Here is a 57671-nt window from a genome sequence, read left to right on the forward strand (position 1 = left end):
CATCGCTGAATCCCGCTGACCCGGCGGGCTGTAAGCCGTTGTTCCGTGTCAGTGGGAGCGCATTATAGGGAGTAATTCCGAAGTGACAAGGGGAAATTTCAAAAAACTTTTCGTTCGCTCAACTTTCCATCACCAGGGTGATTTAACGCGCTATTTGCTGGTCATTTGCGCAATTTCCCGCGCAAATCTGCCCACCTGCTGCCAGTCGGTATACACCACTTCTTTAGTGACATCCGTTTCGCCGCCGGTCATCTTCATAATAAGGCGAATCATAAACCGATCGTACCAACGATAGCGTGGATAGCGGAGCGCGCCGGCAAACACCGCGCAGTGCTGCGGCTGCCACGGCGAGTTAAGCAGAAACTTGCGGGTGTAGCTGTTTGTCTGCGGCGTTCGTTTTTCTGGCTTACGCGCGACGAGGTTGACCGAGAAAAAGGCGCCCGGTAGCGCCTGCAGCGACTGAAGATGCGTTTTTACAAACCGTTCTAAGGCGGGATGAAAATGACCATAGCGGATTGATGCGCCGATGACGACACGATCGTATAAGGGCCACTCCACTTCATTGGTGCGGTTGAGATCGATCGTGTCCGCATCAATCCCCTGCTCTTTTAATTCAGATGCCAGATAGGAGGCGATTTCACGCGTCTGTCCGTCGCGGGTAGAAAAGAGAATCAAAGTTTTCACAGGCACTCCTGTTATTCGCGCCAGAAAGTCGGAGTAAATAGCACCAGCAAGGTGAACACTTCCAGACGACCAAACAGCATATTAGCAATCAAGATCCATTTTGCGACAGGGTTCATCGTCGCAAAGTTATCCGCCACAACGCCCAGCCCAGGGCCAAGGTTATTCAGCGTCGCAACGACCGAAGCAAAGGCCGAGAAATCATCCACGCCGGTGGCGATAATCGCCAGCATACTAATGATAAACACCAGCGCATAGGCGGAGAAGAATCCCCAGACGGCTTCCAGGATACGTTCCGGCAGCGCGCGGTTCCCCAGTTTAATACTGTATACCGCGTTAGGATGTACCAGCCGTTTAAGCTCACGGTTACCCTGCTTGAAAAGCAGAAGAATACGGATAACCTTCAAACCACCGCCAGTCGACCCGGCACAGCCGCCGATAAAAGCCGAACAGAGGAGGAGGACCGGTAAAAATAGCGGCCAGCGCGCAATGCTGTCGGTCGTGAAGCCCGCCGTTGTCGCCATCGATACAACCTGAAAGAACGCCTGATTCACCGTCATGAGCGCCGAACTGTAGACGTCATGCAGCCACAGCACCAGGGTACATACCACCACCAGCGTGAGCTGCACGCCGATGAACATGCGGAATTCGGGATCGCGCCAGTACACTTTCAGGCTACGCCCGCTGAGTAATGAAAAGTGCAGGCCGTAGTTACAGCCCGATATCAGCAAGAAAATCGCAATAATGGAGTTAATCGTTGGGCTATTAAAGTAGCCCACGCTGGCGTCATGGGTGGAGAATCCGCCAATCGCAATCGTCGAGAAACTGTGCCCGATGGCGTCGAACGCCGGCATGCCGGCAAACCACAGCGCCAGCGCACAGGCCACCGTCAGTAAGACATAGATAAGCCACAGCGTTTTCGCCGTCTCAGCAATGCGCGGCCGCATCTTGTTATCTTTCAGCGGCCCGGGCATTTCCGCCCGATACAGCTGCATCCCCCCGACGCCCAGTATCGGCAGTATCGCTACCGCCAGCACGATGATCCCCATCCCGCCAAACCATTGCAGCATCTGACGATAGAAAAGAATGGCGTGGGGTAACGAATCTAACCCAACCAGCGTGGTTGCCCCGGTCGTTGTCAGACCCGAGAAGGATTCAAAGAAGGCATCCGTAATGCTCAGGTTGGGCTGTTCAGAGAAGATAAAGGGCAGCGAACCGACGCTTCCGAGCACCGTCCAGAACAGCACGACGATGAGAAACCCTTCGCGGGATTTCAGTTCCCCCTTCTCACGACGGTTGGGCCACCACAGCAGCGAACCGATCGCCAGGGCAACGAAAAAGGTCTGGGTAAACGCCCGCCCCGCACCATCGCGATATATCAGGGCTATTAATCCCGGGAGGATCATTGTCCCCGAAAACAAAATGACCAGCAGTCCAACGATTCGGGTTATCGCGCGAAAATGCATCTCTGGCGCTTCCTTTGATATGCAAAAAAATCAGGTGGGGATTATTCGTCAATCTTCAGTAATTGCAACGAACCGCGACTAAAATCAGCCAGTTTTGCTGAAAATAGCGCCACTTCAGCCTGAGGAAGCGCCACGCGCAGCTGAACAGACGCTTGATATTCGCTTTCGACAATTTTCCCTGAGAACTGAGCCAACAGCGTTTCAATCCCGGCCAACTGCCCGTATTCACACTGCAAAGTATACGCGGTCAGCGGCGTCTTGCGCTGTGTTGTCAGCAGCGCAAGCGCCTGGTGCACACCGCCGCCGTACGCTTTGACCAGGCCGCCGGTGCCCAGCAGAATACCACCGTAGTAGCGCACGACGACAGCGGTTATCTCGCCGACGCCGCTACCCATCAGCTGCGCCAGCATCGGTTTACCCGCCGTCCCCGCCGGTTCGCCATCGTCGGAAAACCCCAGCTGCTGCGAGTCATTCGGAGGCCCGGCGACCCACGCCACGCAGTGGTGACGGGCATCCGGGTGATCCGCCCTGACTGACTCGACAAACGCCTTTGCCGCCGCTACGCCGTCGGTGTGCGCCAACAGCGTGATAAAGCGGCTCTTTTTGATCTCTTCCACAAAGGTGGCCGGCGCGGCCGGTATCAACCAGCTTTCCATTACGCCAGTTTCAGATCGCGCGTCATGTTTTCAATACTGTTTTCGTGGATCACGACGTTGTCTTCAATACGAATACCGCCAAACGGTTTCAGCGCTTCAATTTTCTGCCAGTTGAAGTGTTTGCTGAACTGCCCTTCGCGCCACGGCGCCAGCAGCGATTCAATAAAGTAGATTCCCGGTTCAATCGTCAATACCATCCGCGGCTGCAGTACGCGCGTGCAGCGCAGGTAAGGATATTTTGCCGGCGCGGCCAGATGGGTACCCGAATCATCCTGCATAAAACCCGCGACATCATGAACCTGCAGACCTAAAGGATGACCAATGCCGTGCGGCATAAACGGTCCGGTCAGGTCGTTTTCCACCATTGCTTCTTCGCTCATATCTTTGACTATCTGATGTTTGCGCAGCAGTTTGGCAATACGCTGATGGAACTGGACATGATAATCCACGTAGCTCACGCCCGCCTTCATGGTGCTAATCAGCGCCAGCTGTTCCTCATTAACGTCTTTAATCAGTTGAGCATAGTCACTATCGCCATGCGCCGCCCAGGTACGCGTCAGATCCGCCGCATAGCCGTTATATTCCGCGCCCGCATCCAGCAGGAAGCTGCGCAATTCCGCCGGCGCGCGATGATCCAGCTTCGTGTAATGCAGCACGGAGGCATGTTCGTTCAGCGCCACAATGTTGCTGTACGGTACATCGGTGTCGCGATGGCCGGTCGCGGTCAGATAGGCCTGGTTGATATCAAACTCGCTCATCCCGGAGAGGAACGCTTCATGAGCGGCCTGATGACCGTTAACCGCTGACTTCTGCGCTTCGCGCATGCAGGCCAGCTCATAGTCAGTTTTATAAGAGCGATAGTAGTGCAGATAATCGATCGCCCCTTTCGGGTTGATTTTATCCGCCGCGATATCTAACCCCAACGCACGTTCCGGCACCGGCCCGATATAGGCAATATTGCCGCGCGCGGCGGGCAGCTGGCTGCCGATACCATCCGCTTTCGGCAGGGCAATCACATCCACCTCTTCGGTCCAGAATGAGGTCGGCAGCGGTTCCACGTTATGCCAGTAGTCGACCGGCAGATAGAACCACAGTTTGGGTTTATTGACGCCGTCCACCAGCAGCCAGCAGTTAGGGACCTGCGTAACCGGCACCCAGGCTTTGAACTGGGGATTGACCTTGAACGGATACGGATGATCGTCAAGGAAGACGTTGACCAGTTCACCGGAGTGGATCAGCAGGGCATCCAGCTTAAAGCGGGCCAAAACATCGCGGGTGCGTTCTTGTAAGGTAACGATATGATTTTTATAGAGACCGGCAAGGGATTCCATCATTTATCCTTTGATTTTATGAGATCGTGATGCTTCGCATCTTAGCACAATGACCTCAAACGGGGTGATCTCTACCGGGTGTGATCCGACCAGCATTTATTTAAAGTCTTATTTGCAATTTCTTAACATAAAATCCACACTCCGTCTCATCTGGTACGACCAGATCATATTGCTGGATTCAGGAGACTGACATGCTCTACAAAGGCGACACCCTGTACCTCGACTGGCGGGAAGACGGCATTGCCGAACTGGTATTTGATGCCCCCGGCTCGGTCAACAAGCTCGATACCGCAACCGTAGCCAGCCTCGGTGAAGCGCTGGACGTACTCGAAAAACAAAAAGATCTGCAAGGGCTGCTGCTACGCTCCGAGAAAGCCGCTTTTATTGTCGGCGCGGATATCACCGAATTTCTTTCTCTGTTCCTGGTTCCCGAAGAACAGCTCAGCCAGTGGCTGCATTTCGCTAATAGCGTATTTAATCGCCTGGAAGATTTGCCGGTTCCGACCATCTCCGCCGTCAACGGCTATGCGTTGGGCGGCGGCTGCGAATGCGTGCTGGCGACCGATTATCGCCTGGCGACGCCGGATCTGCGCATTGGTCTGCCGGAAACGAAGCTGGGCATCATGCCGGGCTTTGGCGGCTCGGTGCGGATGCCGCGGATGCTTGGCGCGGACAGCGCGCTGGAAATCATTGCCGCCGGTAAAGACGTTGGCGCCGAACAGGCCTTAAAAATCGGCCTCGTCGATGGCGTGGTTAAGCATGAAAAACTGATCGATGGCGCGGTCGCGATTCTGCGTCAGGCTATTAAAGGCGACCTGGACTGGAAGGCGAAGCGCCAGCCGAAGCTGGAGCCGCTGCATCTGAGTAAAATTGAAGCCGCGATGAGTTTTACCATCGCCAAAGGCATGGTGGCGCAAACCGCCGGGAAGCACTACCCGGCCCCGATTACCGCCGTTAAAACCATCGAAGCCGCCGCCCGCTTTGGCCGCGAAGAAGCGCTGGATCTGGAAAATAAAAGTTTCGTCCCGCTGGCGCATACCAACGAGGCGCGTGCGCTGGTAGGTATCTTCCTTAACGATCAGTACGTCAAAGCAAAAGCGAAGAAGCTGACGAAAGATATCGACACGCCAAAACACGCGGCCGTGCTGGGCGCGGGAATTATGGGCGGCGGCATTGCATACCAGTCAGCCTGGAAAGGCGTGCCGGTCGTCATGAAAGATATCAACGACAAATCGCTGACGCTGGGCATGACCGAAGCGGCCAAGCTGCTGAATAAACAGCTTGAGCGCGGCAAAATCGACGGTCTTAAGATGGCTGGCGTCATTTCTACTATTCAGCCAACCCTGGATTACGCCGGCTTTGAACGCGTGGACGTCGTGGTCGAAGCCGTTGTTGAGAATCCGAAAGTGAAAAAAGCGGTGCTGGCGGAAACGGAAGACAAAGTCCGCCCGGATACCGTGCTGGCTTCGAATACCTCCACCATTCCCATCAGCGAGTTGGCCAGCGTACTGAAGCGCCCGGAAAACTTCTGCGGTATGCACTTCTTTAACCCGGTGCACCGGATGCCGCTGGTCGAGATCGTTCGCGGCGAGAAAAGCTCGGACGAAACCATTGCGAAAGTGGTCGCCTGGGCCAGCAAAATGGGCAAAACGCCGATTGTGGTCAACGACTGCCCCGGTTTCTTTGTTAACCGCGTGCTGTTCCCCTACTTCGCCGGTTTCAGCCAGCTGCTGCGCGACGGCGCGGACTTCCGCAAAGTCGATAAAGTGATGGAGAAGCAGTTTGGCTGGCCGATGGGCCCGGCCTATCTGCTGGACGTCGTTGGCATTGATACCGCGCATCACGCGCAGGCGGTCATGGCGGCGGGCTTCCCGCAGCGGATGCAGAAAGATTATCGCGATGCGATCGATGCGCTGTTCGACGCTAACCGTTTCGGCCAGAAAAATGGCCTCGGCTTCTGGCGCTACAAAGAAGACAGTAAAGGTAAGCCGAAGAAGGAAGAGGATACCGCAGTCGATAGCCTGCTGGCGGAAGTCAGCCAGCCGAAGCGTGATTTCAGCGATGAAGAGATTATCGCCCGCATGATGATCCCCATGGTCAACGAAGTGGTGCGCTGTCTCGAAGAGGGCATTATCGCCACCCCGGCAGAAGCCGATATGGCGCTGGTTTATGGCCTGGGCTTCCCTCCGTTCCACGGCGGCGCGTTCCGCTGGCTGGATACGCTCGGTAGCGCAAAATATCTCGATATGGCCCAGCAGTATCAGCATCTCGGCCCGCTATACGACGTGCCGGAAGGATTGCGCAGCAAAGCGCGTCATAACGAACCGTACTATCCACCGGTTGAGCCTGCCCGTGCGCCAGGCGACCTGAAAAAGGCTTAAGGAGTCACAATGGAACAGGTTGTCATTGTCGATGCAGTTCGTACCCCGATGGGCCGTTCAAAGGGCGGCGCCTTTCGCCACGTGCGCGCAGAAGATCTCTCCGCGCACCTGATGCGTAGCCTGCTTTCACGCAACCCATCCCTTGAAGCCAGCACGATTGACGATATTTACTGGGGCTGCGTTCAGCAGACTCTGGAACAGGGCTTCAATATTGCCCGCAACGCGGCGCTGCTGGCGGAAATCCCGCATTCGGTACCCGCCACCACGGTCAATCGGCTGTGCGGTTCTTCCATGCAGGCGCTTCACGACGCGGCACGCATGATCATGACCGGCGACGCCAGCGTATGCCTGATTGGCGGCGTAGAGCATATGGGCCACGTCCCGATGAGCCACGGCGTAGATTTCCATCCGGGCCTGAGCCGTAACGTCGCCAAAGCCGCCGGAATGATGGGGCTGACGGCAGAAATGCTGGCGCGCCTGCACGGCATCAGCCGCGAGATGCAGGACCAGTTTGCGGCTCGCTCCCACGCCCGCGCCTGGGCCGCGACGCAATCCGGCGCATTCAAAGCGGAAATTGTCCCGACCGGCGGTCACGACGCCGACGGCGTGCTGAAGTCTTACAGCTACGACGAAGTGATTCGCCCGGAGACAACGGTTGAAGCGCTGGCCGCGCTTAGACCCGCTTTCGATCCGGTAACCGGAACCGTGACGGCGGGAACCTCATCCGCCCTCTCCGATGGCGCCGCAGCCATGCTGTTAATGAGCGAAAGCCGCGCCCGCGAACTGGGCCTGAAGCCCCGCGCTCGCGTGCGTTCGATGGCTGTCGTCGGCTGCGACCCGTCAATAATGGGCTATGGTCCGGTTCCCGCGTCAAAACTGGCGCTGAAAAAAGCCGGGCTCTCCACCAGCGATATCGATGTGTTCGAAATGAACGAAGCTTTTGCCGCGCAGATCCTGCCGTGCATTAAAGATCTGGGGCTGATGGAACAGATCGACGAGAAGATCAACCTCAACGGCGGCGCGATCGCCCTGGGTCATCCGCTCGGCTGTTCCGGCGCGCGCATTAGTACCACATTGATCAACCAGATGGAGCGCAAAGACGCGCAGTTCGGCCTGGCGACGATGTGTATTGGTTTAGGTCAGGGTATCGCGACGGTATTCGAGCGGGTTTAATCAAAGAGTCATCTCAAAGCCATTGGTGCCAGAACAAGGCGGCAAGTGAATGAATCCCGATGAGCTTACATATAGTAAGTGATTCGGGTGAATGAATGCAGCCAACGCAGTTATGGTGACAATGGCGAAGAGAGAGGGCTTAGTTGCCGTTCTTCCCGCCTGTCAGGGGCGGGTTTTTTATTTCCGCTATTCGGTTATTATCACCGGATACGTCACGCTCATTAAGGATAATGAAGAGTCATGAAAATAATCCCCATCATTTTTTTGCTAACGACGTTCCCTGCCGCAGCGCTCGCCAGCGAACAGGATAACGCTCAGGCCTGCCTCTCATGGGGGATCGGTAAAATGGCGCAGGATCCGCAAAGCGAGCGGTTCAAGGATCTGACCGTCACCGATATCACTACCGAACGCTATGATGAGAAGATAGGCAGCCAGCATATCGCGACGCAGCTAGCCGCCACGCTGGAAAAAGAAGGGAACCCGGTAGGGAAAATGCTCTGTTTGCTGGAAAACGAGCGACCGCTGTACGTTTACTTCAGCGATGCCCGGTAACAACAGCATCCGGGCCAAAAGCCCGGATGCCGGCAGAGCGGCTATCAGATAAACGCAAAGGCATCGCCAAACAGGCGATCTTCGCGCGCGCCGCGCTCGTTGCAGAACAGGTCGCGGGCAATTTTCGCCATCTCGAAGCGGCCAGCGATATAGATATCATGCTCGCCCAGCGTACCGTAATCCTGCAGAACCGCCGTGAGTACGGTTCCGGTACGGCCACGCCACTCGGCGTCAGGCTGCTCAACAACGGGTTCGACGCGCAGGCCCGGATGCTGCAGGCTTAACGCTTCGAGCTCGGCCAGGTCATAGAGATGTTTCGCTTCGCGCCCGCCCCAGTAGATGGCGATATCGCGATTCGGATTGCGCGCCAGCGCGGTGAGCAGAATCGAACGCACGTAAGAGAAGCCCGTTCCCCCGGCGATTAAAATCAGCGGGCGTTCTTCGTCATCGCGCAGCCAGGCTTCGCCATGCGGCATATCGACCTCGATTTGACGCTCTTTCAGGATCCGATCCATCACTGCCATCGCATACAGATTAAGTTCAGATGCACCGATATGCAGCTCGATAAACTCCTGTTCCGACGGCGTGGAGGCCATCGAGAATGGGCGCTTATCGCGTTCGTCCATCACGACCATCAGATACTGACCGGCACGGAAGGAAAACGCCGCTTCCGGCACTAATCGAACGCGATACACAGTATCGGTAATCGCCTCCACTGAGGTCACTTTACAGCTTAAGGTTGTCATGCGTCCCCTCTGTCGGGTCTATTGTGCAAAACAGCGGCGTAGCCCCGCTTACTGTTATTTGAAGATAGCCAGTTCATCCCAGATGGCGTCGACGCGCGCCGTCACCTCAGGATCTTTCTTGATCGGACGACCCCACTCGCGCTGGGTCTCTCCAGGCCATTTATTTGTGGCATCCAGCCCCATTTTTGAACCCAAACCGGAAACCGGTGAGGCAAAATCCAGATAATCAATTGGCGTATTTTCTACCAGTACCGTATCACGCGCCGGGTCCATACGGGTAGTAATCGCCCAAATCACATCATTCCAGTCGCGCGCGTTGACATCGTCATCGCAGACAATAACGAACTTGGTATACATGAACTGGCGGAGGAACGACCAGACGCCCATCATGACGCGTTTCGCGTGACCGGCGTACTGCTTCTTCATCGTGACGACCGCCAGGCGATAGGAACAGCCTTCAGGCGGCAAATAGAAATCCACGATTTCAGGAAACTGCTTTTGCAGAATGGGGACGAACACTTCGTTCAGCGCAACGCCCAGTACCGCCGGCTCATCCGGCGGGCGCCCGGTATAGGTCGAGTGATAGATGGCATCTTCACGCTGAGTAATGTGGGTAACGGTAAAGACCGGGAAGTTATCCACTTCATTGTAGTAGCCAGTATGGTCGCCATAGGGGCCTTCCGGCGCCATTTCTCCGGCTTCAATATACCCTTCCAGCACGATCTCCGCGCTGGCGGGCACCTCAAGATCGTTAGAGATGCACTTCACGACTTCGGTTTTGGTGCCGCGCAGTAGCCCGGCAAAAGCATATTCGGAAAGAGTATCCGGAACCGGAGTCACCGCCCCGAGAATGGTTGCCGGATCGGCGCCCAGCGCGACGGAGACCGGGAAACGCTCGCCAGGACGCGCCGCGCACCACTCCTGGAAGTCCAGCGCGCCGCCGCGATGCGATAGCCAGCGCATAATCAGCTTGTTCTTGCCAATCAGCTGCTGGCGATAAATGCCCAGATTCTGCCGCTCTTTATGCGGGCCGCGGGTCACCGTCAGACCCCAGGTGATCAGCGGCGCGGCATCTTCCGGCCAGCAGGTCATGATCGGGATACGAGTCAAATCAACTTCATCACCCTGAATGATTTTTTGCTGGCACGGCGCTCCGCGCAGACGCTTAGTCGGCATATTCAGCACCTGTTTGAACTGCGGCAGCTTATCAAACAGATCGCGGAAGCCTTTTGGGGGTTCCGGCTCTTTCAGGAATGCCAGAAGCTTACCCACTTCCCGCAGAGAACTGACATCCTCCTGCCCCATCCCCAGCGCGACTCGCCGCGGCGTGCCGAAAAGATTACACAGCACCGGCATGGCGTAGCCCTTGGGATTTTCGAATAGCAGCGCCGGACCGCCAGCTCGCAAAGTGCGGTCGGCAATTTCGGTGATTTCCAGGTGAGGATCGACCGGCAGGGAGATCCGTTTCAATTCCCCCTGCTGCTCCAGTAATGTCAGAAATTCGCGTAGATCGTGGTATTTCATGGAGTTGTTATTGACCTCTATACAGGCGGGTGATTATACGGCGTTCGCCGGAGCTATGCTGTATTTTTGTTAAATTAGCGTGAAAGAACGCTGAAATTTAGTTTTCACCCGCAATGATTTCGCGATCGTACCGGGCTTTTGTTATGCTTGCAGCTAGTAGCATTGGAAAGAGTCATTATGCAAGCCTGGTACTTACTTTATTGCAAACGTGGGCAGCTTGAACGAGCCCAGGAACACCTTGAACGGCAGGCCGTCAATTGCCTGATGCCAACGATCGAGCTGGAAAAAATCGTCCGCGGTAAACGCACGACGGTCAGCGAGCCCCTGTTCCCAAATTATCTGTTTATCGAGTTCGACCCGGAAGTGATTCATACCACTACCATCAGCGCCACGCGCGGTGTGAACAGTTTTGTGCGTTTCGGCGCGCTGCCCGCTATCGTGCCATCTGCCGTCATTCATCAGCTTTCCATCTACAAACCGGAAGGTATCACCGATCCTGAAACGCCGCACGAAGGCGACAGCGTGCTGATTACCGATGGCGCTTTTGAGGGTCTGCAGGCTATTTTTACCGAACCGGACGGCGAAGCCCGCTCGATGCTGCTGCTGAATCTGCTTAACAAGCAGGTGCTCCAGAGCGTTAAAAATACTGACTTTTATAAAATCTGACGGCGCTTAAAAACCCACGCCAAAAAGTCTTCTGACGTTAGCATCAGTCACGTCTTCCAGCCATTGCGCCTCCTCCCCACGCCATTGCGCGATGCGGGTCAGAATATGCGGCAGGTAGGCGGGCTCATTGCGGCGAGAAGCGGGTTTTGGCAGCATATCTCGCGGCAACAGGTACGGCGCATCGGTCTCAATCAGCAGGCGCTCTGCCGGAATATCGACCAGCAGCTCTCGCAGCTCCAGCCCCCGACGCTCATCGCATACCCAGCCGGTGATACCAATAAATAAACCGTGCTCCACGCATTCGCGCATCTCTTCGCGGCTACCGGTAAAACAATGCACAACGGCCCCCGGGAGCTTATCAAGCCAGGGCACCAGCAGGGCCAGGAAGCGCTCGTGCGCATCGCGGCAGTGCAGAAATACCGGCATCGACAGCTCCGCGGCCAGCGCCAGCTGAGCGCTAAACGCCGCTTCTTGCTCCTGAGGCGTCGAAAAATTGCGGTTGAAATCCAGCCCGCACTCACCCACCGCAACGACTTCCGGCTCGCGAGCCAGCGCATAGACCGCTGCCGCCGCCGAGTCCGTCCAGCTGCGACTGTCGTGGGGATGAACGCCGGCCGTTGACCAGCACCCGGAATAACGGCGCGCCAGCTGCTGCGCCTGCGCGCTTTCATGCAGGTTGGTTCCCGTCAATAGCATCCCGCTGACGCCCGCCGCCCGGGCCCGGGAAACCACCTCGTCGCGATCGCGGGAAAACTGCGAACTGGTCAGATTTACGCCGATATCAAACATCATCGCTCCCATACGGCAACCGCCCTGGCGGGCGGTTGAACGTTATTCTTCTTTGCCCTGCGCCTCTTCGGCAGCGGCATCCTCATCACGCGTCAGGCGTTTACCGGTGTAGAACCGCGCGAAGAAGACCCCGACCTCAAACAGACAGTACATCGGAATCGCCAGCAGGGTTTGCGAGAACACGTCCGGCGGGGTCAGCAGCATCCCGACAACGAATGCGCCAACCAGTACGTAGGGGCGTTTCTTACGCAGGTCGTCCGGCGTGGTGACGCCCATCCAGCACAGCAGGACTATGGCCACCGGAACCTCGAATGAGACGCCAAAGGCGATAAACAGCGCCATCACAAAGTCGAGGTAGCTGCGAATATCGGTAGAGACCTGTACGCCTTCCGGCGCCGCGTGGGTCAGAAAACCAAACGCCAGCGGGAAAACGACGAAGTAGGCAAAGGCCATGCCGATATAGAACAGCAGCGTACTGGAGACCAGCAGCGGCATAACCAGCCGACGTTCATGCTTATACAGCGCTGGCGCCACAAAGGCCCAGACCTGATACAAAATGACCGGGACCGACAAAATTATCGATACCATAAAGGTCAGCTTGATCGGCGTGAAGAAAGGCGAGGCCACATCCGTGGCAATCATGGTCGCACCGACCGGCATCTGCCGAATCAGCGGCGCGGAAACCAGCTGATAGATATCGTTGGCGAAATAGACTAACGCCAGGAAAATCACCAGAATCGCAAGAATGCTGTTGATCAAGCGCTTGCGCAGCTCAATCAGATGCGTAATTAGCGGTTGAGTATCGTCTACGCCCATTTTTACTGTTTATCACTCGGTACAGGGGAGGAGGAATCGGAAGCCGACACGGCAGCTTTCACTTTCGCTGCCGGGATTTCACTCTGCGAAGCGGGGAGTTCTTCAGACACGGAGTCAGGCGCATGCTCTGGCGCACTGGCCTGATGTTCAGCCGTCGCTGGCGTCACGTCCTTGCGCTGCTCTTCACTCCCTTTTACGACCGGGTTGTGAATGGTATTGGCTTCGTCGCTGGCTTTTTCAGGATCGTGGGCGGAGTAGGATCGCTTCATAGATTCAGCCGCTTCACGCAGTTCATCCATTGAAGCTTTTAGCTCGGGCGTCAGGTTGTCCAGGCTGGCCTTTTCCACCTTTTTAAGGCTTTCCTGAAACTCCTGCAGTTTTAATTCCTGGGTAATTTCATTTTGTACGGTAGCCGCAAGCGACCGCAGCGTGCGGATCCAGCTCACCACCGTCTTTACCGCTACCGGTAGTCGCTGTGGCCCCAGAACGATGAGGCCAATCACGAATACCAGCAGCAGCTCACTAAAACCGATATCGAACACGAATTACACCTGCTCTTTGTCGTGGCGTTTAGTCTCGTCTTTCTTTGCATCATCCGGCTTATCAGCAAGGGTCTTCGCCGCGAAATCTGCATCCGGCGCGGAGGATTTTTCCGGTTTCTCTTCGTCGCTCATGGCCTTTTTAAAGCCTTTGATCGACGCCCCTAAATCTGAACCGAGCGAGCTCAGCTTTTTTGTCCCAAAAAGCAGAACCACGATGACGACAACAATGAGTAACTGCCAAATACTGATACCACCCATACACATTCCCCTATGACAGATGATGAATTATTAGGACGCATTATACACATTATGCGCAGTGATAAAGGCGGCCGCCGTCAGTTCGTCTTTCGCCAGCCGATAAGCCAGGTTACGACCCCAGCGGCCATCAGCCAGCCTGGCATCATGCCCCACTCGGGACGATGAATGAATAGCAGCGTACCACTCAGTAATAAAACCGCGCCTATACCGAACAAATAGCGGGACTGACCCTGGCGCACGTGCCGCACCTGGATGTCGCGCACGATGGTATCGACGCTATTCTGCAGCTGCTTGCTTTGCTGCAGGCTCTGGTAAACCAGCTCAGGTATTTCCGGCATTCTTTCGATCCAGAACGGCGCTTTTTCTTTAAACGCCCGCACCAGAGCCGGAATGCCCACCTGATCTTTGATCCACGATTCAAGGAACGGTTTCGCCGTTTTCCACAAGTCTAACTGAGGATAGAGCTGGCGACCTACACCTTCTACGTAAAGTAATGTCTTCTGCAGCAGAACCAGCTGCGGCTGCACTTCCATATTGAAACGTCGCGCCGTATTAAACAGGTTCAACAACACGTGGCCAAACGAGATTTCCGCCAGCGGTTTTTCAAAGATAGGCTCGCAGACGGTACGAATAGCAAACTCGAACTCTTCGACGTTGGTATCCGCGGGAACCCAGCCGGAATCAACGTGCAGCTCCGCAACTTTGCGATAATCGCGGTTGAAGAAGGCAATGAAGTTCTCCGCCAGATAGCGCTTATCTTCTTTGTTCAGCGAACCGACAATACCGCAGTCAATACCAATGTACTGCGGATCTTCCGGATGATGACGGCTGACAAAAATATTGCCCGGATGCATGTCGGCATGGAAGAAGCTGTCGCGGAAAACCTGCGTAAAGAAGACCTGCACGCCACGCTCGGCCAGCAGCTTCATGTTAGTCCCCTGCGCTTCCAGCGCGGCGACATCGGACACCGGGATCCCGTAAATCCGCTCCATCACCATCATGCCTTCGCTACAGTAGTCCGAATAAACTTCCGGGACATAAAGCATTGGGCTCTCGTCGAAGTTACGGCGAAGCTGGATAGCGTTAGCCGATTCACGCAGCAGGTTGAGCTCATCCAGCAGCGTTTTTTCATATTCGCGAACCACTTCCTGCGGGCGAAGACGACGGCCGTCCGGTAACAGACGCGGCACCCAGCGGGCAAGACGGTAGATGAGCTTCATATCCGCTTTGATAACCGGCACGATATCCGGGCGGATCACCTTAATGACCACCTCTTTGCCGTTCTCTTTCAGACGCGCGGTATGCACCTGGGCAATAGAAGCGGAAGCGAGAGGTTCAACAGAGAAGTCATCAAACCAGGCTTCTACCGGCAGGCCGCCCATGGCTTGCTCAATCTGCTTTTTGGCCTGCAGACCGTCAAAGGGCGCGACGCGATCCTGCAGCATGGCCAGCTGATCGGCAATGTGCGGCGGAAACAGGTCGCGACGGGTCGAGAGCATCTGACCAAACTTGATCCACACCGGCCCCAGTTCTTGTAATGCGAGGCGCAGTCGCTCGCCAAGAGGACGATCTTTATGGCGGTTGGGCATCCAGAACAGCATCCGCCGCCAGATTCGCAGCGGCAGCGTGATACGCATTTTGGGAATGAGCTCATCAAGCCCGTAGCTCAAAAAGGTGTGGACGATAAAATACAGGCGCCGTAATTCTCCTGGCGTCATTTGCCCTCCAGCGTGTCCAGCCGTTTTTCCAGCGCGGCCAGGGTTCGTTCTACCGCAGCGGTTTCCTCTGCAAACCAGGCCAGCTCCAGCGGCCCCGGCGCCAGGCGCCACTCTTCGGTAATCGCTTCCGCGACATAGCGCTGTTGGCGTTGAGCGCCATGCAGAAGAAAGCGAGCGCCGCCGCGGAATACTTTACTAAAGCCTTCCGCAACCACATCACCGGTATACGGGGCAAGCAGTTCAGCCGGATCGAACTCTGCCAGATCGCACAGCGTGACGGTATTTTGCACCACCTGCAGGTCGCCCTGCACTTCAAGATCGCCGCTACGAATCAGCGCGGTAAGCTGCTGGCGATTGCGCAATTGCGGAAGCACGCTAAGGCGGGTACGTACGGTGCAATCAGCCTCACCTTCCCACGCGCCCAGCACGTCCAGCTGACGTTCGCTAAAAACCAGCACCACAGGATCGGAAAGCTCTTGCAGCTCGATGCGCAGCACTTTCCCCAGCAGGCGCTGGCGCGCGGGTTTCAGCGCCCGATCGCGCCAGAGGAAGGTGTTAAGGACCGTCTCAAGACCGGCGGTAACCAGTGGTTTGAAAGGCATAGCGTCCCTCCTGTCAGAACTTATATCCGCGGTGTAGCGCAACGATACCTGCCGTCAGGTTGTAGTAGTCGACGCTTTCAAACCCTGCGTCCTGCATCATGCCTTTCAGCGTGTCCTGATCGGGATGCATTCGAATAGATTCAGCAAGATAACGGTAGCTTTCGGCATCTTTAGCAACCAGCTCACCCACGCGCGGCAGGATATGGAAGGAATAGGCGTCGTAGGCTTTACTGAGCGGCTCAATAATCGGTTTTGAGAATTCCAGCACCAGCAGGCGGCCGCCCGGCTTTAATACGCGATACATTGAGCGCAGCGCTTTTTCTTTGTCGGTCACGTTACGCAGACCGAAAGAAATCGTAATGCAATCAAAGGTGTTGTCTGCAAAAGGCAGCGCTTCAGCGTTTGCCTGGACGTATTCCACGTTGCCGACAATACCAATGTTACGCAGCTTTTCGCGGCCCATTTTCAGCATAGAGTCGTTGATGTCCGCCAGCATCACGCGGCCGGTTTCACCCACCAGGCGAGAGAATTTCGCCGTCAGATCGCCGGTACCACCAGCCAGATCCAATACGGTTTGCCCGCGGCGGACGCCGCTGCAGTCGATGGTGAAACGCTTCCACAAACGATGAATACCGAACGACATCAGGTCGTTCATTACGTCATATTTTGCGGCCACAGAATGAAATACATGCGCCACCATGTCAGCTTTCTGCTCTTTGGCGACAGTCTGAAAGCCAAAATGCGTCGTTTCTTGTGAATCCTCAACCATCTCAATGCCTGCTTGCTTATCAAGAAAATGTTCGTTGAGTGTAACAGGTTTAGCGCACTTCCCATACGCTTCAACGTGGCCGGGAGCCGCCCCCAAACATGGCAGTAGCCGTAGGATCGGATGAAATATCGTTATCTTCCGGCGGGTTACCCCCCTGCGCAAGGCGGTATTCTTCATCCTGGGCCGTCGCCTGTTCAACTAACTCAGGATTAATCTCACGCTTAACCTCCACGCCCAGCTCACGGAATGATTCCGCCTGTACCAGCAGGTTACCTCGTCCGGAGGCGAGCTTTTTCATCGCCTGGCGGTAGTTATCCTGAGCTTTATCCAGGCCCTGTCCGATGGCGGACATATCATCGACAAACAGGCGCATCTTGTCATACAGCCGCCCCGCTCTTTCGGCAATTTTCTGCGCGTTACGGCTCTGATGCTCATAGCGCCAGAGATTGGCGATAGTCCGCAGCGCCACCAGCAGCGTGGTTGGGCTCACCAGCATGATGTTGTTCTTCAGCGCTTCGCTAATGAGTTCTGGCTGACGATCGATAGCCAGCAGGAAGGCGGGCTCCACCGGGATAAACATCAGAACGTAGTCGAGCGAACGCAGCCCCGGCAGCTGCTGGTAGTCTTTACGCCCCAGCAGGCGCATATGGTTGCGTACCGAAGCGATATGCTCCTGCAGCGCCGCTTCACGGGTGTAATCATCTTCGGCGTTGAAATAGCGCTCATAGGCCACCAGGGTCATCTTGGCATCGATCACCACGTCTTTCCCCTGCGGTAAACGGACAATCACATCGGGCTGCATCCGCGCGCGGTTGTCCGTTTCGATGCTGACCTGGGTCTGATATTCATATCCTTCCCGCAGTCCGGACGCTTCCAGCACGCGGGTCAACACCACCTCGCCCCAGTTGCCCTGGGTTTTGTTATCGCCTTTGAGCGCGCGCGTCAGGTTTAGCGCCTCCTGGGCCATTTGCGCATTCAGCTGCTGAAGATTGCGGATTTCATGGGCCAGAGTATGGCGCTCCCGCGCTTCCTGACCAAAGCTATCCTGCACCTGCCGACGAAAGCCATCCAGTTGTTCGCGAAGCGGGGTCAGCAGGCCGTGCAGGCTCTGGCGATTCTGCTCATCCACCCGCCGGTTGCTGTGCTCAAAAATACGGTTCGCCAGATTCTCAAACTGTTCGCTAAGACGCTGCTCGCTGTTAACCATCTGGCGAATTTTGTCTTCCGCATGCAGCTGAGTGGATTCAAGTCGGGTGGTCACTTCGCGAAGATCGGCTTCCAGCGAGGCGTTGATATCGCGCAGGCTGCGCAGTTCGTTATTGAGCAGTTCACACTCTTCTCGCCAGTGTGACTCCTGCACCAGACGTTGGCGGGCCGCGCTCAGCTCAATATCCAGCTCGCGCCGCTCATCGATAAGATCGGCGCGAATTTGATCGGCGTGCGCTTTGGTCGCCAGCCAGCCGACAATCAGCCCGACGGCCAGCGCCACAACGGCACTAATAATAATTGAGATATCCACAACGCCCCCTGCGGCAACGACTTACGGCACAAAATAGAATTGTGCTGTACAAACGTCCAGTTTGAAAGGGTTTTCCTGCGAGGCGCTACGCAAAAAAGAAGGGCCGGAGAGTCCGACCCCTGGCAGAAGAAAGGGTAACTACAGCAGGCGGCGCGCCGCTTCCACGACAATTTTCACCGCGTGGCTTTCGGTTTGCTTCATGGTTTCCGCGTTCGGAATTTCCTGCTGGGTACGGTTGACGATAACTCCGGCAACCATCCCGGCGCGCAGGCCCTGGCTGGCGCACATCGTCAGCAGCGTGGCGGATTCCATTTCATAGTTCATCACGCCCATCGCCTGCCACTCTTCCATCGAGCCTTTAAAACGGCTAACAACGCGGCCGGAGAAGGTATCGTAACGTTCCTGGCCCGGATAGAAGGTGTCGGAAGAGGCGGTGACACCGATATGGGTGGTCGCGCCGATAGACTTCGCCGCTTCAACCAGCGCGGTAGTACATTCAAAGTCAGCCACCGCCGGGAACTCCATTGGCGCAAAGTGCAGGCTTGCGCCGTCCAGACGGACGGACGCGGTCGTCACCAGAACGTCGCCGACATTAATATGCGGCTGAATGGCGCCGGTGGTACCGATGCGCAGGAAGGTACGGATGCCCAGCTGGGCCAGCTCTTCCACGGCGATAGAGGTCGATGGGCCGCCGATACCGGTAGAGCAGACAATCACTGCTTTACCATCCAGCTCAGCGCGCCAGGTGGTGAATTCACGGTGAGATGCCAGCTTAACCGGCTTATCCATCAGCGCGGCGATCTTTTCCACACGCTCCGGATCGCCAGGGACGATAGCCAGCGTAGCCCCTTGTAAATCGTTTTTGGTGAGGCCGAGATGAAAAACATCAGACTTGGACATAAAAAACTCCTCTGTGGGTCGAATTATCAGCAGAAGCAAAACGGTACTTTACAGAAGCTGTCGGCTCAATTTTGTGACCACAATCACCATGAATGAAATTCATTGCAATAACTTTCCATAAAAGAGTGATATACATCACATTAACAAGCTAAATCGCAGAAGCCTGAACAAAAGATAGCCTGTTTCGGGCACTGTGTTTGGTTAACGTCCTGTCCAGAGCAGCTATAGTTATTGATGCGCTAATAAATTGAGGGTACGGAGAATACCATGACGACAATTAAGCAAACCGGCTTTGCACCTGCAGCCACGCCGCACGCCTCAACTGCCGTTCACACATCAGATGAGAACATCGTCTCCGGGGAGACATCCATCCCTTCACAGGGAGATAACATGCCGGCGTTCCATGCTCGCCCGCGCGGCGTCGACGGTCCGCTGCCGGTCGTTATCGTGGTCCAGGAAATTTTCGGCGTGCATGAACATATCCGCGATATCTGCCGCCGTCTGGCAAAGGAGGGGTATCTGGCTATCGCACCGGAGCTCTACTTCCGCCAGGGCGATCCTAATGATTACAGCGACATCCCTTCTCTGTTCCAGGGACTGGTCAAAAAGGTGCCGGATTCTCAGGTTCTGGCCGACCTCGATCACGTGGCCAGTTGGGCCTACCGCCACGGCGGCGATGCCCATCGCTTGCTGATTACCGGCTTCTGCTGGGGCGGGCGTATTACCTGGCTGTACGCTGCGCATAATCCGCAGTTAAAAGCCGCCGTCGCCTGGTACGGCAAGCTGGTCGGCGAGAAAACGCTGAATTCGCCGAAGCATCCGGTCGATATTGCCGTCGATCTTAACGCGCCGGTGTTAGGGCTTTATGGCGCGAAAGATGACAGCATCCCGCAGGACACGGTGGAAACGATGCGTCAGGCGCTGCGGGCGGCCAACGCCACGGCGGAAATCGTGGTTTACCCGCACGCCGACCACGCTTTTAATGCCGACTATCGCGCCAGCTATCATGAAGAGTCGGCAAAAGACGGCTGGCAGCGGATGCTGGCCTGGTTTGCGCAGTATGGCGGTAAGCGCGGTTAACGATCAGCTATTGCCGATATGGCGGCTCACCATCCCGGCAATAGTACCGTCCGCTATCCAGGAAGAGAGGCGGCGGCAAATAAATTCATAGTGCTGCGTCGCATTGCGCGGTACGCATATCGCCTGGTGTATCTGGCTAAAGCTGTCGGGCAGAACGCGAAACTGCGGATTCTCCTGCGCGGCTTTCTCCAGAGGCTGGCGAATACCGGCCACCCAATCGCCTTCGCCGTTGATAAACGCCTGAATAGCCTCCTGTGAGGTGGCGTACTGGCGCATCGTCGCATGCTGCAGCGTGCGAATCAGATACAGCTCGTAGGCCGCGCCTTTGCCCACGTTAATTACCACGCCTGCGCGGTCCATCTCCTGAACCGATTGAATCTGGCTCTCTTTTTTCACCATCAGCGAGCTTTCGATAGTGACGTAGGATGGCGTAAAGCGAAGCTTATCTTCCCGCGCCGGGTCGATAGCCAGAAAGGCGATATCCCATTGATCCTGCAGCGCCGCGTCCACTACCTGCCCGGCCGTCGGCCAGGTCACAAACCGCGCTTCGCGCTGGCTCTCTGCAGCCAGTTTCTTTGCCAGCTCGACGGTAATCCCCCCCGGAGACCCATCCGGCAGCAGTGTCGTAAGCACCGGATTACCCAGATTAATGGCAAAACGCAAATACCCTTTTTGATCGTGGTGTTCAATCATCTTTCACCTCAGGAGAGTTATCACAGCTTCGGTTCAGGGAACGCTTAACTGTAGTCAAAGACATCCGTCCTGAGCAACAGCCGGGAGCGGGTGGACGTTATCCAGACGCTGCCGCTTCACGCCGAACAGTTCTTCACATTCGGTTTTGCCAGCGAAGAGAAGAAACCAAAAAAGGAGGCCGGGGCCTCCCACAAGTGTGATTTATATTACGCCTGGCGCAGGTTTTGCGCGGCCTTGACCATGTTGGCCAGCGCGGCGCGCGTTTCCGTCCAGCCGCGGGTTTTCAGGCCGCAGTCCGGGTTCACCCACAGGCGCTCTGCCGGGATACGCTGCGCGGCTTTTTCCAGCAGCGCTTCAATCCACTCCACGCTCGGCACGTTCGGGGAGTGAATGTCGTACACGCCCGGCCCGATTTCATTCGGGTAGTCGAACGCTTCGAACGACTCCAGCAGCTCCATATCAGAGCGCGAGGTTTCGATGGTAATCACGTCCGCATCCAGCGCGGCGATGGAATCCATGATGTCGTTGAACTCGCAATAGCACATATGGGTGTGGATCTGCGTGTCGTCTTTCGCCACCGCGGCATTGATGCGGAAAGCTTCCACCCCCCATGCCAGATACGCATCCCAATCGCTACGCTTCAGCGGCAGGCCTTCCCGCAGGGCCGGTTCGTCGATCTGGATGATACCGATACCGGCGGCTTCCAGATCCGCCACTTCATCGCGCAGCGCGAGGGCTATCTGTTTCGCAATCGTTTCACGGCTGACGTCCTCACGCGGGAAGGACCAGCAAAGAATGGTCACCGGGCCGGTCAGCATGCCTTTTACCGGTTTGTCGGTCAGGGACTGAGCGTATTTTGCCCACTCGACGGTGATCGCCTCCGGGCGGCTGATATCGCCGATGACCACCGGCGGTTTGACGCAGCGGGAGCCGTAGCTCTGTACCCAGCCGTTCTGCGTGAAAATAAAGCCGTCCAGGTGTTCGCCGAAGTATTCCACCATATCGTTACGCTCGGCTTCACCGTGTACCAGCACGTCCAGCCCCAGTCGCTCCTGCTCAACGATCGCCTGCTTAATGTGTTCGGCGATGCCGGTGCGGTAACGGTTAGCGTCGAGATTTCCCTTTTTGAAGTCCAGACGCAGGCCGCGGATCTCGGTGGTCTGGGGGAAGGAGCCGATGGTGGTGGTTGGCCAGGCCGGCAGCTTAAAGCGGGCGCGCTGCGCTTCGGCGCGAACTTCGTAGACGCTTTGGCGCTGGCTGTCCTGAGCGGTAATGGCCGCCAGACGCTTCTCTACCGCAGCGTTGTGCACGCGGGTTGACTGGCGACGTGCCTGGATCGGCGCGCTCCAGTCAGCAATCTCCGCGGTGTCGCCGCTGTTCAGCGCATCGCGCAGCAGCGCCAGCTCCCGGCATTTTTGCAGGGCGAAGGCAAACCAGCTCTTCACTTCGGCATCGAGCCGCGTTTCCACGTTCAGATCGATCGGGCTGTGCAGCAGGGAGCAGGAAGAGGCTACCCACAGTTCACGTTTGCCGACGATATCTTTAACCTGCGCGTATTTCTCGCTCAGATCGGCGCGCCAGACGTTGCGGCCGTTGATCAGCCCCGCGGAGAGCAGCCAGTCGGCAGGCAGGCGCTTATGCAGTTCGGCGACATCGTCCTGGCCGTGGACCAGATCCACATGCAGGCCCTGTACCGGCAGTGCGGTAATGGTGTCGAGGTTATCGGTAATGCCTTCAAAGTAGGTAGTCAGCAGCAGCTTAAGCTGACCGCTAAGGGCCGCGTAAGCCGGTTTGAAGGCATCCAGCCACGCCTGCGGCAGCTCGAGCACCAGCGCCGGTTCATCAATCTGCACCCACTCAACGCCGCGTTTTACCAGCTCCGCCAGCACCTGCTGGTAAACCGGCAGAATATCGTGCAGCAGGTTCAGACGATCGAACGACTCGCCTTTCACCTTACCAAGCCACAGATAGGTGACTGGCCCAAGTAGAACGGGCTTCACTTTGTGGCCCAGCGCCAGCGCTTCGTCCACCTCATCCAACAGCTGGGTCCAGCTCAGTTTGAACTGCTGGCCCTTCACAAATTCCGGCACTATGTAGTGGTAGTTAGTGTTAAACCATTTGGTCATTTCCGCCGCCGCGGCCGGTTCGCCGGTCGGCGCGCGGCCGCGGCCTATGCGAAAAAGGGTATCGATATCAACGGAGCCGTCTTTGTTCTGATGACGAGCCGGCACGTTGCCAAGCCACAGGCTGGTGGTCAGAACATGGTCGTACCAGGCGAAATCGCCCACCGGTAGCAGGTCAATGCCCGCCTGCTTCTGCTGTTCCCAGTGGCGAGCGCGCAGTTCGCGGCCAACGGCCAGCAGTTCTTCGCGGCTGGTATTGCCCGCCCAGTAGCTTTCTTGCGCTTTCTTCAGCTCGCGGCGCAGGCCAATGCGAGGGAAACCGAGGGTGTGGTTAATAATTGTCATTTTTTGAGCCTCATAATTGCAATCCGAAAGATTTCGGATTTAGGGAAGGCGGCAAACTTGCTCATCCCCAGGAGCTTACTGAAGTAAGTGACTGGGGTGAGGAAGTGCAGCCAACGCTGCCATAAATTCGAAAGATAAAGGATTTAGACGTCCAGATGTTTACACATCCATAATTGGCAGTTACTGTATATTCCTCAAGCGCAAATTATTCATGCCGAAGTGAAGGACTTTCATGATCGAAATTAAACACCTGAAAACGCTCCAGGCGTTGCGGAATAGCGGCTCTCTGGCAGGCGCGGCGGCGGCCCTGCACCAGACCCAATCCGCCTTGTCCCACCAGTTCAGCGATCTGGAACAGCGCCTCGGCTTCCGTCTGTTTGTACGTAAAAGTCAGCCGCTGCGCTTTACGCCGCAGGGAGAGATCCTGCTGCAGCTGGCCAATCAGGTCCTGCCGCAAATCAGCCGCGCCCTGCAGGATTGCAATGAGCCGCAGCAAACCCGGCTGCGTATCGCCATCGAATGCCATAGCTGTATTCAGTGGCTCACGCCGGCGCTGGAGAGTTTCCGCGCCCGCTGGCCGCATGTAGAGGTGGACTTTCAGTCCGGGGTGATCTTCGACCCGCAGCCGGGCCTGCAGCAGGGCGAGCTGGATCTGGTGATGACCTCCGATATCCTGCCGCGCAGCGGCCTGCACTATTCGCCAATGTTTGATTTCGAAGTACGCCTGGTGATGGCGCCGGATCATCCGCTGGCGACAAAGGCGCGCATCGCGCCCGAGGATTTAGCGACTGAAATGCTGCTGATTTATCCGGTCCAGCGCGCACGTCTGGATATCTGGCGTCACTTCCTGCAGCCTGCCGGGATTAGCCCGCAGCTGAAGAGCGTCGACAATACGCTGCTGTTAATTCAGATGGTGGCGGCGCGAATGGGCATCGCCGCCCTGCCGCACTGGGTCGTGGAAAGCTTTGAGCGCCAGGGCCTGGTGGTGACCAAAACCCTGGGCGAGGGACTGTGGAGCCGACTGTACGCCGCGGTGCGCGACGGCGAGCAGCGCCAGCCGGTTACCGAGGCGTTTATTCGCTCAGCGCGGAACCACGCTTGCGATCATTTACCGTTTGTGCGGAGTGCGGAGCGACCCAGCGTCGATGGACCCATAGCGAGGCCAGGATCACCAGAGCGCCAATAATAAAGCTCGGCCAGCGGGGCTGCGTCTGCCAGATGGCCAGGTTTACCAGCAGCCCGGCAGGCACGTGCATATTGTTCATGATGCCGAGCGTACCGGCATCCACCTGGGTGGCGCCGTAGTTCCACATAAAGTAACCAATCCCGGATGCCGCCACGCCAAGAAAGGCCAGGATGCCCCACTGTAGCGAAGTTTCCGGCATTTTCTGCGCGTTACCCAGCATCGACCAGGCAACCGCCGCCACCAGAAACGCCCCGATGTAGAACCAGGCGAAGGCGTTATGCTGCGGCATCGGACGCGTTTCCATCAGGCGCTTGTACCCCACCATGCCAATCGCGAAGCTGATATTGGAGAGTTGAACCAGGATCAAACCGGTCCAGAAATGGTTGGTCACCTGGTCATAACGGATGATGCCCGCGCCGATTACCGCCAGCAGCGCGCTGCAGGCGTAGCCCCAGCGCAGGCGACGGCGGCTCATCACATCGTAAATCAGCGTGATATAGAGCGGCGTCAGGACGGTAAACAGCAGAAGCTCCGATACCGTCAGGTACAGATAGGCCTGGAAACTCAGCATATACATAATGCCGAGCTGCATCGCCCCCACCAGCATATACAGGCCGATGGTTGACAGGCTCTGCCCGCGGGTGCGCAGGAAGGGCAAAAACACCAGCGCCGCCAGGCCAACGCGCGCCAGCACCGCAAAATAGCTGTCGACGTGGCCTGCCAGGTATTCGCCATACAGGCTAAAGGAAAAGGCCCACAGAATGGTGGTGATAATCAGTAGCGCCACAATGAATGTCTCATAGAGTAAAGAACACGCATTGTAGCGGAGTGATAGGTTGACGACTGCTCATTAATTAAACAATCGTCAATCTTTTTTAGTCAAGATAGAGTTTACGCAAGTAGTGGGGAACGGCGTCATCGACGTTGCTGCCGATCACTTCCAGCTCAGGATGCAGGTCTTTCAGCCGCTGGTGCGCGTTGGCCATAATGCAGCCCTTGCCCGCCATTGACAGCATTTCCGCATCGTTCATACCGTCGCCGAAGGCGATACACTCTCTCAGGCTATAGCCGAGCATCTTCGCCACGGCCTCCAGCGCATGCCCTTTCGACACGCCGCCCGCCATCACTTCGAGGCAGGTAACGGTAGAGAAGCTCACGTTCACCCGATCGCCCCAGCGGGCGTTGATCGCCTGCTCCAGCGGCAGCAGATGCTCATGCTTATCGCAGGTGAAAAAGACTTTGCTGATCCCTTCAGGATCCAGCTCGCCCGGCTCGTACAGCTTGTAGTTAAACACCGCCTCTTTGAAGAAGCGCATCTCTTCCGGACGATGGCGATTCATATACCACTCATCTTCGCGATAGACGTTGGTCACAATCGCCGGATCGTTACGCATCATTTCGAACAGGTCGGCGGCGATATCGCGGTCAAGGTTGTGGGCGAAGATCTGCTTCCCTTCGCTATCGTGTACGCGAGCGCCGTTTGAGGTGATCATATAGGATTTAATGCCGAGATTATCGCGAATTTGCCCAACATCGATGTAGTGGCGGCCGGTCGCGAACACGAAGTTGATACCGCGTGCGGTAAGCAGCTTCAGCGTCTCTTTGGCGTAAGGAGTTAAGCAGTGATCGGGAGAAAGCAGCGTGCCATCTAAATCAGACGCAACAACCTGGTACATAAAAATTTTAACCTCTAAGCAGGGCGACGAGCGTTTCGCCGGATTAAGTGTGTCGACCAAAAAAATCGACGATAGCGTTTAGCGCGACCGAGCGCATTGCGTCCTTTTCAAAAAGGATCTCATGGTATGCCCCTTCTATGACAAACGGCTTATCCCCTTCACAGGGATGACCGCCAGCGGCGCGAAGTTCACAGTAGCGATCGTGCATACGGTTATCGACCACCCGCTCTTCTTCCGCCTGGAGCAATAATGTTGGCGTGACGTCTTTCTCCGCACCGGCCAGCACCTCTTCGCCGGCGAGGATCCCCTCGCGCACCCAGTGGAACGTCGGCCCGCCGACCCGCAGCTGCGGCTCATCGGCGTAAAAGCGCAGGTTGCGGCGATAGCGTTGACGGCTGTGCGTCAGTACGTTAACCGCAAAGGGCAGCGCCCGCCAGCGGCCGGTACCGAGGGCATACTCTTCACGAATGCGCTGATGGCCCTCAGCCCAATCGAGAATATGGCGCACCATCCAGTCAGGCAGGCGCATAACGATGCCGAACATCGGCGCACAGAGCGCCATCGCGTCGCAATGCTGGTGGTAGCGCTGCAAAAATAGCGTCGCAATGGCGCCGCCCATGGAGTGGGCCAGTATAAACCGTTTCCGCCAGCGTCCGGGCGCCACCTGCTGCTGCCAGAACGCGGCGAGATCGTCGACGTAATCGCTGAAATTAACGACGTGCCCGCGGTGGGTATCTGAAAGCATGCGTCCGGAGCGCCCCTGGCCGCGATGATCGATAATCATCACGTCAAAACCGCTGCGGAAAAGATCGTAAGCCAGTTCGGCGTACTTAACGTAGCTTTCAATGCGACCCGGACAAATAACCACGACCCGGTCATGACTTTTGGCGCAGAAGCGAACAAAGCGCACCGGAACGTTATCCACGCCCGTAAATTCAGCCTCTTCCCGCTGACGCCAGAAATCGGTCAGTGGCCCCATGGTAAAGGCCGCAAACGCGTTTTCTCGTGTTTCCCAGTCCTTTTGCTGCAAAAACATCGGGCTTACACCCCTGATAACCGCTGAAAATCGTTTTTTTATCGTGCATCACACAATGCTTACACAATAGCGTATTGTGGCATAAAAACAGACAATCAGGGAGTTTCTCATGACGTTCGAGTGGTGGTTTGCCTATCTGCTGACATCTCTTATTCTCAGCCTGTCGCCGGGATCCGGGGCGATAAATACCATGACCACCTCAATCAACCACGGTTATCGCGGCGCGGCGGCTTCTATTGCCGGGCTACAGACCGGGCTCGGCATTCATATCGTGCTGGTGGGCGTTGGCCTGGGTACGCTTTTTTCCCGTTCGCTGTTGGCCTTTGAAATCCTGAAATGGGCGGGCGCCGCTTATCTTATCTGGCTCGGCATTCAGCAGTGGCGAGCCGCGGGTTCTCTCGAGCTGAATACCCTTGCGCAAGCGCAGAGCCGCGGCAAACTCTTTAAGCGCGCGGTGTTCGTCAACCTGACCAACCCAAAAAGCATCGTGTTCCTCGCCGCGCTCTTCCCGCAGTTTATCGTACCGCACCAGCCCCAGGTGATGCAGTACCTCGTGCTCGGCGTCACCACCATCGTGGTCGATATTATCGTGATGATTGGCTACGCCACGCTGGCGCAGCGCATCGCCGCGTGGATCAAAGGGCCCAAACAGATGAAGGCGCTAAACAAGGTTTTTGGATCGCTGTTTATGCTGGTCGGCGCCCTGCTGGCCTCCGCGCGCCACGCCTGATGGATGGAAGCACGCTCGCAAATTATCGTTAGCTTTGCGGGTATAGCGACATCCTCAGCCGAGCAGGCGGGCAAAGAACAAAGATAATTTTTTTGCCCGCTGTTGAACTCGCAGCGCCAGTGCCAGAATGCCGCCAGATTCTCTTCTTCATGGACGAAAACGATGGCGGAAGCGGCAACCCCTCACGATGCGGTATTCAGAACTTTTCTCTCCCGTGTGGAAACCGCACGGGATTTTATCGAGATCCATCTGCCCCCCTCACTCATGCAAATTTGCAAACTGGATACCCTACGCCTTGAGTCAGGAAGCTTTATTGAAGATGATCTGCGCCCCTTCTACAGCGATATCCTCTATTCTCTGGAAACGACCAGTGGTTGCGGCTATGTTCACGTTCTGATTGAACATCAAAGTTCGCCAGATAAATTAATGGCGTTTCGTTTAATGCGCTATGCCATCGCTGCTATGCAGCGGCACATAGAAGAAGGGCATAAAACGCTACCTCTGGTGATCCCGATTCTTTTTTATCAGGGACGGCGAAGCCCCTATCCCTGGTCGCTGGACTGGCTGGAGAACTTTGCCGATCCGGATACTGCGCGCCAGATTTACTCCACCGCCTTTCCGCTGGTGGACATCACCGTTATTCCCGATGACGAAATCATGGAGCACCGGAGTATAGCGGCCCTGACGCTGGTACAAAAGCATATATGGCAGCGCGATATGGCCGAGCTCGTCGACAAGCTCACCAGCCTGCTGTTGCTGGAACAGATGAGCAGACAACAAATTACCGTACTGATAAAATATATGGCCCAGGCGGGAGAAGAGCAGGATGTTCGGCCGCTATTATATGAGCTGGCACAGCGGGTGCCGCAACATGGAGGTGTACTGATGACTCTGGCAGAAAAGTGGCTTGAGGAAGGTATGCAGAAGGGCATTAAGGAAGGCATAAAAGAGGGCAAACGCGCTGCGCTTCTTAACGTCGCAAAGGCCATGCTCGAGCGGGGCATTGATACTACTGCGGTTATGGAAATGACCGGTCTGACGTCCGACGATTTGCAGCAGCTGCGTCATTAATATCCGGCCCGTCCATAACCCTTGGGCGGGCCGCAGAACGCTTAGCGCGAAATAATCAGGTGAATACCAAACCCGGCAAACAGAGTACCGGCAATGCCGTCTATCCACTTCGCCATCCGCTGATAGCCGCGGCGCATGCCCGGTAGGGCGAACAGGCTGGCGACCACCGTAAACCAGGCCAGCGTCTCCAGAACAATCAGCAGGAAAATCCCCCAGCGCGCGCCGGAACTGACGCTGTCGCCGACAAACAGCGAGAACACGGAGCCAAAATAGATAATCGCTTTTGGGTTAGCCAGATTGGTCAGCAGCCCTTTCAGGAAGCTCCGGCCGCTGCGCGCCAGTTCGACCTGAGGCTCTACCGCCGCTGCCGCTTCGCTTTTTTTCAGCGCGCCGCGCAGCATCTGGAAGCCCATCCAGCACAGATACAGACCGCCGCCGACCATAATAATGGTATGCAGCCAGGCCATCTTCTCGATAATCAGGTTCAGGCCGAGCAGCGCTACGCCCGCCCATACCATCACTCCGCAGGTGATCCCCAGCACGCCCATCATCGCCTCTTTGCGGGAGCGGCTAACGGCGGTTTGTGAAACAAAGAAGAAGTCCGGGCCAGGACTCATCAGCGCAATGATATGCACCAGCGCCACGGTGAAAAAAAGCGTCAACATAATTAACTCGCAGGAAAATAGTCAGGGCGAAAACTATATTTACACTTTTTCGTCTGGCTGACTACTCATCATCGCCATCCACGTGCGCGCGAATCAGGGCCATAAACTCTTTACCAAAACGCTCGAGCTTACGCGTGCCAACGCCGTTGACGCTGAGCATCTCCCCGGCCGTCAGCGGCGTTTGCTCAGCCATTTCAATTAGCGTCGCATCGTTAAACACCACGTAGGGCGGGATATTCTCTTCGTCGGCAATCGCCTTACGCAGTTTGCGCAGCTTGGCGAACAGCTTGCGATCGTAATTACCGCCAAAGGATTTCTGCATCGCTTTCGGCTTCAGCGCCACAATACGCGGCACGGCAAGCTGTAGCGTCACGTCGCCGCGCAGGACCGGACGCGCGGCCTCGGTAAGCTGTAGCGCAGAGTGCTGGGCTATATTCTGCGTAACCAGGCCTAAATGAATAAGTTGACGGATCACGCTGACCCAATGCTCGTGGCTCTGTTCGCGCCCAATGCCGTAGACCGGCAGCTTGTCGTGCCCCATATCGCGAATACGCTGGTTATTGGCGCCGCGCAGCACTTCCACCACGTAGCCCATACCAAAGCGCTGATTGACGCGGTAAATCGTCGACAGCGCCTTACGCGCGTCCATTAAACCGTCGTACTGTTTCGGCGGATCGAGGCAGATATCGCAGTTGCCGCAGGGCTCCTGGCGCCCCTCGCCAAAGTAGTTGAGCAGCACCAGACGGCGGCAGGTTTGCGCTTCGGCAAAGGCCCCCATCGCGTTGAGCTTATGGCGTTCAATGTCCTGCAGCGGCCCGGCGGGTTTCTCCTCAAGGCAGCGTCGGAGCCACGCCATATCCGCCGGATCGTAAAACAGCATCGCCTCGGCAGGCAGCCCATCGCGCCCGGCGCGCCCGGTCTCCTGGTAATAGGATTCAATATTGCGGGGGATATCGAAATGCACCACAAAACGGACGTTCGGTTTGTTGATACCCATACCGAAGGCTACCGTCGCCACCACGATTTGCAGGTCGTCGCGCTGGAATTTCTCCTGCACGTCGGCGCGGATATGGTTTTCCAGCCCGGCGTGATAGGCCGCGGCGCTGATGCCGCGGCTTTGCAGGCGAGCGGCGGTGTCTTCCACTTTTGAGCGGCTATTGCAGTAGATAATGCCCGACTTACCGCGCTGATCCTGCACGTAGCGCATCAGCTGATCCAGCGGCTTAAACTTCTCCATCAGCATATAGCGGATGTTGGGTCGGTCGAAGCTGCTGACCTGAATGAGCGGGTCGTTTAGATCCAGCAGGCGAACAATGTCGCGACGCGTCGTGTCATCGGCGGTAGCGGTCAGCGCCATAAACGGGATTTGCGGTATCCGCTGGCGCAGCTGCCCTAACGCGGCGTATTCCGGACGGAAATCGTGCCCCCACTGGGAAATACAGTGCGCCTCGTCTACCGCCACCATCGACAGATTCCAGTGCGTAAGATGCTCAAGGAAGTTATCCAGCATCAGGCGCTCCGGGGCGATATACAGCAGGCGAATCTGCCCGCTGCGGCAGCCGGCCATCACCTCCTGCTGCTGCTCCCGGCTCTGGGTTGAGTTCAGGCATGCCGCCGCCACGCCGTTAGCCAGCAGCTGATCGACCTGGTCCTTCATCAAGGAAATAAGCGGCGACACCACGACGGTGAGACCGCCCAGTACCAGCGCCGGAACCTGATAACACAGCGACTTGCCGCCGCCGGTTGGCATCACCACCAGGCAATCGCGCCCGGCCAACGCCGTATCAATGATAGTTTCCTGGCCCGGGCGAAACTGCTGGTAGCCGAAGGTCTCTTGTAAAACCTGCTTAGCCAGCGATTCCTGATCCAATACTTCCGCCTGCGCCACGTTGACCCCATATGCCTGAAAAGAAAACAGGCGCTATTTTCAGCGCCTGAGAGCCAGAGTGCAACGATTAAAACAGATCGTTGAGCATCAGCCCGACGCCGACGCGGGTCTGATTGAAGTTATAATCGATGAGCGACTCGCCATAACCGCTATAGACCTGAGTATAGACGCGCACGTGTTTGGTGATCGGATAGCTCACCCCAAGCTCGGCGCCGCCGTAGCCGGTATTCCAGTTATATTGCCCCTGGGCGCTGAGGATGGCGTCGCCCAGCTGATAGCCCACTTTCAGCCGGTAATACCCCATATATTTGGTGATATCCGGATTATCGTCGGTGCTGCCAATCACGTACCAGGGCTTCACCTCAACCAGCCAGTTGCCGTTTTGCGCCATCAGCCGGGTATAGAGGCGGTTCCAGCTGCGGGAGGTGGGATCGGAACGGCCGTTAGAGTCGTGGTTATAACCCATCTCAACGTCGCGCAGCGTCCAGCCGGCGAACGAGTAATCGGTCGCAAACCCGAGGAACAGCTGCGGCTCATAGTTGGTTTCGCGAAACGGCGCGGACTCTTTGCTGTTGGAGAGCTGCCACCAGGATTTTTGCGTATAAGAAGCGCCCAGCAGCGAATTCTCACCGAGGATCCCTCGCCACAGCGGAAACGCCAGGCTGAGCTGGAACTTCACTTCATCTTTACGCGCATTTTCGGCCCAGTCGTAGCTACGAATCGCTTCTTTATTGAGATCGCTGGTCCACGTATAGAGCAGATAGTTGCTCTCGTAGGGATAGAGCAGGAACGGATTATCATGGTCCTGTAACAGGTTGGCGATAATGCTCCCGCGAACGACCGGAGCGTCGTGGACCTGTTTATTCACCGGCGCGTCCTGCGCCAGAACGCCGGCCGGAAGCGCAACAAGCGCCAGCAGGCAGGCCAAAGAGATACGCATTGCTGTTCTCCTGGATGGATATTTATTATTTCTGTTTAACCCAGGCAGCATTCTACCTATTTATGCGGCATCTGACCTGTTATCCGTTCTTAAAGTAGAAATCAATATTTTAGAAGCATAAAATCAACATTTCATTAACTTATGGAAGTGTTGTTATGTCTGAACTGACCGCCGCCGCCGCCCTGAAGCTGGTGGGAGAGATCTTCGTCTACCATATGCCGTTTAATCGTGCCTTAGGGCTGGAGCTGGAGCGCTATGAAAAGGAGTTTGCCCAGCTGAGTTTCAACAATCAGCCGATGATGGTGGGCAACTGGGCGCAGAGCATTTTACATGGCGGCGTGATCGCCTCAGCGCTGGACGTCGCTGCGGGGCTGGTATGCGTCGGCAGCACGCTGACTCGCCACGACACCATCAATGAAGAAGAGCTGCGCCAGCGCCTGTCGCGGATGGGCACTATCGATCTGCGCGTCGACTACCTGCGTCCGGGCCGCGGGGAACGCTTTACCGCCACCAGCAGCCTGCTGCGAGCCGGTAATAAAGTGGCGGTGGCCCGCGTCGAGCTGCATAACGAAGAGCAGGTGTATATCGCCAGCGCCACGGCGACGTATATGGTGGGTTGATCGGCCTAAATCGAGTAACATCTCTCTCTTTGGCAATGGATTTGTACCGATGGACGCTAAACAAACGCGGGTGGGGATTCTTCTGGCCCTGGCCGCCTATTTTATCTGGGGTATCGCGCCGGCGTACTTCAAGCTTATCTACTATGTTCCCGCCGATGAAATTCTGACTCACCGCGTGATCTGGTCCTTCTTCTTCATGGTCGCGCTGATCAGCATCAGCCGTCAGTGGCCGCAGGTCAAAAGGCTGCTAAAAACGCCGAAAAAGGTGTTCCTGCTGGCGCTCTCTGCGGTGCTGGTGGGCGGCAACTGGCTGCTGTTTATCTGGGCGGTGAATAACCATCATATGCTGGAAGCCAGCCTGGGCTATTTTATCAATCCGCTGGTGAATATTCTGCTGGGGATGATCTTCCTCGGGGAGCGCTTTCGCCGGATGCAGTGGCTGGCGGTGCTGCTGGCCGCCTGCGGCGTGCTGGTACAGCTCTGGACCTTCGGCTCGCTGCCGATTATCGCGCTGGGCCTGGCGTTCAGCTTCGCTTTTTACGGCCTGCTGCGTAAAAAGATCGCCGTGGATGCGCAAACCGGGATGCTGTTTGAGACGCTCTGGCTGCTGCCGGTTGCTGCGATTTATCTGTTTGGTATTGCCGATAGCCCGACCAGCCACATGGGGCAGAATCCGTGGTCGCTGAACCTGCTGCTGATGGCGGCGGGCGTGGTCACCACCATCCCGCTGCTGTGCTTTACCGGAGCGGCGACGCGTCTGCGCCTCTCCACGCTGGGATTTTTCCAGTATATCGGCCCGACGCTGATGTTCCTGCTGGCGGTAACCTTCTACGGCGAAGTGCCGGGCGCAGATAAAATGATAACCTTCGCCTTTATCTGGGTGGCGCTGGCGATTTTCGTGATGGATGCGGTTTACACAATACGCCGTACGCGTAGGGCATAAAGCCAAGCTGGTACGCAAAAAAGGAGCCGAAGCTCCTTTTTTTACAGCCAGTTTTTACGCTTAAAGTACAGATACGGCGCCAGGCCGGCGAGCATCATAAAGACAATCGCGCCGGGATAGCCAAAGCTCCAGTGCAGCTCGGGCATAAACTCAAAGTTCATCCCATAGCTGGAAGCCACCAGCGTCGGCGGCAGGAACACCACGGAGACCACCGAGAAGATCTTGATGATGCGGTTCTGCTCAATGTTGATAAAACCCATCGCCGCCTGCATCAGGAAGTTAACCTTCTGGAACAGCGACTCGTTGTGCGGCAGCAGGGATTCGATGTCGCGCAGGATCTCACGCGCCTGCTCCAGCTGACCGGCCGGAAGGCGGGCTTTGCGCACGAGGAAGTTCAGCGCGCGCTGGGTATCCATCAGACACAGGCGGACTTTCCAGCCGATATCTTCCTGCTCCGCCAGCGTCGAGAGCGCCTCGTCGTAATCATCGCCCTGACGGCCTTCCATGATCACCCGGCTGAGCTTTTCCAGGTCGCTATAGATGTTTTCAATTTCATCCGCCAGCTGCTCGATTTTGGTTTCGAACAGGTCCAGCAGCAGCTCGTAAGCGTTGCCGTCCACCATCGACTGGCTGCGGGCGCGCATGCGATACAGGCGGAAAGCAGGCAGCTCCCGTTCGCGCAGGGTGAACAGACGCCCTTCGCGGATAGTAAACGCGACGGTAGAGTTACCGGCGTGATCCTCTGCATCTTCAAAAAAGAAAAATGAGTGGATATGCAGGCCGTCTTCATCCTCAAAGAAACGCGCTGACGCTTCGATGTCTTCCAGCTCCGGGCGCGTCGCCAGGTTCTGACCCAATTCCGTTTGCACGCGGCTTCGTTCATCGTCGTCAGGCTCGACCAGATCGACCCACACCGAACTGGCGAGGTGCTTGATCTCGTCGGCTTCCAGACGCGTTAAACGATTGTTTTCCAGTTGAAATGCGCTCAGCATGACCGGGACTCCCAATGCAAAAAATTATCGGACAGTTCGGTGGGCACACAGAAACAATTTGGGTTTCAGACCATTAAGCCTGACTCAGAGCGACGGGAATAGAACGGGTCGCCGACAACCGCTAAGGCTATCAGCATAAGAGGATAGCCTTAGGAGTTGTTCCTGATGGGCAGGAAATTGAGCCAGCATCTACTGGGTGTGTCCAAGGCGAATGTCCTCTTAGCGTAATCGTGCGCGCATGTTACGCCAGCGCAAAAACGGCGTCAACACGCAACGGAACGCTAAAGAGCAAATCAAGCTCCTTAACGTATAAAGGTAGCAGAATATTACAAAATAATGATACTTTTCTTACTGTTACACTGTTTCAAGCCGGGCATACGCCGCGACCAGCCATTTAATCCCCTGCCCCTGAAACGCAACCTGCAGGCGGCTGTGTTCGCCGCTGCCTTCGAGGTTCACGATCGTGCCTTCGCCAAACTTGGCATGGCGCACGCGCTGGCCCAGCTTATAGCCGGTGTCGTTTTCCGCCATCGGCGTCCCCATCCGCTGATGGCTGACCGGACGGCTCACCGTGGCGCGCAGCCGCACCTCTTCCACGCAAGACTCCGGCAGCTCGCCGATAAAGCGCGACGGACGGTGATAAACCTCTTTGCCATACAGGCGGCGGGTTTCCGCATAGGTCAGCGTGAGCTTCTGCATCGCGCGGGTGACGCCGACGTAGGCCAGACGGCGTTCTTCTTCCAGGCGGCCGCCCTCATCAAGCGCCATCTGGCTCGGGAACATCCCCTCTTCCACGCCGACGATAAAGACCTGCGGGAACTCCAGCCCTTTCGCCGAGTGCAGGGTCATCAGCTGTACCGCATCCTGCCAGGTATCCGCCTGCCCTTCTCCCGCTTCCAGCGCCGCATGCGAGAGGAACGCCTGCAGCGGCATCAAATCTTCATCTTCTTCGTTGTAGCTGAACTGGCGCGTTGCCGTCACCAGCTCCTCTAAGTTTTCAATGCGCGTCTGGCCTTTCTCGCCTTTCTCCTGCTCGTACATCATGCGCAGGCCGGAGTCTTTAATCACCCGATCGGTCTGCACGTGCAGCGGCATATCGGCGGTTTCCTGCGCCAGGGCGTCAATGAGCTCCATAAAACGCTGCAGGGCGCTGGCGGCGCGTCCGGCAAGCACTTTATCTTTTAACAGCTCGCGACAGGCCTGCCACAGCGTCAGCTGACGGTCGCGCGAGGTCTGGCGCACCACGTCCAGCGTGCGATCGCCGATACCGCGCGTCGGGGTATTCACCACGCGCTCAAAGGCCGCGTCGTCATTACGATTGGCGATCAGGCGCAGATAGGAGAGCGCATCTTTGATCTCCTGGCGTTCGAAGAAGCGCATGCCGCCATAAATACGATACGGCATGCTGGCCTGCAGCAGCGCCTCTTCCAGCACGCGCGACTGGGCGTTGCTGCGATACAGAATCGCGCACTGCTCCAGCGCCCCGCCGTTTTCCTGCCAGGTTTTGATGCGGTTGACGACAAAGCGCGCCTCATCAAGATCGTTAAACGCGCAGTAGAGCGAAATCGGCTCGCCGTCGGCGCCGTCGGTCCACAGCTTTTTCCCCAGACGCCCGCTGTTGTTTTCAATCAGGGCGTTGGCCGCGCTGAGGATATTGCTGGTCGAGCGATAGTTTTGCTCGAGGCGGATAGTTTCCGCGCCGGGGAAATCGTTGAGGAAGCGCTGGATGTTCTCCACCTGCGCGCCGCGCCAGCCGTAAATGGACTGATCGTCATCGCCGACGATCATCACCTTGCCGGTATCACCCGCCAGCAGGCGGATCCACGCGTACTGAATGTTGTTGGTATCCTGAAATTCGTCCACCAGGATATTGGTAAAGCGCTCGCGGTAGTGCTGAAGAATGTGCGGCTTGTTGAGCCACAGCTCGTGGGCGCGCAGCAGCAGTTCGGCGAAATCCACCAGCCCCGCCCGATCGCAGGCCTCCTGGTAGGCCTGATAAACCTTCTGCCAGGTCTGCTCAACCGGGTTACCGTAGCTCTGTATATGGTGCGGGCGCAGCCCTTCATCTTTCTGGCCGTTGATGTACCACATCGCCTGACGCGGCGGCCACTGCTTCTCATCGAGATTCATCGCCTTAATCAGACGCTTGAGCAGGCGCAGCTGGTCTTCGCTGTCGAGGATCTGGAAGTCCTGCGGCAGGTTGGCGTCAAGGTGATGAGCGCGCAGCAGCCGGTGCGCCAGCCCGTGGAAAGTGCCAACCCACATACCGCCCTGGGTGGTACCCATCAGTTGGCCAATACGATGGCGCATTTCCGCCGCCGCTTTGTTGGTAAAGGTCACCGCCATAATGGAGTAAGGGGAACAGTGCTCAACGCTCAGCAGCCAGGCGATGCGGTGTACCAGTACGCGCGTCTTACCGCTGCCCGCGCCTGCCAGAACCAGCATGTTAGTACGTGATGCCGCAACGGCTTCACGCTGTTTGTCATTAAGGCTGTCGAGCAGATAAGAAACGTCCATTGGCACCGCCGGAAATGAGACGCCCGGCAACGTTCAGTCCACCGGGCTACTGTTAATTTATACAGAACTACTGACGATTATATCAGCGAGGTCAGAGATGCCAACCGTGAAATTTCGATGTGCGGTAACAGGCGGCTGTCGGCGGTGCGCATCAGGTCTGCGCCCTGCGGTTTGATCCAACAGGCCTGCATGCCGCAGCGAATGGAGCCCGCCACGTCGGTCGTCAGATCGTCCCCAACGTGCAGAATCTGCCCCAGCGGCAGCGCCAGCCGCTCGGCTGCGAGATGATACATATCGGCAAAAGGCTTAGAGCGCCCGTCCGGACCGGCGCGCAGCACGAAGCGGAAGTAGTCGCTCAGGCCAAAAAGCTCCGGCTGGGCATTACCGTTGGTAATGGCCACCAGCGGCCACTTTTCCGCCAGCTGCGCCAGCGTATCGTGCGTTTCCTGCGGGACATCGATCAGGCTGCGCCAGTGGGCGAAGTTCGCCATCGCTTCCTCGGCCCCCGTTTTCGCCAGCGCCGCAGAAAGCCCGGCGTTGATCATCCCCAGCTCCAGCGCGCGGCGGCGCCACTCGGTGACATCGTGGTAAATTTCCGGCTCTGACGCCAGCAGCGTCTGGCGCAGCCGGTTGAGTTCGCTGGCGTCAAATTGACTCAGCGACGGGTGGTAGCTACGCACAAAGCTCAGCGACTCATGCAGCGTTCGGTCAATCACCGGACGGTTGTCATAAAGGGTATCGTCCAGGTCAAATGTCAGTGCTGAAATCTGGCCCAGAGGTCGGTAAAAACGCATTATTTCCCCCGTTTGGCGCGCGGATGCGCCGCATCGTACACCGACGCAAGGTGTTGAAAATCAAGATGGGTATAAATTTGAGTGGTGGACAGATTCGCATGACCCAGCAGCTCCTGCACCCCGCGCAGATCGCCGCTCGACTCCAGCATATGGGTCGCGAAAGAGTGGCGCAGCTTATGCGGATGCACGTGGCTGTTGAGGCCCTGCTTAATGCCCCATTCGGCAAAGCGCTTTTGCACGTTACGCGCGGAAATTCGCTTACCCAGCTTTGATAAGAACAGGGCGTCTTCATCAGCGCCGAACAGGCCGCGCAGGTCGAGCCAGTGCTCAATCCACACCACCGCGTTGCGGCCAATCGGCAGGCGGCGCTCTTTGCTGCCTTTGCCCATCACCCACACCTCGCCGGATTCCAGATCGAGGTGCTTAATGTCGAGATTCACCAGCTCCGAGAGACGCAGTCCCGCGCCGTACATCACTTCCAGCATCGCCCTGTCGCGTACCGCCAGCGGATCGTTAAGATCGATATCCAGCAGTCGGTTAACGTCGTCGACGTCGATATTTTTCGGTAAATGGCGCGGTGTTTTCGGCGCCGAAATCCCCTTCGCCGGATTCGCGGCCAGTTCGCCCTGGCTCACCAGCCAGTCAAAGAAGCTGCGTAAGGCGGAGAGACGTAAAGCCAGGCTGGCTGGCCCCAGCCCCTGGCGACGGCTGCGCACCGCCAGGCTACGGACCTGGGCAGCATCGCACTGCTGCCAGCTTTTCAGCCCGGCGCTATCCGCCAGCGCGATAAGCGTCTCAAGCTGGCGGCGGTAGTTCAACAGCGTTATCGGGCTCAGCTGACGCTCCACGCCGAGATAGCGTAAAAAGCGTTCTACGGGCGTAAACAGCGGCGAGTCGGTCATGCGCGCTCGATCCAGCGCTCCAGCAACCCCGGGAGCATCGACGCAATTTCCTGCAAAAGCTGCGTTCCCTGACCTTGCTGATAGTGCTGAGGGTCGCGACTGCTGAACAGCATCACGCCGGGCGCTTCATCTCCCCCCAGCAGCGACATCGCCACCGAACCCACGGCTTTTGCTTCCGGCAGCACCACCAGCAGTTCCGGGCCGTTTAATGGGCCAAGATAATGGCGCTGTTGCCCAAGACGCTGAATGCGAATAGGCTCAAACGCCTGACGGCTTATCGCCAGATGAGTGAATTTGGAGGGCGCGCCGAGCCGCCAGCTGTCGGGAAACAGGCGCACCGTGGCGCCCGCCAGCCCCAGCTCGCGCGCCCAGCGATGAAAGCGGTTCAGCATTTCATCAAGGCTATCGGCCGCCGCCAGCCGCGTCTGGAGATCAAACAGGCGCTGAAACAGGCTTTCGTTAGCCGTCGCCTGGGCCATCAGCAGCGTCATATTCTCTTCCAGCACGTTGATATGGTTCCGCGCCCGCGCCATGTGCCATTCCACCAGCGAGACCGAACCACGTACCGGATGCGGCACCGACATATGCTCCACCAGCGCCGCATTACGAATAAAGAATTCAGGATGTTGCAACAGATAGTCCACCACTGCGCGATCGTTCAGCTCGCTGGCGAGTGCCTGCTGTTCTTCCCCGACTTGTTTCATAAATGAATAAATCCGTCATAGACATGTGCCGCCGGGCCAGTCATATACAGCGGTTGGCCCGGACCTTTCCAGGCGATATCAAGACGCCCGCCGGGTAATTCCACGCGGACCTCCTCGCCCAGTAACCCCTGCTGGATACCGACTGCCGCCGCCGCGCAGGCGCCGCTGCCGCAGGCCTGCGTTTCACCCGCGCCGCGTTCATACACGCGCAGGCGAATATGGGAGCGGCTGACCACCTGCATAAAGCCGATGTTCGCCCGCTCCGGGAAGCGCTCGTGGTTTTCCATCACCGGGCCGAGCGTTTCCACCGTCGCGGTTTCCACATCATCGACCTGGATAACGCAGTGCGGGTTGCCCATCGACACCACGCCGCACAATACTGTCTGTTCAGCGGCGCGCATGATATAGGTCTTTTCCGCTTTGTTGGCGCGGAACGGCACCTGCGACGGTTCGAAGTTTGGCTCACCCATATTCACGCGCACCAGATCGTCTTCCGTTACGCTTAATACCATACGGCCGTTCGAGGTACTGACGCGGATGTCACGTTTATTGGTCAGGCCTTTCAGGCGCACAAAGCGGGCGAAACAGCGCGCGCCGTTGCCGCATTGCGCCACCTCGCTACCGTCGGCATTGAAGATGCGATAGTGGAAGTCGAGCTCCGGATCGTAGGGCGGCTCAACCACCAGCAGCTGATCGAAGCCCACGCCAAGATGCCGATCCGCCAGACGACGAATCAGTTCCGGTGAGAAAAAAACATTCTGAGTTACCGCGTCAACAACCATAAAGTCATTGCCAAGGCCATGCATTTTAGAGAACTGCATCATCTACTCCAGCAGCGCGGAACTGTCAGTAATTCACCTGGGTCGGACCACCGCTATCACCGCGATCGTTACGATCCGGCGTAGAGCTCTGGATACCGCTATCAACCGGTTTAGTCGGCGGAGGCGCCGTTTTATCCGCTGGCGGGAAATAGAGCGGCCCTTTCAGACCACAGCCGGTGAGGCTGAGGACCGCAAATAAAACGGCAAGCGCTGGGAAAACGTTTTTCATGGATAGTAGCCCGTAATTCATTCTTTCTGTTTTCTATCATCGCAGGAGAAGACGTAAAAGCAAGCGTTTAGGGCAGCTTTATGACATCTGAAAAGCGGCTTTCCACCAGGGTTACAGCGCAAACGCGTTGGTAGATATACGCTGAGTATTCATTTTAGCAGGGTCACTGCCAGCATTTTTTTAGCACCTGTATCGACTGCACAATATCCGCTTCCATCACGCCGGCAAATCCCAGCACCACCCCGTAATGATGGCGGCTTTCAGGCGTACCGGGGATCCACAATGCGCTCAGCGGCGTAATTTCCACGCCTGCCGCCTGGGCCTGGCTAACGAGACGGGTTTCTGTTTCAGCATCATCCAGCGTAATCGCCGCATGTAGCCCCGAGGCCACTTCCGGCATCACGCCAATATGGCTCAGATGCTGATTCCATTCGGCCAGCAGCAGATCGCGACGGCTTTTACTGATTCTGCGCATTCGCCGGATATGGGGCTGGAAATGACCCTCCGAAATAAAGCTCGCCATCACCTGCTGGTCGTTCATTGGCGGCTGGCGGGTGGATAGCGTACGCAGCAGGTTCAGCGGTTCCACCAGCTGTTGCGGAACCACCATGTAGCCCAGGCGTAGCGCGGGATACATCACTTTGGAAAACGAACCGATATAAATCACCCGATGGCGGTTATCCAGCGCGGCGAGCGGCATCAGCGGCGTGCCGTTATAGCGATACTCGCCGTCGTAATCATCCTCCATAATCCACGCCTGATGCTTTCTGGCCCACTCCAGCAGCGTCATCCGCCGCGATAGCGAGAGCGTCGCGCCCGTCGGGTACTGGCATGACGGGCTCACGTAGACCATCCGGGCGTCGGGATAATCCGTCAACTGCGCCGTCTGAAGCCCCTCATCATCAACGTTAATCGCTTTAATATTCAAACCAAGGCAGGAGAATACGCCCGCCGCCGCCCAGTGGCAGGGGTTTTCCATAATGACGTCCTGCCCGGCGCGCAGCAGCAGCGCGGAACAGAGCATTATCGCCTGCTGTGCGCCAAGGGTAATAATCACCTGGGCCGGATCGCACTTCAGGCCGCGCGAGGTGTGCAGATAGCTGGCGATAAGCTCGCGCAGCTGTAAATCGCCCGCCGGAACGCCGTAACCCATTTGCGCAATGGGTCGCCGCCGCCAGAAGCGGTTTTGCAGGCGCGACCAGGTATCAAACGGGAAATGGTCAATCGCGGGCATGCCGATGCGAAAAGCCTTCGGCGGGCCATCGTGCACAAAATGGCGATTAAACCGCGCCGTCAGCGGCAGGCGCGAGTCGACGCGTAAGGCAGGAATTTCAGGGACGTCGGGGCCTTCGTCAACCTCCTGCCCGCGATAACGTATATAGGTGCCGTCGCCCTGTCGGGTTTCAATTAAATCATCGGCATATAAACGCTCGTAGACCGAGACCACCGTATTGCGAGAAACCCCCAGCAGCCGCGCCAGCTCACGCGTCGCGGGTAGTTTAGCCCCGTGAAGACCGGGCGTATTCACCATCTTCTCTCTCAGGGCGCGATAAAGCTGCTCGCTACGCTTTCTGCCAGCATCCAGCTTTATACCCGTTAAATCAAAAGGCAGAGCAACCGACAAATTGGCACCTTAATATCGTGGGTTTTTGGTCCTGTTATACATCCAATATGACAATTAGCATAGGCGCATTAATACTCATGATGAAAGCGACGCCTTTCATCGCTCTCTGAACCCTGAATGATTGAGCCTACTATGTCAGCATCAGAAATCACGATTTTTGCCGCTAAAAAAATCATTACGATGTGCCCGAACCGCCCGGAGACCACCCATGTCGCGGTGCGCGGCGACCGTATTTTAGGCACCGGCACGCTTGAAGAACTCACCGGCTTTGGCGAATACCAGCTGGACGAGACCTTTGCCGATAAAGTGTTAATGCCCGGCCTGATTGAAGCCCACTCGCACGTCACCGGCGGCGGTATGTGGCAATTCCCCTATGTGGGTTACTACGATCGCCCGGACCATACCGGTAAAGTCTGGAAAGGCTGCCGCTCTTTTGACGACGTCGTCAGCGCGCTGCAGGCGGTGGAACGTGAGATGACCGATCCGCACGCGCCGCTGATCGCATGGGGCGTTGATCCCATTTATTTCGGCAGCGAAAAGCTGGGCCGCGAACATCTGGACCGCGTCTCAACCACCCGTCCGGTCGCGGTTATCCATATGAGCATCCACCTGATGGGCGCCAATACCGCCGCGCTGCACGACTGCGGAATATTTGACGACTGCCAGATCGAAGGCGTGGTGAAAAATCAGGACGGTACGCTGCACGGCGAGCTGGTGGAGTTCGCCGCCATGGGGCCAATCCTGAATAAATATGGTTTCTGGGACGAACTCACCACCGAAATCGCCATCGCCAATTTCGGCCAGGAAGCGTTTCGCGCAGGCTGCACCAGCGCAGCCGATATGGGTCTGACCGATTTCAGCAATCCCGAGCTGATGACCAACTACATCCGCATGACCCGTGAAGAGGACTTCCCGATTCGTCTGCTGGTGGCCTACGGTCCTCCTTTCGTCAAAAAACCCTTCCAGGAAGCGCTGGATTTCGCCCCGGACGTCATGCGTCACGGGCACGAAAAAATGCACTTCGGCCCGATGAAAATCTTCCTCGACGGCTCTATCCAGGGTGGGTCAGGACGGATGCTGGAGCCCTTCTATTATCTGGATGGCCACAACGGCGCGTGGAACGCCACGCCGGAAGAGGTGGAGCAGCAGGTCTACGACATCATGTCCCGCGGCTACCAGGTTCACTGCCACTGTAACGGCGACGAGGCCTCGGAAGCGTTCATTAAAGCCGTCGAGAAAACCCTGAATCGTATTCCTGCAGTGAACCACCGCGCGGTGATGCAGCACGCGCAGATGCTGCGTGAAGATCAGTTCAAACGCATCAAAGAGATGGGTATGGGCGTGAACTTTTTCAGCAACCACATCTATTACTGGGGCGATCAGCACTACAGCAAAACCATGGGCCCGGAGCGCGCAATGCGTATGGACGCCTGCGGCAGCGCGGTGCGCCACGGTATTCCTTTCGCCTTCCACAGCGATTGCGGCATCACCCCCATCAACCCGCTGTTCACCGGCTGGTGCGCGGTGAACCGCCTGACGGCATCCGGGCGCGTACTGGGCGAAGCGGAAAAAATCTCCGTCGATCAAGCGCTGCACGCGATGACCCTCGGCGCGGCATGGACCATGAAAATGGACCATCTGATCGGCAGCATCGAATGCGGTAAATATGCCGACTTCACCGTGCTGGAAGAGGATCCGCAGGCCATCGAGCCGGTTCAGCTTAAAGATGTGAAGGTCTGGGGCACCGTGCTGGGCGGTAAGAAACAGCAAATCCAGTAATCCTGTTGCGAACATTATCCACCCGGCGGCATCGTCGGGCGGATAGCTATTGCACAAAATCATTCACGTGGCATCAAGGCGGCACCTGAGAGAATCCTCGGTCACTTATTACAGTAAGCGACCGGGGTGAACGCAGGCAGCCAGCACAGAGGCAGCTTGAAGGATGATGTGTAGATTGCCTGAAATTAACCACAGAACACGATCATGACGACAAATTCAGTAATTAACTCTCCCGGCATGTCGCGCAACGCGGCCGCCGATACGGCGATGAAATGGTTGCCGCTGCTGGTGCTGTGCCTCGCTCAGCTTTCGACATCCGGCGATAATGCCACGCTGAGCATCGCTACCGGCGCGCTGGTCAAAGACCTGCACGCGTCAATGGATCTCATCAGCATCGCCAACGCGATGTATTCGCTGGCCGCGGGCTCTCTGATGGTCGCCGCCGGGATGGCCGGGCTTATCGTCGGCTGGAAGAAAACCTTCCGCATCGGCTGCGCGCTGCTGTTTCTTGCCGAGCTGACCGCTTATTTCTCACCGAACATGCTGGTCTTCACCTACGGCGCCCGTCTGCTTTCCGGTATTGGCGGAAGCTTTATGATCCCTTCGGTGCTGGGGCTTATCGCCAGTAACTACAAAGGCCGCCAGCAGGCGATCGCCTTTGGCGCTATCGGCGCAGCTAGCGGCGTCTCCTTCGCCGCCGGCCCGTTGATTTGCGGCCTGCTGGTTGACCACCTCGGCTGGCGCGCCGCGTTTGCCGCTATCGCCGGCCTGTGCATCGTTATCTTCAGCGGCTCCTTCCTGGTCCCTACGCCGGCAAAACCTGAACGCAAAGTGGTGTTCGATCTGCCGGGCGTCGTCCTGACGGTTATCGGCCTGTTCAGCGTGATCCTCGGCTTCCTGAAAGTATCAAGCTGGGGTCTGTTTACGCCGTTTAACGCGCCGTTCACCGTTATGGGCCTTAGCCCAGCGCCGTTCCTCGTCCTGTTTGGCCTGATCGTGCTGGCGATTATGCTGAAGTGGGAGCGCCATCGCGAAGCCACCACCGGCAGCGCGCTGATCCCGCTGTCGTTCCTCGCAACGCCGCAGGTGCGTAACGGTCTCTATCTGACGGCGTTTATCTTCCTCGCCTACGGTTCCGGTATTTTTGTGACCGTGAGCTTTGTACAGGTGGTTGCCGGGCTGAACGGCATTGAAACCGGCTTGCTCATTCTGCCGTTTGCGCTGGGCGTCGTGGTCTTTTCGCTGGGGCTGCCGATCGTCTGGAAAAACGCGAATCCGAAACGGATGTGCCAGAGCGCGCTGCTCATCGGCACGCTGGGCTCCGTGTTGTGCATCTTCGGCTTCGGCCCGTCCGATTTCAGCATGATCGTGCCGGTAGGGATGTGTCTGATTGGCGTCAGTATGGGCATCGTTTCCGCCTATTCCAGCTATATTGTTACCAGCGCCCTGCCGGCGCGCGATGCGCAGCAGTCCGGCGGCGTGCAGGCGACTTCGCGTAACGTCGGCCAGGCAATCGGCGTAGCGGTTTGCGGTATGGTGATGCTGACGGCGGTCACCATGACGGTACAGGATATGGCCAGCCACGACGCTTCGCTAAGCCAGGATACACAGCAGAAGGTGGCAAATCTCTCCGTTATTCCTTATCTCAGCGATACGGGTTTCTCAACGCTGATGCTGGACCAGGGCGTGAATCAGAAGGATGTAACGGAACTCAACCAGGTCTATAAAACCGCCCGCCTGAAAGCCACGCGAGCGGGTATGGTCGCCACCGCGGTCATGACGCTGCTGTTTTTATTCGGGACGCGCAATCTTCCCGTCCGCGCCAGGGGTTCTGATGACGCAGCAGGAGAAGAGCCGCGTGCGAAGAAGTCGAAAATCTGAGTTAAGATCGAAAGATAACTAACAATAACGCGCCCCTCCCGCGAGGAAGGGCGCGTTTTGTCGTTTCTATCAAAAAGGAACACGCTGTGACCACCAACCCTACACCGACAAACTGGTTACCTTTGGTTGTCTTATGCTGCGCACAGTTTCTGGCTTCCGCCGATAACGTGACGTTAAGTATCGCCACGCAGGCGCTAATGAACGATCTGCACGCCACGCTTGGGCAGGTCAGTACAGCGAATACCATGTATCCGTTGATTGCGGGCACGTTTATGGTGGCAGGCGGAATGCTGGGGTGTATCTGGGGTTGGCGAATGCTGTTTCGCATCGGCTGCCTGATTTTTATCCTCGCCGAAGCCTGCGCCTTTTTTTCGCCATCGATCGCGCTCTTCACCTGGGGCGCGCGTCTGACCGCCGGGATAGGCGGTAGCCTGATGATCCCCGCCGTTTTTGGCTTGATCTCTGCCCTGTATCAGCAGCGACGACGGGTTGCCGCCTTTGGCGCTCTGGGCGCCTCCAGCGGCATTTCATTCGCCTGTGGTCCAATTGTATGCGGATATTTGCTGGACCACGTCGGCTGGCGCATCGCGTTTGCCTCGCTTGGCCTGCTGGCGCTGCTTATCCTGCTCTGCTCCGTCATCATCCCGGCATCAGAAAACAAACGCGCCGCTATCGCCTTCGATACCCCGGGCTTTCTGTTAGGCACCCTGGGGCTGTTCCTGACGATTTTCGGTATTCTGCGCATCCCGGTCTGGGGGCTGGTTATGCCCTTCGACCCGGCAGTGAGCGTTCTCGGCCTGAGCCCCGCCCCTTTCGTTATTCTCTGCGGCCTGATGGTGCTGGTGATGATGCTGCGCTGGGAACGTTATTTTGAAGCCACTACCGGCCACGCTCTGCTCCCCGCGGTTTTCCTGAAAACCCGCCTGGTGCGCCACGGGCTCTATCTCACCGGTTGGATATTTTTTGCCTACAGTTCGGCTATTTTTACCGTGGTGAGTTTTGCGCAGATTGTTAAAAGCGTATCGGCGATGGAAACAGGGCTGCTGATACTCCCTTTTGCGATATGTCTCGCCGCCTGTTCGTTGGGCCTGCCGCTGTTTATTCAGCAGCGAAACCCTCGCCGCCAGTGCCAGATGGGGCTGACGGCGGGAATCGCCGGCGCTCTGGTCGCCGCCGCGGCGCTGCACGTAACGGGGTTTACCCCTGTACTGATGGCGTCAGGGCTTTGTTTAATCGGCGCGGGGATGGGCACCATCGCGGCCAATGCCCCGATACTGGTCACCACTGGCGCAGGGAATCGGCACGCCGAACAGTCCGGCGGCGTTCAGGCCGCCTCGCGCGATATCGGGCAGGCATTAGGAATGGCGTTAATCAGTACCGTCATGCTCACGGTGTTGACCTTCCTGATGAAATATCAGGTACAGCACGACCCGGCAATGGGCCTGGCCGCCCGACAGGCCATCGGCCATCTCACGTTTATCCCCTGGACGAGCGATCGGACTTTCCATCAGCTTATCCAGACACAAAACCTGGCGCCCGGCGATCTCTCTGGCCTTCTTCAGCATTATCAACAGAGCCGGATGCTGAGCGCGCGTTACGGGCTGCTGGCGATGGCGATCGTGACGTCTCTACTGCTGATCCGCCTTCGCCATCTGCCGAAGTCATCGTAGATTGCGCTATACTGCCGCCACGATCAAAAAAGCGGGAAAGAACCATGAACGACAGTGAATTCCATCGCCTGGCCGATACCCTGTGGGTGACCATCGAAGAGCGTCTCGACGACTGGGATGGCGACAGCGATATCGACTGCGAAATCAACGGCGGCGTGCTGACTATCAGCTTTGAAAACGGCAGCAAAATTATTATCAACCGCCAGGAGCCGCTGCACCAGGTGTGGCTGGCGACAAAACAAGGCGGCTACCATTTCGACCTGAAAGGCGACGAGTGGGTATGCGACCGCAGCGGCGAAACCTTCTGGGATCTGCTGGAACAGGCGGCGACCGCGCAGGCCGGTGAAGCGGTGAGTTTTCGCTAAACGCGCGTGATTCGAGTTCCCCGGATTGCGGCTAACGCCGTATCCGGGCGACAAAACCCATATCACCCCGAAGCCCGGGCAAGCGAAGCGCCCCCGGGAAATTTACCTGCGCCGAATGACAGGTCTACGCGGCGGGTCATGAGTAGTGCTGTAACATCGATGATGTCGCGGAATCCTCACCTGCAGCAAGGGTCGCCGCGGCAATCACCTGGCTGCGGAACGGGATCACCTGTTCGCGGCCGTCGACATCGACGATTTGATAAAACTGCGGCAGGTTAAAGTTGATAAAGCTGGAGCCGTAGGTAAAGCGGTCATGCGACGAAGAGTAGAAGCGGCTGACGTCGCGTACCAGCTCTTCTTTGCTACCTTCGCAGTGGTGATACACCTCGGCGCGGTTGCTCTCATCAAGGATATAGATGTTAAATCCGTTATCGTTATCCGCATCTTCAAAGAAGAACTGAATAATCCCTTCGCTGGCAAAACCATCCACCACCTGCGGCAGCCTGACGTGGTTGGTTTCCACCTGCACCGACAGGCCGTGCAGTTTGTTATGCGAAATCGCGCCGTAGAATTCGATGGCGTTTTCCAGCTTCTGTACCGAGACGTTAAGACGCTCGAAGAAGAGTCCCCAGGTCTGCCCGGAAACGCGTAGCGCTTTAAAACGGCCGGTATCCTGGCGGGTGCTGGAAAGACGCAGCTCAACGCATTCAGACACCAGCTGCTGCACGCGAGTGCGGATCAGGCCGCGCAGATGCTGGCTATAGCAGAAAACTTCCACGCTATCCGGCGGCGCGGCGTCCTGGTGCATCTTGCCAAGAATGGTTTTCAGCGCTTCGATCATCGCCTGCTCGCCGTTAAAGTGCAGCGTGCGCACCTCGTTCCACGAGTTGCGATACAGCAGATCGATGCTGCCAATCAGGCACTTTTGCTCTTCGCCGAAGCTGAAAACATCCAGTTTGCGGAAGTCGAAATGCACCACCTGATTGCGGAAGGCCGCCGTCGGGTCATATTCGAGGTTGACGATAATCGCCAGGTGGCGAATTTCGCAGGGGCTATACAGCGCTTTCGGCGTCGGAGACGGCAGGCGCAGCGGGAAGTGATGCGCCACATCGGCCACCATCTCCTGCAGTTTCGCCAGGTCGACAATCCCGTTGCCCTTAATAAACAGGCGTGTGCGTGACGTCAGCAGGCCGTTAAACCAGGCCCAGGCCACCAGCTTATTAAGATAACGGTTATATTCCAGCGGCTGATGGCTGATGATCGATTCCATGTCCGGCGCGCGGTTATAGACATACCAGCCGGTACGGTTGGCACGGCCCGGCGGCACGTGGATGAAAGTCAGATTCGGCTCAGACAGATCCGGCGAAATTTGCGGGTTTACCAGGGTCACTTTCCCCGGCAGCGCTTCAAAGGCGGCGTACAGCTTACGCGTCAGCACGCCAATATCCTGCGGGCTGGCGGAAACGCTCAGGTTATTACGGCGCGCAAAGCGAATCAGGTTGCGATAGCTCTGCATCATCGCATCAAGCAGTTCGTTGTGCGCTTTACGGACTTCGTCAATCTTCCAGTTGGCCCGGTTATCGAGCATCATCAGACGCTTTTCATCCCAGCCCCACTCTTTCACCAGGTGGCTGACGACTTCACGGCGCCAGCCGACGCAGGCGCGCTCGCGGCTCAGCTTCTCGCACACTTTTAAATAGAAACATCGACGCACCAGATCGAGGCGCGTTTCATCTTCGATGGCCTGCAGATAGAGCGTGACGCGCTCCAGCATCATGCAGTAAGGGTCAAGGCCAAACGATACGATTTCACCATCATGCAGGCGCTGCTTGATATCTTTCGCCAGCAGACGGTTGTTGGGATACTCCCAGGAGTACGCTTCCAGCAGCAGCGTCTTCAGCACGGCCTTATAGGGCGAGTCGATACTTTTATACAGCTGCCACAGGCTGGCGCCGAAGTACTCTTCTGCCGAGAGGGAGCTCAGGCCGCCGAGATCCAGCCATTCGTTCGGCGTCAGCACGCCCTGCGCGTAGAGGCTCATCACGTAATCGTCGTAATGTTCTTCTTCATCGCACGGCACCATATTCCACAGAATACGCTTCCCGGCCAGGCGCACCGCGGTACGGTAAAACTCATCCAGCAGCAGGATATGTTGAGTTGAGCCGCAGTCTTCACCGCCCAGGCTGCCGCTTTCGTTATGGCGGAAGCGGTTTTCGTCGATCAGGAAGAAGCTGACCTCAACGCCCAGCGACGCGGCCCAGCTCTCGAGCAGGCTACATTTGCGCTGCAGCAGCTGGCGCTCTTCGCTATCCAGCCATGATTGGTGGCAAACCCAGATATCCAGATCGGAAGAGCAGCTTTGGCCGACGGAAGAAGTACTGCCCATAGAGTAAAGGCCGGTGATCGGCAGCTCGCCTTTCGGCGGCTCTTTGGCCAGCATTCCACGGTTGAGTTCGAGTTCATCAAGATAGTGACGTTGGGTTTCATCAGGCGTGTAGAGGCAAATGCCACGGGGAACGTTACCGTCAAGGTAACCCGGCATCAGCGGATGATGATAATGTAGTAATGTCGGCAGTAGACTGTAAACCTGCTGGAAAGCGGGTCCCATGGCAGCAAGGGCGCGATCCACGCGCAATTGGTTGATGGCATCCAGTCTCTGTTTCAGTGTCTCAATATAGAGGTACAAGACATATCGCCTGATGTTCAAAAACCCGACGTACAATAGTACGGAGAGTTTCAGTATTTCAACAAAAACCGTCACCATTCGTCGTCGGTGTGGTTGTGATGAACTGCTGACTGACAAATGGTTTAAAACGTGATCAATCTAACACCTTGCTGATTGACCGTAAAGAAAGATGAGCTACATACAAGTGTAGCACCCTTTACTACGTGTAAATTCTTCACTACGTTTGCGGCAACCCGCAAACGCATGAAAGGCTAAAAAAATGGCCGCGACCCTTAACCCCACAAAACTAACATCCCTAAGACAACAATGTTAGGATGGTTAGTGGTCGACTATGACGGTAACAAGCATGTTAGACAAAGTTTTGAGAATTGCCACACGGCAAAGCCCGCTTGCGCTATGGCAGGCACATTATGTGAAAGAGCGCCTGGAGTCCTGTCATCCGGGGCTTTCCGTTGAGCTGGTGCCTATGGTCACCCGCGGCGACGTGATCCTTGATACGCCCCTTGCAAAAGTGGGCGGTAAGGGCCTCTTTGTGAAAGAGTTAGAGCTGGCCATGCTGGAAGGTCGCGCCGACATTGCCGTCCATTCTATGAAGGACGTGCCGGTGGAGTTTCCCGAAGGGCTGGGGCTGGTGACCATCTGTGAACGCGAAGATCCGCGCGACGCCTTTGTCTCGAATCACTACGCTTCCATTGATGAACTCCCCCACGGCAGCATCGTTGGCACCTCAAGTTTACGCCGTCAGTGTCAGCTGGCCGCCACGCGGCCGGATCTCACGATCCGCTCTCTGCGCGGCAACGTTGGCACGCGTCTGGGCAAGCTTGATAGCGGCGAGTACGACGCCATTATTCTGGCCGCCGCAGGGCTTAAGCGCCTGAACCTTGAGGCGCGTATTCGTCAACCGCTGTCCCCGGAGCAATCTCTGCCCGCCGTCGGCCAGGGCGCGGTCGGCATTGAGTGTCGCCTTGACGACGAATGGACCAAAACGCTGCTGGCCCCGCTGAATCATACGGAAACGGCCATCCGCGTCCGCGCTGAACGGGCGATGAACACCCGGCTTGAAGGCGGCTGTCAGGTACCTATCGGCAGCTATGCCGAACTGATCGACGGTGAGCTATGGCTGCGCGCGCTGGTTGGCGCGCCGGATGGCTCACACACGGTACGCGGCGAGCGGCGCGGTCGTCCGGAAGATGCCGAAACGCTGGGCGTCGCCCTTGCCGAAGAACTTCTGGATAACGGCGCTCGCGACATTCTCGCCGTCGTCTACGCAGGAGAAGCGCCTCAATGAGCATTCTGGTTACCCGTCCGCTGCCGCAAGGCGAAGAGTTAGTCAGCCGCCTGCGCGCGCTGGGACGCGTGGCCTGGAGCTTTCCGCTCATTGAGTTTACCCCGGGCCGTCAGCTCTCTGAGCTGGGCGGCCAGCTGGCAAGCCTCGCCGCAGGCGATTTGCTCTTCGCGCTATCTCAGCATGCCGTCGAGTTTGCCCACGCTCGCCTCCAGCAGCAGGGGCTGCGCTGGCCCACGGCGCCCGACTATTTTGCCATTGGCCGCACCACCGCGCTGGCCCTGCATAAGGTCAGTAATCGACAAGTTCGCTACCCGTTAGATCGGGAAATCAGCGAAGTCTTGCTACAATTACCTGAATTACAAAACATTGCGGGGAAAAAAGCGCTCATCCTGCGCGGCAACGGCGGGCGGGAATTACTCGGTGACACGCTTCGCGAACGCGGTGCTGATGTCACTTTTTGTGAATGTTATCAACGTAGTGCAAGGCACTACGATGGCGCAGAAGAAGCAATGCGCTGGCAGTCTCGCGGGGTTTCGACGCTGGTCATCACCAGCGGCGAGATGCTGCAGCAGCTCTGGACGCTAATACCACAGTGGTATCGCGAACGTTGGCTCCTGAGCTGTCGCATTTTCGTTGTCAGTGAACGTCTGGCCGAGCAGGCCAGGGAATTGGGCTGGCAGGATATCCAGGTTGCCGATAGCGCCGACAACGATGCGCTGCTACGCGCATTACAATAACTCTCAACATTGGAAGCCATAATGACGGAACAACAGAATCAATCCGCCGTGGTTGAAGAGACCAGGGAGGCCGTGGAAACGACGCCACAGCCAGAGAAGAATGTCGAAAAGAAAAACGGCGGCAGTAAAACCAGCCTCGCCCTGAGCGCTATAGCTATCGCTATCGCCCTCGCCGCTGGCGTAGGCCTTTATGGTCTGACGAAGACTCAGGCAACCCGCCAGAGCGAAGCCAGCGCCGGGCTATCCAGCCAGATCGCCGCGCTGCAAAAAGCGCAGGAGAGCCAAAAAAGCGAGCTTGAAGGCATCATCAAGCAGCAGGCCGACCAGCTGACGGAAGCGCAGCGTCAGCAGGATTCTCTGGCGAAGAAGCTGGAAGAAGTGCAGGAGAAGGTCGCGGTCATTTCCGGCAGCGATGCAAAAACCTGGCTGCTCGCGCAGGCTGATTTCCTCGTAAAACTGGCCGGACGTAAGCTGTGGAGCGATCAGGACGTGACGACCGCCGCCGCGCTGCTGAAAAGCGCTGATGCCAGCCTCGCCGATATGAACGATCCGAGCCTGATTTCCGCCCGTCGCGCCATTACCGACGATATTGCTTCGCTTTCCGCCGTGAGTCAGGTCGACTACGACGGCATCATTCTGAAAGTGAACCAGCTCGCCAACCAGATCGATAATTTACGCCTGGCGGACAACAACGACGATGACACCCCGATGGATTCCGATAGCGATGAGCTATCCAGCTCCATTAGCGAGTGGCGGGTAAACCTGCAAAAAAGCTGGCAGAACTTTATGGACAGCTTTATTACCGTTCGCCGCCGCGATGAGACCGCCGTGCCGCTGCTGGCGCCAAACCAGGACGTCTATCTGCGCGAAAACATCCGCTCCCGTCTGCTGGTCGCGGCGCAGGCGGTTCCGCGTCATCAGGAAGAAACCTACAAACAGGCTCTGGATAACGTCTCGACGTGGGTTCGTGCTTACTACGACACTGAAGATGCCACCACCAAAGCCTTCCTTGAGGACGTGGATAAGCTCAGCCAGCAAAGCATCACCATGAACGTACCGGAGAGCCTGCAGAGCCAGGCGCTGCTTGAGAAACTGATGCAAACGCGGGTACGTAATCTGATGGCGCAGCCGGCTGAAACCCAGGCCAGCGCCCCGGCTCCCGCGCCAGCACCTGCTGCCCACGCGCCAACGCCTGCGCCACAAGGAGAGTAACGCATGTTGAAAATTCTCTTACTCTTCGCGCTGCTGCTTGCCGGGATCGTGGTCGGTCCGATGATCGCGGGTCATCAGGGCTACGTCCTGATCCAGACCGATAATTACAACATTGAAACCAGCGTCACCGGGTTAGCGATCATCATGATCCTCACCATGGTGGTGCTGTTTGCCATTGAGTGGCTGCTGCGGCGCATTTTCCGCACCGGCGCGCATACCCGCGGCTGGTTCGTGGGCCGCAAGCGTCGCCGCGCGCGTAAGCAAACCGAGCAGGCGCTGCTGAAGCTGGCGGAGGGCGATTATCAGCAGGTTGAGAAGCTGATGGCGAAAAATGCCGATCACGCTGAGCAGCCCGTTGTGAACTACCTGCTGGCGGCAGAAGCCGCCCAGCAGCGTGGCGATGAAGCCCGCGCCAACCAGCATCTGGAGCGCGCGACAGAGCTCGCCGGCGACGACCTGATACCTGTCGAAATCACCCGCGTACGCCTGCAGCTGGCGCGTAATGAAAACCACGCCGCCCGCCACGGCATCGACAAGCTGCTGGAGATCACGCCGCGTCATCCGGAGGTCCTGCGCCTCGCCGAGCAGGCCTACATTCGTACCGGCGCCTGGAATTCGCTGCTGGATATTCTTCCATCAATGGCGAAAGCCAACGTCAGCGATGAGGAGCACCGTGCCGAACTGGAACAGCTGGCGTGGATTGGCCTGATGGATAAAACGCTGGCCGATGGCGGCAGCGAAGGTCTGCGCGACTGGTGGAAAAGCCAGAACCGAAAAACCCGCAGCCAGGTGGCGCTACAGGTGGCAATGGCTAATCGCCTTATCGAAAGCGACGACCATGATACCGCGCAGCAGATTATTATCGAAGGTCTGAAAAAGCACTACGACGATCGTCTGGTGATGCCGATCCCGCGGCTGAAAACGAATAATCCGGAACAGCTGGAAAAGGTGCTGCGCCAGCAGATCAAAACGGTTGGCGACCGTCCGCTGCTGTGGAGTACGCTGGGGCAATCGCTCATGCGTCACGGCGAGTGGCAAGAAGCCAGCATCGCGTTCCGCGCAGCGCTCAAGCAGCGCCCGGATGCGTTTGACTACGCGTGGCTGGCCGATACTCTTGACCGCCTGCATCAGCCGGAAGAAGCGGCGACGATGCGTCGCGACGGCCTGCTGTTAACCCTGCAAAACAACCCGCAGCAGTAATGCCCTTCTCGCCTCCATCGGGGGCGAGAATCTCTTCTCTTCCCGCCTGAGCGTTTCTCTATCCCTGAAAAGAAAAAAACGCCTGCTCTGAAACCAGGGCAGGCGTTAAAACAGGTCTGTTTGACAACAAATTGGGTGCTTCACTCAACGTAGTGTCCATGGTGTTTGATGAGGCTATATGCTTCATCCTTCACGCTGTCTCTTCGTTGGCTGCACACGCTCACCCCAGTCACTTACCTTTGTAAGCTCCGGGGGATTCCCGTGCTGGCCGTCTCGACACATCATGAATGATTTAGCATATAAAATGCGACATCTGTCAGTGGACGATAAGCACCGTAAAACGGCTCTGCATCATTCCTGAGTTTATGAGGCACTAAGGCGAACATAAGAGATGGAATGAGCATCTACCCGTTTATTATCGCACAGGATCGGTAGAAAATGCATCTATCCGCACAAGGAATTGGGACTATTCTGGACAATAAATCGCATGCTGATTAGCGAGATATTTTTTGCGATATCAGGGAGATAGGAACTTTTTTACAGAAACGGAAAACAAAAAACCCCGCCGAAGCGGGGTTCAAAATTGGTCGGCGAGAGAGGATTCGAACCTCCGACCCACTGGTCCCAAACCAGTTGCGCTACCAAGCTGCGCTACTCGCCGATGTACTGCTTTTTTGAATTTTTAGTTCAATTCTTTATAAAGTCGTGGTGCGAGGGGGGGGACTTGAACCCCCACGTCCGTAAGAACACTAACACCTGAAGCTAGCGCGTCTACCAATTCCGCCACCTTCGCAATATCACAACTTTCTAAATAATGGGGTGGCTAATGGGATTCGAACCCACGACAACTGGAATCACAATCCAGGGCTCTACCAACTGAGCTATAGCCACCACTGCAAATCTTTTACGCGGTATTGAAACCACCGCAGCTCCAGCACCGGGTAAATGGTGCGCCCGACAGGATTCGAACCTGAGACCTCTGCCTCCGGAGGGCAGCGCTCTATCCAGCTGAGCTACGGGCGCTTAGCGCCGTTGCGGGGTCGGATAATACGGACTTCCTACCCCGCTGTCTAGTGCCTTTTTAAAGAAAATTATTGTTTGCTCATGCTTTGTGCGTTTTGTTGCTTATTGCGCCACGTTATCAACATTTCCGCGTCGGCCAAGGCCAAATACCTTATAAATAAGCGTCACGGCGGCGAGGAAAATCATTCCGACAAAGAGCGACATACGCGTATCGTCGTTAAATCCCATCCCTATCAGCACGCAAATCAGGAACGCCATGGTCAAATAGTTCGCCCACGGGAACAGCAGCGAGCGAAACGGATGGCTGGCCATCGCTTCTTTATGCACGAGACGAAAACGCAGCTGGCTAATCAGAATCACAAACCAAGGCACCATCCCCGGCAGCACGCTGGCGCTGTAAACGTAGACGAAAACTCGCTGTGGATTAGGGATAATGTAGTTCAGGCACGAGCCGACCAGCAGAATCAGGATCGACAGCGCCACGCCCGCTGACGGCACGCCGTTGCGCGAGACTTTGGCAATGGCCGCGGGCAGCTGACGGTTTTTTGCCAGCGCGTAGAGCATGCGGCCGCAGCTGTACATACCGCTGTTACAGCCGGAAAGCGCCGCCGTGAGCACCACAAAGTTGATAATGCCCGCCGCCGCGGTGATGCCGATTTTGGCAAAGGTCAGTACGAACGGACTGCCGTTGGAGCCAATTTGATCCCACGGGAAAATAGTGACGATCACAAAAATCGCCCCTACATAGAAAATCAGGATTCGCCACAGTACCTTGCCAACCGCGCTACGCAGCGTAACCTGCGGGTTCTTCGCTTCACCGGCGGTAATCCCGATAAGCTCGACGCCCTGATAAGACGCGACCACGATGCACAGCGCCGTCAGGAAGCCCTTCCAGCCGCCGGCGAAGAAGCCACCGTGCTCGGTCAGATTGCCAAAGCCAATGGCGTGCCCGCCGTTGCCAAAGCCAAAGAAAATAACGCCCAGCCCCACCACGATCATCACAATAATGGTGGTGACCTTAATCATGGCAAACCAGAATTCAATTTCGCCGTACAGCCGTACCGCCGCGAGGTTCGCCAGCGCCACCAGCCCGACGGCAATCAGCGCCGGTATCCACTGCGCCATATCCGGGAACCAGAACTGCACATAAACCCCGATAGCC

At 57.0% G+C, this 57671-nt stretch carries 51 protein-coding genes and 4 tRNA genes (1 of these 55 running past the window's edge); 18 read left to right on the forward strand and 37 right to left on the reverse strand.

Going from position 1 to position 57671, the window contains the following annotated elements; all coding sequences use genetic code 11:
- Positions 1-150: 150 nt before the first annotated feature.
- Genes hemG through pepQ form a run of 4 tightly spaced genes read right to left on the reverse strand, consistent with a single transcriptional unit; the run spans position 151 to position 4134 of the window.
- Positions 151-684 (reverse strand): menaquinone-dependent protoporphyrinogen IX dehydrogenase, encoded by a 534-nt coding sequence (hemG, locus tag ABLU88_RS21385; RefSeq protein ID WP_025108385.1) that lies wholly within the window; start codon positions 682-684, stop codon positions 151-153.
- 11 nt (positions 685-695) lie between these two features.
- Positions 696-2147: a Trk system potassium transporter TrkH gene (gene trkH, locus ABLU88_RS21390; RefSeq protein WP_004097624.1), complete on the reverse strand. Its 1452-nt coding sequence runs from the start codon at positions 2145-2147 to the stop codon at positions 696-698.
- Positions 2148-2188: 41 nt separating this feature from the next.
- Complete coding sequence (locus ABLU88_RS21395) at positions 2189-2803, reverse strand: IMPACT family protein (protein WP_014227487.1); 615 nt, start codon at positions 2801-2803, stop codon at positions 2189-2191.
- Positions 2803-4134, reverse strand: coding sequence for a Xaa-Pro dipeptidase (pepQ, locus tag ABLU88_RS21400; RefSeq protein WP_009652560.1), 1332 nt, complete (start codon positions 4132-4134; stop codon positions 2803-2805). Before pepQ ends, ABLU88_RS21395 begins: the two co-directional genes overlap by 1 nt.
- 191 nt (positions 4135-4325) lie before the next feature.
- On the opposite strand from pepQ, the gene fadB reads away from it, so the two are divergent.
- From fadB to ABLU88_RS21415, 3 genes are all read left to right on the forward strand, one after another.
- Positions 4326-6515, forward strand: a complete 2190-nt coding sequence (gene fadB / locus ABLU88_RS21405; protein ID WP_042944072.1) for a fatty acid oxidation complex subunit alpha FadB — start codon at positions 4326-4328, stop codon at positions 6513-6515.
- Between the two features lie 9 nt (positions 6516-6524).
- The gene (gene fadA / locus ABLU88_RS21410) at positions 6525-7688 is read left to right on the forward strand and encodes an acetyl-CoA C-acyltransferase FadA (protein ID WP_004097616.1); all 1164 of its coding nucleotides are present in this window, start codon (positions 6525-6527) and stop codon (positions 7686-7688) included.
- 240 nt (positions 7689-7928) lie between these two features.
- Positions 7929-8240: a hypothetical protein gene (locus tag ABLU88_RS21415; protein WP_025108389.1), complete on the forward strand. Its 312-nt coding sequence runs from the start codon at positions 7929-7931 to the stop codon at positions 8238-8240.
- 44 nt (positions 8241-8284) lie between these two features.
- Here the strand turns inward: ABLU88_RS21415 and fre are convergent, their stop codons facing one another.
- Both fre and ubiD read right to left on the reverse strand, forming a co-directional pair.
- On the reverse strand, positions 8285-8986 hold the full coding sequence (gene fre / locus ABLU88_RS21420; protein ID WP_014227484.1) for an NAD(P)H-flavin reductase: 702 nt from the start codon (positions 8984-8986) through the stop codon (positions 8285-8287).
- A 54-nt stretch (positions 8987-9040) separates the two neighbouring features.
- Positions 9041-10510, reverse strand: a complete 1470-nt coding sequence (gene ubiD, locus ABLU88_RS21425; RefSeq protein WP_014227483.1) for a 4-hydroxy-3-polyprenylbenzoate decarboxylase — start codon at positions 10508-10510, stop codon at positions 9041-9043.
- 177 nt (positions 10511-10687) lie between these two features.
- Here ubiD and rfaH point away from each other — a divergent pair, with 177 nt between their 5' ends.
- Positions 10688-11176: a transcription/translation regulatory transformer protein RfaH gene (gene rfaH / locus ABLU88_RS21430; RefSeq protein WP_004097595.1), complete on the forward strand. Its 489-nt coding sequence runs from the start codon at positions 10688-10690 to the stop codon at positions 11174-11176.
- A 6-nt stretch (positions 11177-11182) separates the two neighbouring features.
- Here rfaH and tatD read toward each other — a convergent pair whose 3' ends face one another.
- From tatD to udp, 9 genes are all read right to left on the reverse strand, one after another.
- On the reverse strand, positions 11183-11977 hold the full coding sequence (gene tatD, locus ABLU88_RS21435) for a 3'-5' ssDNA/RNA exonuclease TatD (RefSeq protein ID WP_162934418.1): 795 nt from the start codon (positions 11975-11977) through the stop codon (positions 11183-11185).
- A gap of 30 nt (positions 11978-12007) precedes the next feature.
- The gene (gene tatC, locus ABLU88_RS21440; protein ID WP_004097593.1) at positions 12008-12781 is read right to left on the reverse strand and encodes a Sec-independent protein translocase subunit TatC; all 774 of its coding nucleotides are present in this window, start codon (positions 12779-12781) and stop codon (positions 12008-12010) included.
- Positions 12782-12783: 2 nt separating this feature from the next.
- On the reverse strand, positions 12784-13323 hold the full coding sequence (gene tatB / locus ABLU88_RS21445) for a Sec-independent protein translocase protein TatB (RefSeq protein WP_014227481.1): 540 nt from the start codon (positions 13321-13323) through the stop codon (positions 12784-12786).
- A 3-nt stretch (positions 13324-13326) separates the two neighbouring features.
- On the reverse strand, positions 13327-13581 hold the full coding sequence (gene tatA / locus ABLU88_RS21450) for a Sec-independent protein translocase subunit TatA (protein WP_025108391.1): 255 nt from the start codon (positions 13579-13581) through the stop codon (positions 13327-13329).
- 77 nt (positions 13582-13658) lie between these two features.
- Entirely contained in the window at positions 13659-15299 is a 1641-nt protein-coding gene (ubiB, locus tag ABLU88_RS21455; protein WP_025108392.1) for a ubiquinone biosynthesis regulatory protein kinase UbiB, read from the reverse strand.
- Complete coding sequence (locus ABLU88_RS21460; RefSeq protein WP_014227479.1) at positions 15296-15901, reverse strand: SCP2 domain-containing protein; 606 nt, start codon at positions 15899-15901, stop codon at positions 15296-15298. Before ABLU88_RS21460 ends, ubiB begins: the two co-directional genes overlap by 4 nt.
- Positions 15902-15914: 13 nt before the next feature.
- A complete protein-coding gene (gene ubiE, locus ABLU88_RS21465) occupies positions 15915-16670 on the reverse strand; it encodes a bifunctional demethylmenaquinone methyltransferase/2-methoxy-6-polyprenyl-1,4-benzoquinol methylase UbiE (RefSeq protein ID WP_004097585.1) in 756 nt (251 codons plus the stop codon).
- Positions 16671-16740: 70 nt separating this feature from the next.
- A complete protein-coding gene (gene rmuC / locus ABLU88_RS21470; RefSeq protein WP_046878124.1) occupies positions 16741-18189 on the reverse strand; it encodes a DNA recombination protein RmuC in 1449 nt (482 codons plus the stop codon).
- A gap of 138 nt (positions 18190-18327) precedes the next feature.
- Complete coding sequence (gene udp, locus ABLU88_RS21475; protein ID WP_004097583.1) at positions 18328-19089, reverse strand: uridine phosphorylase; 762 nt, start codon at positions 19087-19089, stop codon at positions 18328-18330.
- 267 nt (positions 19090-19356) lie between these two features.
- On the opposite strand from udp, the gene ABLU88_RS21480 reads away from it, so the two are divergent.
- Positions 19357-20169, forward strand: a complete 813-nt coding sequence (locus tag ABLU88_RS21480) for a dienelactone hydrolase family protein (RefSeq protein WP_004097582.1) — start codon at positions 19357-19359, stop codon at positions 20167-20169.
- 3 nt (positions 20170-20172) lie between these two features.
- Here the strand turns inward: ABLU88_RS21480 and ABLU88_RS21485 are convergent, their stop codons facing one another.
- Complete coding sequence (locus tag ABLU88_RS21485; RefSeq protein ID WP_025108394.1) at positions 20173-20862, reverse strand: transporter substrate-binding domain-containing protein; 690 nt, start codon at positions 20860-20862, stop codon at positions 20173-20175.
- 206 nt (positions 20863-21068) lie between these two features.
- The gene (gene metE / locus ABLU88_RS21490) at positions 21069-23330 is read right to left on the reverse strand and encodes a 5-methyltetrahydropteroyltriglutamate--homocysteine S-methyltransferase (protein ID WP_348837902.1); all 2262 of its coding nucleotides are present in this window, start codon (positions 23328-23330) and stop codon (positions 21069-21071) included.
- A gap of 232 nt (positions 23331-23562) precedes the next feature.
- Between metE and metR the strand changes: the two genes are divergently transcribed.
- Positions 23563-24516, forward strand: a complete 954-nt coding sequence (metR, locus tag ABLU88_RS21495; protein ID WP_004097578.1) for an HTH-type transcriptional regulator MetR — start codon at positions 23563-23565, stop codon at positions 24514-24516.
- On the opposite strand, the gene ABLU88_RS21500 is transcribed toward metR, so the two are convergent.
- The 3 genes from ABLU88_RS21500 to pldB all read right to left on the reverse strand — a co-directional run bounded on the left by ABLU88_RS21500 (position 24404) and on the right by pldB (position 27228).
- Complete coding sequence (locus ABLU88_RS21500) at positions 24404-25303, reverse strand: carboxylate/amino acid/amine transporter (protein ID WP_025108396.1); 900 nt, start codon at positions 25301-25303, stop codon at positions 24404-24406. The two genes, metR and ABLU88_RS21500, sit on opposite strands and share 113 nt — an antisense overlap.
- 88 nt (positions 25304-25391) lie before the next feature.
- The gene (gene yigL, locus ABLU88_RS21505) at positions 25392-26192 is read right to left on the reverse strand and encodes a sugar/pyridoxal phosphate phosphatase YigL (RefSeq protein ID WP_049080717.1); all 801 of its coding nucleotides are present in this window, start codon (positions 26190-26192) and stop codon (positions 25392-25394) included.
- A gap of 43 nt (positions 26193-26235) precedes the next feature.
- Entirely contained in the window at positions 26236-27228 is a 993-nt protein-coding gene (pldB, locus tag ABLU88_RS21510; protein ID WP_004097574.1) for a lysophospholipase L2, read from the reverse strand.
- Between the two features lie 109 nt (positions 27229-27337).
- Here pldB and rhtB point away from each other — a divergent pair, with 109 nt between their 5' ends.
- Both rhtB and ABLU88_RS21520 read left to right on the forward strand, forming a co-directional pair.
- Complete coding sequence (gene rhtB, locus ABLU88_RS21515; protein ID WP_049084468.1) at positions 27338-27958, forward strand: homoserine/homoserine lactone efflux protein; 621 nt, start codon at positions 27338-27340, stop codon at positions 27956-27958.
- A gap of 162 nt (positions 27959-28120) precedes the next feature.
- Entirely contained in the window at positions 28121-29029 is a 909-nt protein-coding gene (locus ABLU88_RS21520; protein ID WP_348837906.1) for an Rpn family recombination-promoting nuclease/putative transposase, read from the forward strand.
- Between the two features lie 41 nt (positions 29030-29070).
- Here the strand turns inward: ABLU88_RS21520 and rhtC are convergent, their stop codons facing one another.
- The 3 genes from rhtC to pldA form a co-directional block, all read right to left on the reverse strand.
- Positions 29071-29694 (reverse strand): threonine export protein RhtC, encoded by a 624-nt coding sequence (gene rhtC / locus ABLU88_RS21525; RefSeq protein WP_004097571.1) that lies wholly within the window; start codon positions 29692-29694, stop codon positions 29071-29073.
- Positions 29695-29755: 61 nt separating this feature from the next.
- A complete protein-coding gene (recQ, locus tag ABLU88_RS21530) occupies positions 29756-31582 on the reverse strand; it encodes an ATP-dependent DNA helicase RecQ (protein ID WP_348837909.1) in 1827 nt (608 codons plus the stop codon).
- A 67-nt stretch (positions 31583-31649) separates the two neighbouring features.
- Positions 31650-32522 carry a phospholipase A gene (gene pldA / locus ABLU88_RS21535; protein ID WP_004097569.1) on the reverse strand — a complete coding sequence of 291 codons (873 nt, stop codon included), beginning with the start codon at positions 32520-32522 and terminating at the stop codon, positions 31650-31652.
- Positions 32523-32677: 155 nt separating this feature from the next.
- Between pldA and yigI the strand changes: the two genes are divergently transcribed.
- Positions 32678-33142, forward strand: a complete 465-nt coding sequence (gene yigI / locus ABLU88_RS21540) for an acyl-CoA thioesterase YigI (RefSeq protein WP_004097567.1) — start codon at positions 32678-32680, stop codon at positions 33140-33142.
- Positions 33143-33191: 49 nt separating this feature from the next.
- Positions 33192-34085 carry an EamA family transporter RarD gene (gene rarD / locus ABLU88_RS21545; RefSeq protein ID WP_219557770.1) on the forward strand — a complete coding sequence of 298 codons (894 nt, stop codon included), beginning with the start codon at positions 33192-33194 and terminating at the stop codon, positions 34083-34085.
- 41 nt (positions 34086-34126) lie between these two features.
- Here rarD and corA read toward each other — a convergent pair whose 3' ends face one another.
- From corA to ABLU88_RS21585, 8 genes are all read right to left on the reverse strand, one after another.
- Positions 34127-35077, reverse strand: a complete 951-nt coding sequence (gene corA / locus ABLU88_RS21550) for a magnesium/cobalt transporter CorA (RefSeq protein ID WP_004097564.1) — start codon at positions 35075-35077, stop codon at positions 34127-34129.
- A gap of 354 nt (positions 35078-35431) precedes the next feature.
- A complete protein-coding gene (gene uvrD / locus ABLU88_RS21555; protein ID WP_014227469.1) occupies positions 35432-37594 on the reverse strand; it encodes a DNA helicase II in 2163 nt (720 codons plus the stop codon).
- 77 nt (positions 37595-37671) lie between these two features.
- A complete protein-coding gene (yigB, locus tag ABLU88_RS21560; RefSeq protein WP_014227468.1) occupies positions 37672-38388 on the reverse strand; it encodes a 5-amino-6-(5-phospho-D-ribitylamino)uracil phosphatase YigB in 717 nt (238 codons plus the stop codon).
- Positions 38388-39290, reverse strand: coding sequence for a tyrosine recombinase XerC (gene xerC, locus ABLU88_RS21565; RefSeq protein ID WP_009651718.1), 903 nt, complete (start codon positions 39288-39290; stop codon positions 38388-38390). The genes yigB and xerC overlap by 1 nt, the downstream gene beginning before the upstream one ends.
- Positions 39287-39994 (reverse strand): DUF484 domain-containing protein, encoded by a 708-nt coding sequence (locus ABLU88_RS21570; protein ID WP_348837914.1) that lies wholly within the window; start codon positions 39992-39994, stop codon positions 39287-39289. Before ABLU88_RS21570 ends, xerC begins: the two co-directional genes overlap by 4 nt.
- On the reverse strand, positions 39991-40815 hold the full coding sequence (dapF, locus tag ABLU88_RS21575; RefSeq protein ID WP_004127458.1) for a diaminopimelate epimerase: 825 nt from the start codon (positions 40813-40815) through the stop codon (positions 39991-39993). Before dapF ends, ABLU88_RS21570 begins: the two co-directional genes overlap by 4 nt.
- A 25-nt stretch (positions 40816-40840) precedes the next feature.
- Complete coding sequence (locus ABLU88_RS21580) at positions 40841-41044, reverse strand: lipoprotein (protein ID WP_009651708.1); 204 nt, start codon at positions 41042-41044, stop codon at positions 40841-40843.
- A gap of 163 nt (positions 41045-41207) precedes the next feature.
- The gene (locus ABLU88_RS21585; RefSeq protein ID WP_009651706.1) at positions 41208-42668 is read right to left on the reverse strand and encodes a PLP-dependent aminotransferase family protein; all 1461 of its coding nucleotides are present in this window, start codon (positions 42666-42668) and stop codon (positions 41208-41210) included.
- A 132-nt stretch (positions 42669-42800) separates the two neighbouring features.
- Here ABLU88_RS21585 and ABLU88_RS21590 point away from each other — a divergent pair, with 132 nt between their 5' ends.
- The 4 genes from ABLU88_RS21590 (at position 42801) to cyaY (ending at position 48363) form a co-directional block, all read left to right on the forward strand.
- Positions 42801-44447 carry an amidohydrolase gene (locus tag ABLU88_RS21590; RefSeq protein WP_025108406.1) on the forward strand — a complete coding sequence of 549 codons (1647 nt, stop codon included), beginning with the start codon at positions 42801-42803 and terminating at the stop codon, positions 44445-44447.
- A 204-nt stretch (positions 44448-44651) separates the two neighbouring features.
- Entirely contained in the window at positions 44652-46328 is a 1677-nt protein-coding gene (locus tag ABLU88_RS21595; RefSeq protein WP_064375206.1) for an MFS transporter, read from the forward strand.
- Positions 46329-46414: 86 nt separating this feature from the next.
- Positions 46415-47998: an MFS transporter gene (locus ABLU88_RS21600; protein WP_064378203.1), complete on the forward strand. Its 1584-nt coding sequence runs from the start codon at positions 46415-46417 to the stop codon at positions 47996-47998.
- A 44-nt stretch (positions 47999-48042) separates the two neighbouring features.
- Complete coding sequence (gene cyaY / locus ABLU88_RS21605) at positions 48043-48363, forward strand: iron donor protein CyaY (protein WP_201162458.1); 321 nt, start codon at positions 48043-48045, stop codon at positions 48361-48363.
- 136 nt (positions 48364-48499) lie between these two features.
- Here the strand turns inward: cyaY and cyaA are convergent, their stop codons facing one another.
- Positions 48500-51049 (reverse strand): class I adenylate cyclase, encoded by a 2550-nt coding sequence (gene cyaA, locus ABLU88_RS21610; RefSeq protein WP_009651720.1) that lies wholly within the window; start codon positions 51047-51049, stop codon positions 48500-48502.
- 346 nt (positions 51050-51395) lie between these two features.
- Here cyaA and hemC point away from each other — a divergent pair, with 346 nt between their 5' ends.
- The 4 genes from hemC to hemY are packed head-to-tail and all read left to right on the forward strand — an operon-like array spanning position 51396 to position 55486.
- Complete coding sequence (gene hemC, locus ABLU88_RS21615; RefSeq protein ID WP_348837919.1) at positions 51396-52337, forward strand: hydroxymethylbilane synthase; 942 nt, start codon at positions 51396-51398, stop codon at positions 52335-52337.
- Entirely contained in the window at positions 52334-53074 is a 741-nt protein-coding gene (gene hemD, locus ABLU88_RS21620; protein ID WP_032747353.1) for a uroporphyrinogen-III synthase, read from the forward strand. The genes hemC and hemD overlap by 4 nt, the downstream gene beginning before the upstream one ends.
- Positions 53075-53095: 21 nt before the next feature.
- Positions 53096-54286: a uroporphyrinogen-III C-methyltransferase gene (hemX, locus tag ABLU88_RS21625; protein WP_004097536.1), complete on the forward strand. Its 1191-nt coding sequence runs from the start codon at positions 53096-53098 to the stop codon at positions 54284-54286.
- A gap of 3 nt (positions 54287-54289) precedes the next feature.
- Positions 54290-55486 (forward strand): protoheme IX biogenesis protein HemY, encoded by a 1197-nt coding sequence (gene hemY / locus ABLU88_RS21630; protein ID WP_048263613.1) that lies wholly within the window; start codon positions 54290-54292, stop codon positions 55484-55486.
- 584 nt (positions 55487-56070) lie between these two features.
- Here the strand turns inward: hemY and ABLU88_RS21635 are convergent.
- The 5 genes from ABLU88_RS21635 to ABLU88_RS21655 all read right to left on the reverse strand — a co-directional run.
- Positions 56071-56147: transfer RNA gene (locus ABLU88_RS21635), tRNA-Pro, on the reverse strand.
- Positions 56148-56192: 45 nt separating this feature from the next.
- Positions 56193-56279, reverse strand: a tRNA-Leu gene (locus ABLU88_RS21640).
- A 22-nt stretch (positions 56280-56301) separates the two neighbouring features.
- Positions 56302-56377, reverse strand: a tRNA-His gene (locus ABLU88_RS21645).
- A 55-nt stretch (positions 56378-56432) separates the two neighbouring features.
- Positions 56433-56509 (reverse strand) — tRNA-Arg (locus tag ABLU88_RS21650).
- 102 nt (positions 56510-56611) lie between these two features.
- Positions 56612-57671 carry the 3' portion of an amino acid permease gene (locus ABLU88_RS21655; RefSeq protein ID WP_014227461.1) on the reverse strand. The gene runs 326 nt beyond the window's last position, so the window shows 1060 of its 1386 coding nt (coding positions 327-1386); its start codon lies beyond the right edge, outside the window — the gene reads right to left on this strand; its stop codon occupies positions 56612-56614.

Source organism: Klebsiella sp. GW_Kp182, from assembly GCF_040062275.1.
Classification (GTDB): Bacteria; Pseudomonadota; Gammaproteobacteria; order Enterobacterales; family Enterobacteriaceae; genus Klebsiella; species Klebsiella michiganensis.

Excerpts from the sequence above, each read along its gene's own strand:
- ABLU88_RS21520 (WP_348837906.1), top strand. The coding sequence starts at position 28,121 with ATGGCGGAAGCGGCAACCCCTCACGATGCGGTATTCAGAACTTTTCTC.
- hemC (WP_348837919.1), top strand. The coding sequence starts at position 51,396 with ATGTTAGACAAAGTTTTGAGAATTGCCACACGGCAAAGCCCGCTTGCG.
- dapF (WP_004127458.1), bottom strand. The coding sequence starts at position 40,815 with ATGCAGTTCTCTAAAATGCATGGCCTTGGCAATGACTTTATGGTTGTT.
- ABLU88_RS21460 (WP_014227479.1), bottom strand. The coding sequence starts at position 15,901 with ATGCCTTTCAAACCACTGGTTACCGCCGGTCTTGAGACGGTCCTTAAC.
- ubiD (WP_014227483.1), bottom strand. The coding sequence starts at position 10,510 with ATGAAATACCACGATCTACGCGAATTTCTGACATTACTGGAGCAGCAG.
- pepQ (WP_009652560.1), bottom strand. The coding sequence starts at position 4,134 with ATGGAATCCCTTGCCGGTCTCTATAAAAATCATATCGTTACCTTACAA.
- ABLU88_RS21395 (WP_014227487.1), bottom strand. The coding sequence starts at position 2,803 with ATGGAAAGCTGGTTGATACCGGCCGCGCCGGCCACCTTTGTGGAAGAG.
- rhtC (WP_004097571.1), bottom strand. The coding sequence starts at position 29,694 with ATGTTGACGCTTTTTTTCACCGTGGCGCTGGTGCATATCATTGCGCTG.
- ABLU88_RS21485 (WP_025108394.1), bottom strand. The coding sequence starts at position 20,862 with ATGATTGAACACCACGATCAAAAAGGGTATTTGCGTTTTGCCATTAAT.
- pldA (WP_004097569.1), bottom strand. The coding sequence starts at position 32,522 with ATGCGTATCTCTTTGGCCTGCCTGCTGGCGCTTGTTGCGCTTCCGGCC.
- xerC (WP_009651718.1), bottom strand. The coding sequence starts at position 39,290 with ATGACCGACTCGCCGCTGTTTACGCCCGTAGAACGCTTTTTACGCTAT.
- hemX (WP_004097536.1), top strand. The coding sequence starts at position 53,096 with ATGACGGAACAACAGAATCAATCCGCCGTGGTTGAAGAGACCAGGGAG.
- ABLU88_RS21595 (WP_064375206.1), top strand. The coding sequence starts at position 44,652 with ATGACGACAAATTCAGTAATTAACTCTCCCGGCATGTCGCGCAACGCG.
- fadB (WP_042944072.1), top strand. The coding sequence starts at position 4,326 with ATGCTCTACAAAGGCGACACCCTGTACCTCGACTGGCGGGAAGACGGC.
- ABLU88_RS21590 (WP_025108406.1), top strand. The coding sequence starts at position 42,801 with ATGTCAGCATCAGAAATCACGATTTTTGCCGCTAAAAAAATCATTACG.
- ubiB (WP_025108392.1), bottom strand. The coding sequence starts at position 15,299 with ATGACGCCAGGAGAATTACGGCGCCTGTATTTTATCGTCCACACCTTT.
- pldB (WP_004097574.1), bottom strand. The coding sequence starts at position 27,228 with ATGTTTTTGCAGCAAAAGGACTGGGAAACACGAGAAAACGCGTTTGCG.
- yigI (WP_004097567.1), top strand. The coding sequence starts at position 32,678 with ATGTCTGAACTGACCGCCGCCGCCGCCCTGAAGCTGGTGGGAGAGATC.
- ABLU88_RS21580 (WP_009651708.1), bottom strand. The coding sequence starts at position 41,044 with ATGAAAAACGTTTTCCCAGCGCTTGCCGTTTTATTTGCGGTCCTCAGC.
- hemD (WP_032747353.1), top strand. The coding sequence starts at position 52,334 with ATGAGCATTCTGGTTACCCGTCCGCTGCCGCAAGGCGAAGAGTTAGTC.
- fadA (WP_004097616.1), top strand. The coding sequence starts at position 6,525 with ATGGAACAGGTTGTCATTGTCGATGCAGTTCGTACCCCGATGGGCCGT.
- rfaH (WP_004097595.1), top strand. The coding sequence starts at position 10,688 with ATGCAAGCCTGGTACTTACTTTATTGCAAACGTGGGCAGCTTGAACGA.
- tatD (WP_162934418.1), bottom strand. The coding sequence starts at position 11,977 with ATGGGAGCGATGATGTTTGATATCGGCGTAAATCTGACCAGTTCGCAG.
- metR (WP_004097578.1), top strand. The coding sequence starts at position 23,563 with ATGATCGAAATTAAACACCTGAAAACGCTCCAGGCGTTGCGGAATAGC.
- rarD (WP_219557770.1), top strand. The coding sequence starts at position 33,192 with ATGGACGCTAAACAAACGCGGGTGGGGATTCTTCTGGCCCTGGCCGCC.
- yigB (WP_014227468.1), bottom strand. The coding sequence starts at position 38,388 with ATGCGTTTTTACCGACCTCTGGGCCAGATTTCAGCACTGACATTTGAC.
- udp (WP_004097583.1), bottom strand. The coding sequence starts at position 19,089 with ATGTCCAAGTCTGATGTTTTTCATCTCGGCCTCACCAAAAACGATTTA.
- rhtB (WP_049084468.1), top strand. The coding sequence starts at position 27,338 with ATGACGTTCGAGTGGTGGTTTGCCTATCTGCTGACATCTCTTATTCTC.
- ABLU88_RS21415 (WP_025108389.1), top strand. The coding sequence starts at position 7,929 with ATGAAAATAATCCCCATCATTTTTTTGCTAACGACGTTCCCTGCCGCA.
- ubiE (WP_004097585.1), bottom strand. The coding sequence starts at position 16,670 with ATGGTTGAGGATTCACAAGAAACGACGCATTTTGGCTTTCAGACTGTC.
- tatA (WP_025108391.1), bottom strand. The coding sequence starts at position 13,581 with ATGGGTGGTATCAGTATTTGGCAGTTACTCATTGTTGTCGTCATCGTG.
- uvrD (WP_014227469.1), bottom strand. The coding sequence starts at position 37,594 with ATGGACGTTTCTTATCTGCTCGACAGCCTTAATGACAAACAGCGTGAA.
- tatC (WP_004097593.1), bottom strand. The coding sequence starts at position 12,781 with ATGGGCGTAGACGATACTCAACCGCTAATTACGCATCTGATTGAGCTG.
- yigL (WP_049080717.1), bottom strand. The coding sequence starts at position 26,192 with ATGTACCAGGTTGTTGCGTCTGATTTAGATGGCACGCTGCTTTCTCCC.
- metE (WP_348837902.1), bottom strand. The coding sequence starts at position 23,330 with ATGACAATTATTAACCACACCCTCGGTTTCCCTCGCATTGGCCTGCGC.
- cyaY (WP_201162458.1), top strand. The coding sequence starts at position 48,043 with ATGAACGACAGTGAATTCCATCGCCTGGCCGATACCCTGTGGGTGACC.
- fre (WP_014227484.1), bottom strand. The coding sequence starts at position 8,986 with ATGACAACCTTAAGCTGTAAAGTGACCTCAGTGGAGGCGATTACCGAT.
- ABLU88_RS21480 (WP_004097582.1), top strand. The coding sequence starts at position 19,357 with ATGACGACAATTAAGCAAACCGGCTTTGCACCTGCAGCCACGCCGCAC.
- trkH (WP_004097624.1), bottom strand. The coding sequence starts at position 2,147 with ATGCATTTTCGCGCGATAACCCGAATCGTTGGACTGCTGGTCATTTTG.
- hemY (WP_048263613.1), top strand. The coding sequence starts at position 54,290 with ATGTTGAAAATTCTCTTACTCTTCGCGCTGCTGCTTGCCGGGATCGTG.
- ABLU88_RS21570 (WP_348837914.1), bottom strand. The coding sequence starts at position 39,994 with ATGAAACAAGTCGGGGAAGAACAGCAGGCACTCGCCAGCGAGCTGAAC.
- corA (WP_004097564.1), bottom strand. The coding sequence starts at position 35,077 with ATGCTGAGCGCATTTCAACTGGAAAACAATCGTTTAACGCGTCTGGAA.